The organism is Erwinia plantamica (genome assembly GCF_043420595.1).
Classification (GTDB): domain Bacteria; phylum Pseudomonadota; class Gammaproteobacteria; order Enterobacterales; family Enterobacteriaceae; genus Erwinia; species Erwinia aeris.
In genome coordinates, this window is the sequence record NZ_JBGCUC010000020.1 from 1 (window position 1) to 57,671 (window position 57,671).

Here is a 57,671-nt window from a genome sequence, read left to right on the forward strand (position 1 = left end):
GGTGCATCCGGGAGGATTCGAACCTCCGACCGCTCGGTTCGTAGCCGAGTACTCTATCCAGCTGAGCTACGGATGCAAATGGCGGTGAGGCGGGGATTCGAACCCCGGATGCAGCTTTTGACCGCATACTCCCTTAGCAGGGGAGCGCCTTCAGCCTCTCGGCCACCTCACCATACGCGCTCTTATCGAGCTGTGCTTCTGAACTTGTTTCTGCTCATCGGCACTGCGTGGCGCACATATTACTTTCTGGGCCTTATAAGTCAAACATATTTTTTCACTCTCGCGTTTGATTGCGCATTTCCCAGCCAAAATGGGTATTTGGAAAGCAAAAAGAGTGATTTATCAACAATAATCGGCCCTTTCACAGCAGGGAAGTGTGTACAGGCCCGAAGAGATACAGCGAAAGAAAAACAAAGAAAGGCGGGAAAGAAGGACAAAACCGGTAGCGCCTCGCCTGGGCGGCAAGGCGCTGGATCCGTTAGTAACTCGTTTGCTGAGTTTTTTCGGCCTGAATACGCTGATAAATCTCTTCGCGATGAACCGAAACTTCTTTAGGGGCATTCACACCGATGCGAACCTGATTCCCTTTTACTCCCAGCACCGTTACAGTCACCTCATCACCGATCATGAGGGTTTCACCAACTCGACGAGTTAGAATAAGCATTCTTTGCTCCTTGAAAGATTAAAAGAGTCGGGTTAACTGTCGCCCGGCATTATCCATCATATAACGCTAAATATAGACTATGACAAATGCACAACAAGTGCATCATCACGGTAATACATTCTGCTGATACTTAGTTTAGCCGAAATACACACCATCAACCTGACTTTGTGTTTTTTGCGATAACATCTGACAGAATGACGCGGTGAAGCCCTGCCCCACCGCGCTTTCCGGGATGCTTTTTTATAGTGTTACAGTTTTGCCGCCACCCAGCTTTCAACACCGGCCAGAGCCCCTGGTAGTGCTCCGGCATCGGTGCCGCCGGCCTGAGCCATATCCGGGCGGCCGCCGCCCTTACCGCCAACCTGCTGAGCCAGTTCGCCCACCAGCTCGCCGGCTTTCACGCGATCGGTTACATCTTTGGTTACGCCGGCAATCAGCGAAACCTTTCCTTCCGCAACGGTAGCCAGCACGATAACGGCTGACTTCAGCTGGTTCTTCAGATCGTCCACCATCGTACGCAGCATTTTCGGCTCGACGTTGGTCAACTCGCTTACCAGCAGCTTAACGCCCTTGACGTCGATAGCTTTACTGCTGAGAGAAGCGCTCTCCTGCGCGGCCTGCTGATCTTTCAGCTGCTGCAGTTCTTTTTCCAGCGCGCGGACGTTATCCATCAGGCCACGCACTTTTTCATTCAGATTGCTGCTGTTGGCTTTCACCAGGTGAGCGATCTCCTGCAGCTGCTCGCTCTGGGCATACATCTGCTTTAACGCGCCTTCGCCCGTCACCGCTTCAATACGGCGAATACCTGCCGCCGTACCGGCTTCAGAGGTGATGCGGAACAGGCCGATATCGCCCGTGCGGCTGGCGTGCGTGCCGCCGCAAAGTTCGGTAGAGAAATCGCCCATCGTCAGCACGCGGACGCGATCGTCATATTTTTCGCCAAACAGCGCCATCGCGCCCAGCGCTTTCGCTTTTTCCAGCTCCATCACGTTGGTGTCGACCGCCAGATTACGGCGGATCTGTGCGTTGACGATTTCCTCAACCTGACGGATTTCCTGCGGCTTCATCGCTTCAGAATGGGAGAAGTCGAAGCGCAGATATTTATCGTTCACCAGTGAGCCTTTCTGTGCCACATGATGGCCCAGAACCTGACGTAGCGCAGCGTGTAACAGGTGCGTCGCTGAGTGATTCAGACGAATACGCGCGCGACGCTCTTCGTCCACGTGCGCGGCCAGACGATCGCCGACCCGCAGCTGACCGGAAGCCAGCTTGCCGATATGACCAATCGCCTGCGCATATTTTTGCGTGTCGGTAACGGTGAACACCGCGTCGTTGTTACGCAACTCGCCGGTATCGCCTACCTGGCCGCCTGATTCGCCGTAGAATGGCGTTTCATCCAGCACGATAACGCCTTCCTGACCGGCGGCAATCGCATTTGCAGGCTGACCGTCCACAAAGATAGCGGTAACGGTCGCGCTCAGCTCAAGCTGGTCATAACCTTTGAAGGTCGAGGCTTCATCAATGCGGATAACGTTGCTGTAGTCCGCGCCAAAGCCACTGGCTTCACGAGCACGCTGACGCTGCTGCTCCATCGCTTTCTCGAAGCCCGCTTCGTCAATTTTCAGATTACGCTCGCGACAGACGTCGGCGGTTAAATCGACCGGGAAGCCAAAGGTGTCATACAGGCGGAAAACGGTTTCACCGTCCAGCGTGTCGCCCTGCAGCTTCTCCAGCTCTTCGTCCAGCAGCGCCAGACCGCGCTCCAGCGTTTTCGCAAACTGCTCTTCTTCGGTTTTCAGCACCTGCTCAACCTGAGCCTGCTGCTTCGCCAGCTCTTCGCCCGCTGCGCCCATAACGTCAATCAGCGGCGCTACCAGTTTCCAGAAGAAGGACCCCTGCGCGCCCAGCATGTTGCCGTGACGAATAGCGCGGCGAATAATGCGGCGCAGCACGTAGCCGCGGTTTTCGTTGGATGGGATCACGCCATCGCAAATCAGGAAAGCGCAGGAACGGATATGGTCGGCAATGACGCGCAGTGATTTGCTGCTCAGATCGGTGGCGCCAGTCGCTTCTGCAACAGCCTTGATCAGCTTCTGGAACAGATCGATTTCGTAGTTGGAGTTAACGTGCTGCAACACGGCGGAGATACGCTCCAGGCCCATACCGGTATCGACGGAAGGCTTCGGCAGCGGCAGCATGGTGCCGTCAGGCTGACGGTTGAACTGCATAAAGACGATGTTCCAGATCTCAATAAAGCGATCGCCGTCCTCTTCCGGACTGCCCGGCGGGCCGCCCCAGATATGGTCGCCGTGGTCAAAGAAGATTTCGCTGCACGGGCCGCACGGGCCGGTGTCGCCCATCTGCCAGAAGTTATCAGAGGCGTAAGCGCCGCCCTTGTTATCGCCAATGCGGATAATACGCTCACGCGGCACGCCGATTTCATCTGCCCAGATATTGAAGGCTTCATCATCGGTTTCGTAGACGGTAACCCACAGCTTCTCTTTCGGCAGGTTAAACCACTGCGCGCTGGTCAGCAGCTCCCACGCAAAACCGATAGCTTCGCGTTTGAAATAGTCGCCGAAGCTGAAGTTGCCCAGCATTTCAAAGAAGGTATGGTGACGGGCGGTATAGCCAACGTTTTCCAGGTCATTATGTTTACCGCCTGCGCGCACGCAGCGCTGCGAGGTGGTTGCGCGCGAGTAGCTGCGCTTGTCCTGGCCCAGGAAAACGTCTTTGAACTGGTTCATCCCGGCGTTGGTAAACAGCAGCGTCGGGTCATTAGTCGGGACGAGGGAGCTACTGGCTACAACCTGATGTCCCTTGCTATGGAAAAAGTCGAGAAACGCCTGGCGAATCTCCGCAGTGCTCTTGCTCATAATTGTCCTGGAATCACGCTAACGAACGTTTCGTGGGTTTAAACCTGCCGTAAGGCTAAGCAACACACGAACAAAAAGTGGTGAATAAGATAAATTTTCTTCGGTGCGAAGTAAAATCCCATTGGCGCTCAATCTTCAAAATTTGAAAAAACGCTGCGGATATCTTCGGAAAAGAAGCCTTTAGTCATTAAATAGCGCTGCACTTTGGCTTTTTCCTTCCATTCGGTCGGCAGCGGCAGGCCAAACTTCCGCTCCGCCGAGTCGAACGCCATTTGCTGCCAGTCGATTTCCGTTTTGGCCAGCGTTTCATCGATCAGCGGCTTCGCCACGCCCTTCTGCCCCAGCTCCATACGGATGCGCTGCGGGCCGTAGCCCTTACGGCTGCGGCTGGCGACAAAGCGCTCCGCAAAGCGGGCATCGTCCAGATAATTGCTTTCATAACACCAGGCGACGACCCGATCGATTTGCTCTGGCGTAACGGATTCAGGCTGCTGCGCCTGCGTTTTAGCATACATCGCGGCCCGCTCTGCAGAGAGCGAAAGCTTGCGACGAAATTCCGCCTCGCTGTGATCGCGCATGGCCAGAATGCGCATGGCCCGATCTAACAGGCGGGTAAACTGGCTTCGTTCGGTGGCGTCAGACATCTTGCTCCGGTTATGCAAAAAATTAACTCATGGTAAGGGTAGCGAGGAACCGCAAAAGAAACAAAGCGCTTTGGCTAATGTGTGGAGAAAGGCGGCAAAGGCGATTTGTAAGCGGGAAACAGGTGATACAAGGCGTTTCGTAACGCTAAAACAGGTAGCGCCAGGCGGCTCGCCCCCTGAAACAAGTTAGTTCGTACGTTAAAAGCAGGCGCCGCCGGGCGGCTCGTACACTGAAAAAAATTGATACAAGGTGATTCGTACGCTGAAAACAGAGGGCGCCTGGCGACTCGTACCCTGGAAAAATCAGTACAAGGCAGCTCGTTCGCTGGAAAAAAACTCGCCTGGGCGGTTCACAGCGCTGAAAACAATGCTCTTTTGCGCGTGTGCGCAATAGAAAGAACCTGGCTGCTGCCGTAACAAGCTGGTTCAGAAAGCGTAAGTCGAAAATAAAAAAGGAGCGGCACAGGGCCACTCCTTTTCAGCGCTTTCCGACTATCTGCCCTCGCGGGCTGCTAATCAGAAGTTTTCGTTAGTTTCGCTGGCTTCATTGGCATCATCTTTGTCAGCCACGAAGTCTGGCGTCGTGTCCGGATTGTTCATCAGCGTAGCGCGCAGCTTGTTTTCGATCTCGGTAGCCACAGCCGGGTTCTCTTTCAGGAAGTTGCCGGCGTTTGCCTTACCCTGACCGATTTTATCGCCGTTGTAGCTGTACCAGGCACCCGCTTTTTCAATCAGCTTGTGCTTCACGCCAAGGTCTACCAGCTCGCCGTAGATATTGATGCCTTCGCCGTACATAATCTGGAACTCAGCCTGCTTGAACGGCGCGGCGATTTTGTTTTTCACCACTTTCACGCGGGTTTCGCTACCGACGACTTCGTCACCCTCTTTAATCGCGCCGATACGGCGGATATCCAGACGGACAGAGGCGTAGAATTTCAGCGCGTTACCGCCGGTAGTGGTTTCCGGGTTACCGAACATCACGCCGATTTTCATACGGATCTGGTTGATGAAGATCAGCAGCGTGTTGGAGTTCTTCAGGTTACCGGCCAGCTTACGCATAGCCTGGCTCATCATACGAGCCGCCAGACCCATATGCGAGTCGCCGATTTCGCCTTCGATTTCCGCTTTCGGCGTCAGCGCCGCCACGGAGTCAACGATGATTACGTCAACCGCGCCGGAACGCGCCAGCGCGTCACAGATTTCCAGCGCCTGCTCACCGGTGTCCGGCTGCGAGCAGAGCAGGTTATCAATGTCCACGCCCAGCTTTTTGGCGTAAACCGGATCGAGCGCATGCTCGGCATCGATAAAGGCGCAGGTTTTGCCCTTGCGCTGTGCAGACGCGATAACCTGTAACGTCAGCGTGGTTTTACCGGAAGATTCCGGCCCGTAAATTTCGACGATACGGCCCATTGGCAGGCCGCCCGCGCCCAGCGCGATATCCAGCGAAAGCGAACCGGTAGAGATGGTTTCCACATCCATAGTGCGGTCTTCACCCAGGCGCATGATGGAGCCTTTACCAAATTGCTTTTCAATCTGGCCCAGCGCTGCTGCCAGTGCTTTTTGCTTGTTTTCGTCAATAGCCATTTCCACTCCTAATCACGCGGGGGTAAAGCACGCTTTCGCGGCTTCGTGTCTCAATCAATATGGGTGCAATTATACTGTATAGTCATACAGTATCAAGCTTAATTTTTAAGAAAATGGTCACGTAGCGTCAACAGCGCATAAGCCGTGGCCTGACGTCGAACGGCCTCTCTGTCGCCCGCAAAAATTTTGCGCTGCGCCAGCGAGTTAGCGCCTTCCGCTGCGAAGCCGAACCACACCGTTCCCACCGGTTTTTCCGCCGTTCCGCCATCGGGGCCGGCGATGCCGCTGACAGCTACAGCATACTGCGCGCGGGCCTGTTTAAGCGCCCCTTCCGCCATCTCTGTCACCACCTGTTCGCTGACCGCGCCAAAGCTTTCCAGCGAGGCGGCCGTCACGCCCACCAGCGTCTGCTTGGCCTCATTGCTGTAGGTGACAAAGCCCCGCTCAAACCATTGTGAACTGCCGGCGACGTCGGTAATCACTTTCGCTATCCAACCGCCCGTACAGGATTCCGCCGCGGTAACCGTGGCATTAAGGCGCTGTAAATGCTGACCGATTTCCTGGCTTAACAGGCGCAATTCGCTGTCCGTCATTCTTGTTCCCTGCTTGCTTATCGTAAGAATGAAGATTAGCACTTTTTAGCCAGGCGCGAAGAGACAAAGGCGGGATTTGCGAACCGCTTTCATAAAGTCAGTCAGGAAAAGCGTTGTAGAAACAGGCGATTGCCCGGCAACGCGCCGCCGGGCGATCGGGAGGTAAAACTGGCGTTACTGACGGGCGTCGCGTACGGCCTGGCCCAGCTGCCACACGGCCATCGCATAGTGATTGCTGTGGTTATAGCGGGTAATAACGTAAAAATTCGGCAACCCGTACCAGTATTGATAGTAAGTGCCCATATCAAAACGCAGCAGGCTGACCTGCTGATTGTCCTGTAGCGGCACCTGCGGCGACAAACCGGCGGCAGAGAGCTGCGCGGCCGTATAGCGGGTTTTGAAGCCCGTTTCCAGCTGCGACGCTTCGCCGTTAGCCGGTACGGCTACGGTGCCGCCTTTTATCCAGCCGTGCGCGCTGAAATAGTGGGCCACGCTGCCTATTGCATCTACAGGATCCCAAAGATTGATATGGCCGTCGCCATTGAAATCAACGGCGTATTGCTTAAAGGCAGAAGGCATAAACTGGCCGTAGCCCATGGCGCCAGCGAACGAGCCGCGTAAATCAAGCGGATCGTCGTTCTCTTCTTTCGCCATCAGCAGGAAGGTTTCCAGCTCGCCGCTAAAGTACTCGGCGCGACGAGGATAGGCGAACGCCAGCGTCGCCAGCGCATCGATAATACGCGTTTTACCCATTACGCGTCCCCAGCGGGTTTCGACGCCGATAATGCCGACGATGATTTCCGGCGGCACGCCGTAAACTTCCGAGGCGCGATTGAGCGCGTCCTGATATTGATTCCAGAACTGGACGCCGTTCTGCACGTTATCCGGCACGATAAATTTTTTGCGATAGCGGATCCAGGCGCCGTTCGGGCCGGAGGGTGCCTGATAAGAAGGCGCCTGCCGATCCATCAGCCGCAGCACCCAATCCAGCCGCTTCGCCTGCGCCAGCACGTTATGCAGCTGCTGACGGTTAAAACCGTGTTCGCGCACCATTTTATCGATAAAGGCTTCGGCCGTCGGGCTGTTGGCGAAATCGCCGTCCAGCGGCGCTACGTTATGCTCGGGATCCAGTAAAAAGCTGTTGTTGCCCCGAAAAGGATTGCCGTGAGGCTCAGGCGCAGGGGCTTTACTGCTGCAGGCGGAAAGCAGCAGCAGCGCGGGCAAAAATGAGGCCAGATAACGCATTGAATATCCAGAGTGCAAAACGGAAAAGTAGCATTCATGTTAGAACATCGCCAGCCATTCTGAAAACAGATGTTATGTAAATCTGCCGCTTTTTTCCTTTCTCTTTTCCTGCGCGGCCAGACGGCGTAAACTCGCTGCTGCCATTAAAATAAAACGCCATTTCATTTAATAGAAAATAGCATTTTATCAAATCAGGAGGAGTAATGAGCAAACAGGCTGCGGTGCTGCTGGCGCCGGGATTCGAAGAGGCGGAGGCCTTTATTATTATTGATATATTAAACCGTCTGCACGTTAAGGTAACGACTGTCGCCTGCCATGATACGCGTGAGGTGCCCAGCTACCATGCCGTGCCGGTGGTAGCGGATGTTCTGCTGGCGGGCCTGGATAAAGAGTTTGACGCCGTGGTTATCCCTGGCGGGCCGGAAGGCACCGTTAACCTGGCGGCCAACCCGCTGGTCACGGCGTTTATTCGCCGTCATGACGAAGCGGGAAAATGGATTGCGCCGATCTGTTCCGCTGCCGCGCGCGTGCTGGGCGGCAATCATCTGTTGAAGGGCCGTCGCTATACCTGCTCAGGTGATTTGTATAAGGGCGTTACCGATGGCGTTTATAGTGCGGAGGAGGTGGTGGAAGACGGCAACCTGCTGAGCGGCAAAGGGCTGGGCAAAAGTTTTGAGTTCGCCTTTCAGCTGGCCTGGCGCCTGACCGACGATACCGAAACGGCCGATTTCCAGGCTGACCATATCTATTTTGACCACTGGCGCTCTTACAGCGGGCTAAACGCCAACTAGTCTGTGCTGTCGGCAGGCGCCCTCGCCTGCCAACCTTTACAGCGTCAGCGACTCGCGGCTGATGTCGGCTACCGATTTCGCGCCGGTCAGCGTCATCGCCACGCGCATCTCTTTTTCCATCAGCGAGAGCAGATTCACCACGCCAGCTTCGCCCGCTGCGGCCAGCGCATAGACAAAGGCTCTGCCCAGCAGCACGCTGTCCGCGCCCAGCGCCAGCATCCGCACCACGTCCAACCCGGTTCGTATCCCTGAATCCGCCAGGATCTTAATGTCGCCTTTTACCGCATCGGCAATGGCGGGCAGCGCACGCGCGGTAGAAAGCACGCCGTCCAGCTGACGGCCGCCGTGGTTAGACACCACAATGCCATCGGCGCCGAAGCTCACGGCATCCTTCGCATCCTGCGGATCGAGAATGCCCTTAATGATCATTGGCCCTTGCCAGAACTCACGGATCCACTCCAAATCTTTCCAGGAGATAGAGGGATCGAAGTTGGCGCCCAGCCAGCCAATGTAGTCTTCCAGCGTGGTCGGATGGCCGCGATAGGCCGAGACATTGCCCAGATCGTGCGGCTTGCCGTTCAGGCCCACATCCCATGCCCACTGCGGATGCAGCATGGCCTGCACCATCCGGCGGAAAGCCGCGTTCGGCCCACTCATGCCGGAATGCGCATCGCGGTAGCGCGCGCCAGGCACCGGCATATCCACGGTAAAGACCAGCGTTTTTACCCCTGCGGCTTTGGCCCGCTCCAGCGCGTTTCGCATAAAGCCACGGTCTTTTAAGACGTAAAGCTGGAACCACATAGGCCGTGAAATCGCCGGCGCGACCTCTTCGATGGGACAGACGGAAACGGTGGAAAGCGTAAAGGGAATGCCCATTTTTGCCGCCGCGCGCGCCGCCTGCACTTCGCCACGCCGTGCATACATGCCCGTCAGTCCTACCGGCGCGAGAATGACCGGCATCGCCAGCTTCTCGTCGAACAGCGTGGTTTCCAGGCTCAGCTCGGCCATATTTTTCAGGATGCGCTGGCGTAGCGCGATATCGGCCAGATCGGCGGTATTGCGCCTGAGGGTGTGCTCGCTATAGGCACCGCCGTCGATATAGTGGAAAAGGAAAGGCGGCAGCCTGCGCCGTGCCGCTGCCCGGTAATCCGTTGATGCGGAAATGATCATCTGGTTTCCTGCCTTGTTAAAACGCTCGGCTTCATCGCGAAGCAAAGTAAACGAGCCGCGAGAGCGGCCCGGAAGAACAGGCAGTGTAGTTGAGACGGAAAACGGATACGCTGACCCACATCTCAACATTTTGGCAACAAACCAGACGATCGCCTTTTTTGCACAAGGTAACGCCGCACAACTAACGGCGATTGCGTACCAGCTGATAGCGCCGCGTCAAATATTCCAGCGGCACGCTCCAGATATGCACCAGGCGGCAGAACGGAAACAGCAGGAACAGCGTCATGCCCAGTACCATATGCACGCGGTAAATCAGCGCCACGCCTTCCAGATGCTGCGACGCGCCCGCATGGAAGGTCACGATCGCCTGCGCCCAGCCGACCAGCTTCATCATTTCGCTGCCATCCATATGCTGCGCGGAGAAAGGAATGGTCAGCAGCCCCAGCGTGGCCTGCGCTACCAGCAGCGTCAGGATCAGGATATCGCCGGCGCTGCTGGTGGCCCTGACGCGCGGATTGAGCAGGCGACGCTTAAGCAGCAGCCCGCCGCCCGCCAGCGTCAGCAAACCGCAAACGCCGCCGGCCACCATCGCCAGCTTCTGCTTGGCGGCGATCGGCAGAAAAGCCTCGTACATCCAGTGCGGCGTCAGCAGGCCGACGAAATGGCCGAAGAGAATACCAATGATGCCGATATGAAACAGGTTGGAGGCGAGCCGCATCCCTTTTTTATCCAGCATCTGGCTGGAGCCGGCGCGCCAGCTGTACTGGCCATAGTCGTAGCGCAGCCAGCTGCCAATCAGGAAAACGCTGCCTGCGATATAAGGATAAATATCGAAAAAGAAACCTGAGAGAAAATTCATGATGAACGCCCCGTGGATGTTGTCATTGCCGCCACGTCCAGATACTGCGGCGCGACGGCGTCGGCAAAGCGGCGCTGATGCGCGGCCTGTTGGGCGGAAGCACAGCCCTGCTCGCCGAGAAACTTAATCTGTTCCTCTTCCCAGACCGCATCCAGCGCCGCTGGCGTATCGTCGCGGGCCTCTTTATGGATTTTCGGCGTCAGGTCATCTACCGCCAGCCCGGCCCCGGAGAGCGCCAGCAGCACGGTGAACAGCTCGCTATAGCGGCTTTGGCGCTGTTTTAGCCTGGCGGCCAGCAGCGCGAGGATTGGCGCCACGTCGGCCAGGCCAGCGCGGGCGCGGGTGACGTCAAGGCTGGCCAGATACTCCAGATAGAGCGGCAGAAAATCGGGCAGCTCTTTCGCGCTCAGTTCCAGGCCGTCGGCGCGATATTGCTCCAGCAGATCGACCATTGCCTGGCCGCGATCGCGCGACTCGCCGTGAACATGCTCGAACAGCAGCAAAGAGGTGGCCCGACCGCGATCGAACAGCTCGCAATAGTCGGCCTGCCTGTCCAGCAGCGAGCCTGCGCAGAATTCCGTAATAAAATCGGTGAGCTGCGCGCGCTGCGCGGCATCAAGCTCGCTGCCCGCTTCCAGCGCCGCCAGCATTTCAGCCTGATGCGTAAAGAGCGCTTCATCGGGATAATCCAGCAGCCGGGCGACGATACGTAGTGTAATCATGGCTGCTCCTCCTGCGTTTTTTTGCCAATATCAATCGCGTCGATACGGCGGCTGTTAAACAGGTTGAAGCGACCGTCGCTGCCGTGGCAGCCATCGCCGAAGCTGAAGCCGCAGCCTTTGCTTTCCGGGAAGGCTTCCCGCGCCAGTTCACGATGGCTGGAAGGCACCACGAAACGATCTTCGTAATTGGCGATGGCCAGATAGCGGTACATCTCCTGCGCCTGCGCTTCGCTTAAGCCAACCTGTTCCAGCGCCCGCATGTCGACAAGGTTATCGACGGTTTCCGCGCGTTTATAATGACGCATGGCCAGCATTCTCTTTAGCGCCAGCAAAACCGGCGCGGTATCGCCCGCCGTCAGCAGGTTCGCCAGGTACTGCACGGGAATGCGCAGGCTTTCCACGTCCGGCAGAATACCGTTGTGCGGCAGGTCGCCCGCGTCCGCCGCGCTCTGAATGGGCGACAGCGGCGGCACGTACCAGACCATCGGCAGCGTGCGGTATTCCGGATGCAGCGGCAGCGCCAGCTTCCACTCCATCGCCATTTTATAAACCGGCGAGCGTTGCGCTGCGTCAATCACGCTTTGCGGGATACCTTCTTTTAACGCTTCGGCAATCACATCGGGATCGTGGGGATCGAGGAAGATCGCCCTCTGGCTTTCATAAAGATCCCGTTCATGCTCGCTCGCTGCCGCTTCTTCAATACGATCCGCGTCGTACAAAAGCACGCCAAGATAGCGGATGCGCCCTACGCAGGTTTCGGAACAGACCGTGGGCTGGCCCGCTTCAATACGCGGATAGCAGAAAATACACTTCTCCGATTTGCCGCTTTTCCAGTTGAAGTAGATTTTTTTATAGGGACAGCCGGTCAGGCACATGCGCCAGCCGCGACACTTGTCCTGATCGATCAGCACGATACCGTCTTCGCCGCGCTTATAGATGGCACCGCTTGGGCAGGTCGCCACGCACGCCGGGTTCAGGCAGTGCTCGCACAGGCGCGGCAGATAGGCCATAAAGGTGTGTTCAAACTGGCCGTACATCTCTTTCTGGATGTTATCGAAATTTTTATCCTGCGAGCGTTTGGAAAACTCGCCGCCAAGGATCTCTTCCCAGTTCGGGCCATTTTCGATTTTTTTCATCCGCTTGCCGGTGATCAGCGAGCGCGGCCGCGCTATCGGCTGATGTTTGCCGGCGGGCGCATTGTGTAAATGCTGATAGTCGTAGTCGAACGGCTCATAGTAATCGTCCAGCGCGGGCACGTCCGGGTTAGCGAAAATTTTCGACAGCAGCCCGACGCGGTTGCCCATGCGCGGCACCAGCCTGCCGTTGATTTTACGGATCCAGCCGCCCTTCCATTTTTCCTGATCTTCCCATGCCTGCGGATAGCCGACGCCCGGCTTGCTTTCAACGTTGTTAAACCAGGCGTATTCCATCCCTTCACGGCTGGTCCAGACGTTTTTACAGGTCACGGAACAGGTGTGGCAGCCGATACATTTATCCAGATTCAGCACCATGCCGACCTGCGAGCGAATTTTCATGATTTTCTCCCCTTGCCGCCCTGGCAGTCGTCGTTACCTTCACCGTCCAGCCAGTGAACGTGATTCATTTTGCGCACCACCACAAACTCATCGCGATTGGACCCTACGGTGCCGTAATAGTTAAAGCCGTAGGAAAGCTGCGCGTAGCCGCCGATCATATGGGTTGGTTTAGGACAGGCGCGGGTCACGGAGTTATGAATGCCGCCGCGCTGGCCGGTAATTTCCGAACCGGGAATGTTCACAATGCGTTCCTGCGCGTGGTACATCATGGTCATGCCTGCCGGTACGCGCTGGCTGACCACTGCGCGAGCGGTCAGCGATCCGTTGGCGTTAAAGGCTTCAATCCAGTCGTTGTCCGCAATCCCCAGCTCCTGCGCGTCTTCTTCACTCATCCAGACGATAGGGCCGCCGCGCGACAGCGTCAGCATCAGCAGGTTGTCGCTGTAGGTAGAGTGAATGCCCCATTTCTGGTGCGGCGTCAGGAAGTTCAGCGCCTTTTCCGGATTGCCGTTCGGCTTTTTGTTCAGCAAAGGCCTGGCCGCCCTGGTATCAATAGGGGGACGATAAACCAGCAGGCTTTCGCCAAAGGCGCGCATCCACTCGTGATCCTGATAAAGCTGCTGGCGTCCGCTGAGCGTGCGCCACGGGATCAGCTCATGCACGTTGGTATAACAGGCGTTATAGGAGACGTGCTCGTCTTCCAGTCCTGACCAGGTGGGGCTGGAGATAATTTTGCGCGGCTGCGCCTGGATATCGCGGAAGCGAATTTTTTCGTCTTCTTTGTTCAGCGCCAGATGGGTGTGGTCGCGGCCGGTAATGTCGCTCAGCGCCTGCCAGGCTTTTACCGCTACCTGACCGTTGGTTTCCGGCGCGAGGGATAAAATGACCTCGGCCGCATCGATGGCGCTGTCGATATTCGGCCGGCCAGCGGCCGGGCCATCCGTCTTGACGTAGTTCAGCTCTTTAAGGAAATCGACCTCTTTTTGCGTGTTCCAGCTGATGCCCTTACCGCCGTTGCCCAGCTTGTCCAGCAGCGGGCCAAGCGAGGTAAAGCGTTCCCAGGTGGCCGGATAGTCGCGCTCTACGGCAATAATGTGCGGCGCGGTTTTGCCGGGGATCAGGTCGCACTCGCCTTTTTTCCACTCTTTAACGTCAAAAGGCTGCGCCAGCTCCGCCGGCGAATCGTGCTGCACCGGCAGCGTGACGATATCGGTTTCCACACCGAGATGCCCCGGACAAAGCTCCGAGAAGCGTTTGGCGATGCCTTTATAGATCTCCCAGTCGCTTTTCGCTTCCCAGGCCGGATCGACCGCCGCCGACAGCGGATGAATAAACGGATGCATATCCGAAGTATTCATATCGTCCTTTTCATACCAGGTGGCGGTAGGCAGCACGATATCGGAATAGAGACAGGTACTGGACAGGCGGAAATCCAGCGTTACCACCAGATCCAGCTTGCCTTCGCCGCCTTTCTCCTGCCATTCCACTTCTTCCGGCTTCACGCCGCCCTGCACGCCTAAATCTTTACCCTGAATGCCGTTTTCCGTGCCCAGCAGATATTTGAGCATGTACTCATGGCCTTTGCCGGACGATCCCAGCAGGTTGGAGCGCCAGACAAACAGGTTACGCGGGAAGTTCTGCGGATTGTCCGGCTGCTCGGCGGCAAAGCGCAGCGTGCCGGTTTTCAGGCTTTCCACGGTGAAATCCACCGGCGGCATCCCGGCCGCTTTCGCCTGCGCGGCGATGTTCAGCGGATTGCCGTTCAGCTGCGGCGCGGAAGGCAGCCAGCCCATGCGCTCGGAACGCACGTTAAAGTCGATTAAACTGCCGCCGTAGCGCTTTTTATCGGCCAGCGGCGAGAGCAGCTCGCTGGTCTGCACGGTTTCGTAGCGCCACTGGCTGGAATGGTTATAGAAGAACGAGGTGCTGTTCATATGGCGCGGCGGACGCTGCCAGTCGAGCGCGAAAGCCAGCGGCGTCCAACCGGTCTGCGGCCGCAGTTTTTCCTGACCGACATAGTGCGCCCAGCCGCCGCCGCTCTGCCCCACGCAGCCGCAGAAGATCAGCATATTGATCAGCCCACGGTAGTTCATATCCATGTGATACCAGTGGTTCATCCCGGCGCCGACGATAATCATCGAGCGGCCACGCGTTTTTTCCGCGTTGTCGGCGAACTCGCGCGCCAGCCGAATGATATTCTGCCGCGACACGCCGGTGATCTGCTCGGCCCAGGCCGGGCTGTAGGCTTTGATCTCGTCATAGCTGCCTGCGCAGTTTTCGTCGTGCAGACCACGATCCAGCCCGTAGTTCGCCAGCGTCAGATCATACACGCTGGCGACCAGCGCAGCGCTGCCGTCGGCCAGCTGCAAACGCTTCACCGGCAGCTTGTGCAGCAGGATCTCCTCCAGCGGCACGCTGCTGAAGTTTTCGCTTTCCAGGCCGCCGAAATAGGGAAAGCCGACCTCGGCGATCTCGTCATGGCTGCCCAGCAGGCTAAGCTGAAGCGTGACTTCCCGCTGCGAGCCACCTTCACGCGACTCCAGGTTCCACTTGCCTTTTTCTCCCCAGCGATAGCCGATGGATCCCTGCGGCGCCACCAGCTCACCGCTCTCCTGGTCTATGGCGATGGTTTTCCACTGCGGATTGTTTTCCTGCCCCAGGTTATCAATCAGATCGCTGGCGCGGAGCTGGCGTCCGGCAGCGTAGTAGCCGCCCTCGCGCGGCTCCAGCAGCACCAGCATCGGCATATCGGTATAGCGGCGCACGTAGTCACGGAAATAGGGCACCTCGCGCTCAAGGTGAAACTCCTTCAGCATCACGTGTCCTAAAGCCAGCGCCAGCGCGCTGTCGGTGCCCTGCTTAGGATTCAGCCACTGGTCGCACAGCTTGGCGACCTCGGCATAGTCAGGCGTGATCGCCACGGTTTTGGTGCCCTTGTAGCGCACCTCGGTAAAGAAATGGGCATCCGGCGTGCGCGTCTGCGGCACGTTAGAGCCCCAGGCGATAATATAAGAAGAGTTATACCAGTCGGCCGATTCCGGCACGTCGGTCTGCTCGCCCCAGGTCATGGGCGAAGCGGGCGGCAAATCGCAATACCAGTCATAAAAACTCAGGCAGACGCCGCCGATCAGCGACAGATAGCGCGCGCCTGCGGCATAGGAAACCATCGACATCGCCGGGATCGGTGAAAAGCCGATAATGCGATCCGGGCCGAAGGTTTTCGCCGTATAGATATTGGATGCCGCGATCAGCTCGTTGACCTCCTGCCAGCTTGACCGGACGAAGCCGCCGCGACCGCGAGCGATCTTATAGCTCTGCGCTTTTTGCGGATCGCTGACGATCGATCCCCAGGCCGCGACCGGATCCTGATGCTCCGCTTTGGCTTCGCGCCACAGCTTGAGCAGCTTTTTGCGCATCAGCGGATATTTCAGGCGGTTGCCGCTGTAGAGATACCAGGAGTAGCTGGCACCGCGAGGACAGCCGCGCGGCTCGTGATTCGGCAAATCCGGTCGGGTGCGCGGATAGTCGGTTTGCTGTGTTTCCCACGTGACCAGGCCATTTTTGACGTAAATTTTCCAGCTGCAGGAGCCGGTGCAGTTTACGCCATGCGTGGAGCGCACGATTTTATCGTGCTGCCAGCGGCTACGGTAGCCCTCTTCCCAGTCGCGATTGGTGTTGAGTGTCTGGCCGTGTTGACCAGCAAAGGGTTCCGCCAGCTGTTTAAAGTAGCGAAACCTGTCGAGAAATTTGCTCATCCGGAAAACTCCTGAAGGCTTAGGTGATATTGCTCAGGCGGCGGAGGGACATTGCCTCCGCACGTTATCAAAATTTATTTTTGCGGCCGTAAACCAGCCAGGTGACGCCAACGCAAAGCAGATAGAAGGCGAGGAAGATTTTCATAGCGCCCGTCGGCGTGCCCAGCATGGACAGCGAAAGGCCAAACGTCTGCGGGATGAAAAAGCCGCCCAGCGCGCCGATAGCGGAGATAAAGCCGAGCGCGGCGGAGGTTTCGGTCACTGCTTCCCGCTGCGCGGTCTCTATGCCTTTCCCTTCCGCGCTCGCCTTCTCCAGGGTGAGCTTGCGGAAAATCACGGCGATCATCTGATAGGTCGAGCCGCTGCCCAGGCCGGCGGTTAAAAACAGTCCCATAAACACGGCGAAAAAGGCGCTAAAGGATCCGCTGGTGCCTTCGCCCGGCAGCGTCAGGAACAGCAGCGCGGCAAACAGCGCCATCAGCACAAAGTTAGCCAGCGTCACGCGTACACCGCCCAGCCTGTCGGAAATAATGCCGCCCGCCGACCGCGCCAGCGCGCCCAGCAGCGGGCCGAAAAAGGCGTAGTGGAGAATGCTGATATCCGGAAACTGCGTTTTGGCGAGCATGGCGAAACCGGCGGAAAAGCCGATAAAAGAGCCAAAAGTCGCCAGGTAAAGCAGCGCCATCACCCACAGGTGGCCGCGTTTCAACACCGGCAGCTGCTCGCGCAGAGAAGATTTCGCCGCCGCCAGGTCGTTCATGCCGAACCAGGCCGCAAGCGTCGCTACAAGCAGGAACGGCACCCAGATCCACGCGGCGTTTTGCAGCCAGATCGTTTCGCCGCTGCTGGTGTGCTGCGCGCCGCCGCCGAAGGCGCCGAAAACGGCAATGGAAACGGCCAGCGGGGCGGCGAACTGCATTACGCTGACGCCCAGGTTGCCCAGACCGCCGTTGATGCCCAGCGCCCCGCCCTGCTGCGCTTTAGGAAAAAAGAAGCTGATATTGCCCATGCTGGAGGCAAAGTTCGCGCCCGCAAAGCCGCACAGCAGCGCGATCAGCACAAAAATGCTGAAAGCGGTGCTGGTGTCCTGCACGGCAAACCCAAGCCACAGGCAAGGGACCAGCAGGATACCGGTGCTGAAAGCCGTCCAGCGCCGTCCGCCGAACACGGGGATCACAAAAGAGTAAGGGATCCGCAGCAGCGCGCCTGAAATGGAAGGCAGCGCCGTCAGCAGAAAAAGCTGCTCGGTGGTAAAGGTGAAGCCAACTTTGTTCAGGTTCACTGCAACGGCGCTGAACAGCATCCAGACACAGAAAGCGAGCAGCAAACAGAAAACGGAAATCCACAGGTTACGGTTGGCGATGCGTTTTCCACGCTGCTGCCAGAACCGCTCGTTTTCCGGCTGCCAGTCCTGGATAACGGCACCGTTTTCTTCGGGTTGAAGAGGGGCAAGTTGCGTCATAGTCATCTCCGGTTTGAATGGAGCGCATTCTGCTTAACCGCTTCTGACGCCGGGTTGACGCAAATCAACGTGGATGCAGGTGATCTTTTGCCTCCGTGCTGCCGCTGCGCCTGGATGAGTAGAGACATATCGGAAACATATTTATAAAATTCATGTAATTACTACGCACAGCGGGCCCTTTTTTCAGTTAGACTGCGGAAGGAAGAAATTTATGGTTACTCCCTTAGTGGTATAGGGTTAACGTTTTTAATCGGTAAGATTAAGAAGCTAACCGGGAATCATTCGCCGCCCTCTGACTGTGGAAAATCCAAGCGTGAAAGAAGAAGCTGCCACTATCCTGCTGATTGACGATCATCCGCTGCTGCGGAACGGCGTTAAACAGTTGATTGAAATGGAAGAAAGTTTGCAGGTTATCGCAGAAGCCAGCGACGGCGCGCAGGGCGTCGTACTGGCGGAACAGCATGACCCCGACCTGATCCTTTTGGATTTAAATATGCCAGGCATGAACGGGCTGGATACGCTGGTGCAGCTGCGCACCATCGAGCTTTCCGGGCGCATCGTGGTATTCAGCGTTTCCGATCATGAAGATGACGTGGTAAACGCGTTAAAACACGGCGCGGATGGTTATCTGCTGAAGGATATGGAGCCGGAAGCGTTGCTGAAAGCGCTGCATCAGGCCGCCGCCGGCCAGATGGTGTTAAGCGAAAAGCTGACCAACGTGCTGGTGGCCAGCCTGCGTGAATCACGCCCGACAGAAGCGCGCGATGTGGAACAGCTGACGCGCCGCGAACGCGATATTCTGAAGCTGATCACGCTGGGGATGACCAATAAAGCCATTGCCCGCAAGCTGTCGATTACGGAAAGCACGGTAAAAGTGCACGTTAAACATCTGCTGAAAAAAATGAAGCTGAAATCCCGGGTGGAAGCGGCCGTCTGGGCGCTGCAAAACGGCCACGGCTGATAAAAACTTTCTTCGCTCCGCTTTTCCGGCACCGCAGTAGTCGCCGGACAGGGCTGCGCTTCACCCTCTGTCGCTAAACGGTTTCGCCAACGCTATCGCATTTTACCCCCTCTATTTTTACGCTTTGCGGCCCGTCTCTGGCTTTTACCTGTGACAGCATCGATCGCGCTGCGTTACTATAGCCCTCAGAAAAAGGCGCCGCTCTCGTGCCCGTCACCTGCGCTGACCTCGCTGGCGCGCCTGCCCAATCACCGTTTTGAAGTAAAACTCAGCGTCCCGCGCCGACTTTATATTCAATGGACTGGAAAAGAAGACCTGATAATGACCACTGACAATCTTTCTTCCCATACGCCCATGATGCAGCAGTACCTGCGTCTGAAAGCCGAGCATCCGGAGATCCTGCTGTTCTACCGCATGGGCGATTTTTACGAGCTGTTTTATGACGATGCTAAACGCGCCTCTCAGCTGTTGGAAATCTCGCTGACCAAACGCGGCGCTTCCGCTGGCGAACCGATCCCGATGGCTGGCGTCCCGCATCATGCCGTGGAAAACTACCTCGCGAAACTGGTGCAGCTGGGCGAGTCGGTGGCGATCTGCGAACAGATCGGCGATCCGGCGCTGAGCAAAGGCCCGGTCGAGCGTAAAGTGGTACGCATCGTCACGCCCGGCACCATCAGCGACGAAGCGCTGCTGCAGGAGCGTCAGGACAATTTGCTGGCGGCCATCTGGCAGGGTTCGCGCGGCTTCGGCTACGCCACGCTGGATATCAGTTCCGGCCGATTCCGCCTGGCGGAGCCGAGCGATCTGGAAACGATGGCGGCAGAGCTACAGCGCACCAATCCGGCGGAGCTGCTCTATCCCGAAGATTTTGCCGCCATGTCGCTGATTGAAAATCGTCGTGGCTTACGTCGTCGTCCGCTGTGGGAGTTCGAGGTGGATACCGCGCGCCAGCAGCTGAACATGCAGTTCGGCACCCGCGATCTGAACGGTTTCGGCGTCGAGCAGGCGCAGTTTGCGCTGCGTGCGGCAGGCTGCCTGCTGCAATATGTAAAAGATACCCAGCGCACCTCGCTGCCGCATATCCGCTCGCTGACGATGGAGCGTCAGCAGGACGGCATCATCATGGACGCCGCCACGCGCCGCAATCTGGAAATCACCCAGAACCTGGCGGGCGGCATCGATAACACGCTGGCTTCGGTGCTGGACAGAACCGTCACGCCGATGGGCAGCCGCATGCTGAAACGCTGGCTGCATATGCCGATCCGCGACACCGCAACGCTTATCAACCGGCAGCAAAGCATCGGCGCGCTACAGGATTTTACCGCCGAGCTGGCGCCGCTGCTGCGGCAGGTCGGCGATCTGGAGCGTATCCTCGCCAGGCTGGCGCTGCGCACGGCGCGCCCGCGCGATCTGGCCAGGATGCGTCACGCTTTTCAGCAGCTGCCCGGGCTGGACGCGCTGCTGGTTGACAGCGACGTGCCGCATCTGCAAACGCTGCGCCAGCAGATGGGCCAGTTCGACGAGCTGCGCGAACTGCTGGAAAACGCCATTATCGATGCACCGCCGGTGCTGGTGCGCGACGGCGGCGTGATTGCGCCAGGCTATAACGAAGAGCTGGACGAGTGGCGCGCGCTGGCGGACGGCGCCACCGACTATCTGGACAAGCTGGAAATCCGCGAGCGTGAAAAGCTGGGGCTGGATACGCTCAAGGTCGGTTTTAACGCCGTGCACGGCTACTATATTCAGGTCAGCCGTGGGCAAAGCCATCTGGTGCCGATCAACTACGTGCGCCGCCAGACGCTGAAAAACGCCGAGCGCTATATTATCCCCGAGCTGAAAGAGTATGAAGACAAGGTTCTGACCTCGAAAGGCAAGGCGCTGGCGCTGGAAAAGGCCCTTTACGACGGGCTGTTCGATCTGCTGCTGCCGCATCTGGAAGCGCTGCAGATCAGCGCCGCCGCGCTGGCGGAGCTGGACGTATTGAGCAACCTTGCCGAGCGCGCCTGGACCCTGAACTTCAACTGTCCAACCTTTACCGATAAGCCAGGCATCAGACTGACCGGCGGCCGTCATCCGGTGGTCGAGCAGGTGCTGAAAGAGCCGTTTATCGCCAACCCGCTGACGCTGTCACCGCAGCGCCGCATGTTGGTGATCACCGGGCCGAACATGGGCGGTAAAAGCACCTATATGCGCCAGGCCGCGCTGATAGCGCTGATGGCCTTTATCGGCAGCTACGTTCCGGCGGAAGAAGCGGTAATTGGCCCCATCGACCGCATCTTCACCCGCGTTGGCGCGGCGGACGATCTCGCTTCCGGTCGCTCAACCTTTATGGTCGAAATGACCGAAACCGCCAATATTCTGCATAACGCGACGGAATACAGCCTGGTGTTGATGGACGAGATCGGCCGCGGCACCTCGACCTACGACGGTCTTTCTCTTGCCTGGGCCTGCGCGGAAAGCCTGGCGAACCGCATCAAAGCGATGACGCTGTTCGCCACGCACTATTTCGAGCTGACCACGCTGGAAGAGAAGATGGAAGGCGTCGCCAACGTGCATCTGGATGCCGTGGAGCACGGCGACACCATCGCCTTTATGCACAGCGTGCAGGACGGCGCGGCCAGCAAAAGTTACGGACTGGCCGTTGCCGCGCTGGCAGGCGTGCCGAAAGAAGTGATCAAGCGCGCGCGGCAGAAGCTGAAAGAGCTGGAGGCCAGCTCGGCCAGCGCGGCCGCAGGCAGCGCGGAAGGCCCACAGCTGCCGCTGCTGGTTGAAGAGACGTCCCCGGCCGTTGAGGCGCTGGAAGCGTTAGATCCCGACACGCTGTCGCCGCGTCAGGCGCTGGAATGGATCTATCGTCTGAAATCGCTGGTTTAGTTTCAACCGGAATGGATCTGACGCCTGAAAGCACTGGTTTAGTTTTAGCTGAAATGGATCTTACCGTCTGAAATCGCTGGTTTAGTTGCAGGCTGATGGTTTAAGCGCAGGCCCGCCTCACGCGGGCCTTTTCTTTGCAATGGAACTATCCCCCTCCTCTCTCCCACGTAATGACAGTGATAAAGCGTTAGCGGTCTGCATCGCGCCGTTTTGTCCGCGTCATTTCATCTAATCCAGTGGAGAGTGTCATGAATTTAAGAGTGAATCCCGTTGGGATAAACAGCGAGGCGATTAACGCGGGACAGTTCTCCGCGCGCCCGGGTAAAGCGCAGAACGGCAGCCTCGCCGCAGCACCGGAAAAGTCCAGTCTGTTGCAATACGGCGGCGCGCAGGGCACCACTACGCAGAAAAGCTCTACGGCCTCGCTCAGTGCCGATTATAAAACGCTGATCGATTCGCTGTTAAAGCAGGGCAAGGAGGAGCTGAGCAAGCTCAAGGAGCAGCTGGCGCAGCAGCAATCTTCAGGCACCGGCGCGCAAAACGGCTCCCCTTCCGCCAAAAACACGCAGAACGTGATGTCGCAGCTGCAAATGCTGCTCGACAGCATTACCAAACTGCTTAAACAAAGCCAGGAGAGCCAGCAGTCGTCCGGCAACAGCAGCACAACCGATACGCAACTCAGCAGCGCGCTGTCTCAGCTTAAGGAGCTGCTCTCTTCGCTGGGTGCGACGGCCACAGGCGCAACCGGGACTGCCGATGCGAACGCCGGCGGGCAGACGATGCCAGCCAGCGAAAAGGACACCAGCGTTCCGCCTTCCAGCAGCACGCTGTTTAAAAACATGGATGGCGACAACCGCACCGCCGATCAAATCATCAACGAGAACCCGGTGTTGAAAAACCTGGGCAATCAGAAAGATATCAAGCAGAGCGAGCTGAAAAAGCAGTTCGGCGACTGGACGGCCAATAACCCGGACGAGAAAAGCCGGGCGCTGGCCGCCAAAAACATGTCGTACTTTTTAAATAACGTTAAGGCGCTGGATAACCGGGAAGGCGGCGATCGCGGTAAAATCTCCACTAACGGCAAAATCGAAGGCCTTACCAAAAGTGGCGATGCCCGTCACGGGACGGAAGCGGCGATCGTCAAAGACGTGGCGGAACAGGGACTGGATAAAGCCTTTCCCAAAGACGGCCGTTTAACCACCACCAACGACGAAATGGTCAACCTGAACGGCACCAATAAAAGCGGTTTTCAGGGCATTTGCCTGAAGCTGGGCAAGGCGCTGGCCTTTATTCCTGGACTCAGCAACGTGCTGACCGGGATGGGTCGCGCAGAAAGTACCAATCCGTGGGATGTGATCAAAGGCGGCATCGTGGGCGGCGTGAAAACCGCGTTTGACGCGCTAAAAGGCATGGCGCAAGGGCTGTTGACCGGCAAAGTTACGCCGATGCAGATGTTGATGAGCGCTTATAAAGGCGCGGTGATGGATACCTATGCGATGCAGGATGTGAAATCCGACGCAAAAGAGAAAGTTAAGGAAGTTGTCTGATTTACAGGCAATAAAAAAGCGGTGGTTTGCACCACCGCTTTTCGCTTTCACTCTTTAAGCGCCCGCATTATTCGCGAAACAAGGCTTCAATGTTCAGTCCCTGAGCCTGCAAAATTTCCCGCAGACGACGAAGACCTTCAACCTGAATCTGGCGAACACGTTCACGGGTCAGACCGATTTCGCGACCCACATCTTCTAACGTTGCCGCTTCGTAGCCTAACAGGCCGAAACGACGCGCCAGCACTTCACGCTGTTTGGCGTTCAGTTCGAACAGCCACTTGACGATGCTCTGCTTCATGTCATCGTCCTGGGTGGTATCTTCCGGACCGTTGTCTTTCTCGTCGGCCAGGATATCCAGCAGCGCTTTCTCAGAATCTCCGCCTAACGGCGTGTCAACTGACGTGATGCGTTCGTTGAGGCGCAGCATACGGCTGACGTCATCAACGGGTTTGTCCAGCTGTTCGGCAATTTCTTCCGCGCTTGGCTCGTGATCCAGCTTGTGGGCCAGTTCGCGGGCGGTACGCAGATAGACGTTCAGCTCTTTAACAATGTGGATTGGCAGACGGATGGTACGGGTTTGATTCATGATCGCCCGTTCAATCGTCTGACGGATCCACCAGGTAGCGTAAGTAGAGAAACGGAACCCACGTTCAGGGTCAAATTTCTCTACCGCGCGGATCAGGCCCAGGTTACCTTCTTCAATCAGATCCAGCAAAGCCAGACCACGATTGCTGTAACGACGGGCGATCTTCACTACCAGACGTAAGTTACTTTCAATCATGCGGCGACGAGACGGAATGTCACCACGCAGAGCACGACGAGCGAAGAAAACTTCTTCCTCTGCCGTAAGGAGCGGTGAATAACCGATCTCCCCCAGGTAGAGCTGCGTCGCATCCAAAACACGTTGTGTAGCGCCTTGTGACAACAGCTCTTCTTCAGCTATATCGTTATCAGCAGGTTCATTTCCGACAAGAGCCTTCTCATCAAAAATCTCAGCTCCGTTTTCGTCGAATTCCGCGTCTTCATGTAACTCATTAACTTTCAGCGTATTCTGGCTCATTAGCGGCTCCTACCCGTGATCCCAGGGCAGAACAACCAGGGTTCTGCCGGTTTATCGCTGCGGCAAATAGCGCAACGGGTTTACGGATTTCCCCTTGTAACGAATTTCAAAATGCAATCTAACCGAACTGGTGCCGGTACTGCCCATTGTCGCAATCTTCTGACCCGCTTTTACTTCCTGCTGCTCGCGGACCAGCATCGTGTCGTTATGGGCATATGCACTCAGGTAGTCATCATTATGTTTGATGATAATCAAGTTGCCATAACCGCGCAGCGCATTCCCGGCATACACAACGCGCCCTGAGGCGGTTGATACAACGGGCTGTCCTCGCGATCCCGCGATATCGATACCTTTGTTGCCGCCTTCGGAAGCAGAAAAGTTATCGATAATCTTCCCGTCGGTCGGCCAACGCCAGCTGCCTACCGGAGTAGAGCTATTCGTTGTGCTGCTGACGGTCGGAGCACTTACCGGCGCTGTCGTCGTTGCGACAGTATTTGTACCGGCTGAAGGTAACATTTTGCCTTCACTTGGTTTACCTGAATCCTCAGAATACGTAATAACCGGCTGACGTGCAACCGTTGTGCTCTTCATTTGCGCAGTGGTCGGCTGAGTGGGCACGCCGCCCGCCGTTGCATCCGCTGCGGTGATGGCATTGCCGCCGGTCAGGGTGCCGCCGGAGCCGTTACTAACCTGCAACTGCTGGCCCACATTGAGGCTGTAAGGCGCAGAGACGTTATTTCGTTCGGCTAAATCACGGAAATCGTTGCCGGTAATCCAGGCAATATAGAACAGCGTATCGCCGCGTTTAACGGTGTAAGTTTCGCCGCTGTAGCTACCTTTCGGAATATTCCCATACGAGCGGTTATAGATGATACGCCCATTTTGCGTAACAACATTTTCACTTCTGCCGCCGCTCGCTGCGGGCGCGGCGCGGCCAGAACCGGAAACGATCGGCGGTGGCTGGCTGATTAATCCCCCGCCGCTGTTGGCGCTGCCATTGCCGCCTACCGAGCTGATTGGCGCCTGTGCGTTATCGCTGGAACAGCCAGCTAACCAAAAACCAACGAGTGAAACCGCCGCAATACGGCGTAATTTTACTACCGGGCTTCCCGTGCTCATTTATATCCCCCGCTACGGCAAAACTGTGCGGCCGCGCTCGGCTAAACCTGCGCCAGCAGCATTAAATTCTGAATAGATTGAATAGTAACAATATCGGCCGTCACGTGCCATTAACAGATAGAAGCCATTAACAGATGCGTACAATTGGCCGGGCGCTCAGGCCAGATCGCCCTGCACCAGCGGCACAAATCGCACCGGCTCAATGGTTTCCACCAGAAATTCGCCGTTTTTACGGGTGATGCGCTTGAGCTGCTGCTGTTCGTCGCCGACCGGCAGCACCATGATGCCGCCCTCATCAAGCTGGTTCATCAGCTCGACAGGGATCTCCGGCGGCGCAGCGGTAACGATAATCGCATCGAAAGGGCCGCGCGCCGGCCAGCCCTGCCAGCCATCGCCGTGACGGGTGGAAACATTGTGCAGATCGAGCTGCTTCAGCCGCCGTTTCGCCTGCCATTGCAGGCCTTTGATACGTTCGACGGAGCAAACATGCCCGACAAGATGCGCGAGGATAGCGGTTTGATAGCCCGAACCGGTGCCGATCTCCAGCACGCGCGACTCGGGTTTCAACGCCAGCAGCGAGGTCATTTTCGCCACGATATAGGGTTGGGAAATGGTTTGCCCGGAGCCAATCGGCAGCGCCGTATTGTCCCAGGCTTTATGCTCGAAAGCTTCATCAACGAAACGCTCGCGCGGCACCGCTTCAATCGCCTTCAGCAAGGCTTCATCCGTAATGCCCTGCTGGCGCAGCTGGTCCAGCAGCGTTTCAATGCGGCGGTTTACCATTCGTTTTCAACTCCCGAACTGGCTAACCATGAAGCAACGACCTCCTGCGCGCCATGCGCGGTGAGATCGACATGCAGCGCGGTTACCGACACGTAACCTTCTTCGACGGCGGCAAAGTCCGTATCGGGACCGGCGTCGAACTTTTCACCCGGCGGGCCAATCCAGTACAGCGTATGGCCGCGCGGATCCTGTAGCGGGATAGCCTGATCGCTGGGATGACGGCTGCCGCAGCGGGTCATGCGGATACCTTTAATTTCGCTGAGCGGTAAATCCGGCACGTTGATGTTCAGGATCCGGCCGGTGCGCAACGGCTCGCGCTGCAGCGCCCTCAGCAGAGAACAGGTTACGGCGGCGGCGGTGTCGTAATGCTGATGCCCGTCCAGCGAGACGGCCAGCGCGGGCAGGCCCAGATGGCGCCCTTCCATCGCCGCCGCCACGGTGCCGGAATAGATGACGTCGTCGCCCAGGTTCGCTCCCGCATTAATGCCGGAAACGACGATATCCGGTTTGGGGCGCATCAGCGCGTTCACGCCCAAATAGACACAATCGGTTGGCGTACCCATCTGTACCGCAATATCGCCGTTGGGATAGCTGAAGGTACGGAGCGGCGTTTCCAGCGTCAGCGAGTTAGATGCGCCGCTGCGGTTGCGATCCGGCGCCACCACCTGCACCTCTGCAAACTCGCGCAGCGCGGCCGCCAGCGTCTGAATACCCGGCGCGTGGATACCGTCATCATTACTCAGCAATATTCGCATCTGGAATTTAACCCCTTCTTTTCAATCTGTTGGGTATCATATCATCCCCGACCGCCGCCGGGGCGCGCCTTTTGCGCCTATTCCGCTACGTCCGCCTCGCCGTCCGGCTGGTTAAGCAGTTCGCGCACCAGGCTGGTGGCAAAACTGCCCGCCGGCAGCCAGAAGGAAAGCTCGACGGTGACATCATCCCACCAGCTCCAGCGCAAATCACGCGGCACCACCAGCGCGGCGCGGCGAGCCGCCTCTACGCGCTCGCGCGCCAGCAGCGCAATCAGCGCCGTTTCGTGCGCCAGGCTTTGCTGCTCAAACGCCAGCGCCTCGCCCTGGGTGCCCGGATCGCCGCTGCCCGGCAGCGGTGCCGTCACGCGCAGCTCGTTATTCTCCGTGCGCGCCTGCAGCCCAGGCAGCTCTTCTTCGGCGGCCACAAACCAGCTGCCGCGTCCGGTAAGCTGCAACGCATCGCCCGGCATCACGCGGGTCAGCGATCCCATTTTACTCAGGCGATCGCTGACGACCTGATTAAACAGCGCGCTGCGCGCGGCGGAAAGTAAAAAGCTGCGCTTGTTGCGCTCGCGCACGCGGATCTCATCCGCCGCCCAGCGCTGCGCCATAATCAGGTTGTTGTTGGCATGGCCAAAGCGCTGCTCGCCAAAATAGTTCGGGAAACCGCCCTGCGCTATCTGCTGCAGACGCTGCTCAACGGACGCCCGGTCGGAAATCTGACGCAGGATAAGCGTAAAGGCATTGCCCTGTAGCGCGCCGGTACGCAGCTTACGACGATGCCGCGCGCTCTCCAGCACTTCACAGCCTTCCAGCTGAAAAGCGGTAAAATCCGGCGTCTCTTTGCCGGGCACGCGCAGGCAGAACCACTGCTCGGTCACGGCGTGACGATCTTTCATGCCGGCAAAGCTGACGTCGCGCGGATGAATTTTAGCGAACTTTGCCAGCGCCTCGGCCACAAAGCGGGTATTGCAGCCGTTTTTACGAATGCGCACCAGCACCTGCTCACCGTCGCCGTCCGGACGGTAGCCCAGATCTTCGATCACCACGAAATCTTCCGGGTTCGCTTTGACCACGCCGCTGGCGGCGGGCTGCCCATAAAGCCAGGCGGTCATTAAGCGTCAGCCTTGATCAGCAGCGCAACGGCTTCACAGGCGATGCCCTCGCCACGGCCGGTAAAGCCCAGCTTTTCAGTGGTGGTCGCTTTCACATTGACGCAGTCCATATGGATGCCCAGATCTTCCGCGATATGAATGCGCATCTGCGGCACGTGCGGCAGCATTTTCGGTGCCTGGGCGATAATAGTCACGTCGACGTTACCAACGCGATAGCCTTTTTTCTCAATCTGGCGCCAGGCTTCACGCAGCAGCTCGCGGCTGTCTGCCCCTTTATAAGCCGCGTCGGTATCGGGGAAAAGCTTGCCGATATCGCCCAGCGCCGCCGCGCCCAGCAGCGCATCGGTCAGCGCATGAAGCGCCACGTCGCCGTCGGAATGGGCCAGCAGCCCTTTCTCATAAGGAATTCGCACGCCGCCAATAATCAGCGGGCCTTCGCCGCCAAACGCGTGTACATCAAAACCGTGGCCGATACGCATTATGCGCTCTCCTTATTATGTAATTGAGTCAGGTAAAAAGCGGCCAGCGCCAGATCTTCCGGTCGCGTCACCTTGATATTGTCGCTGCGGCCGACGATCAGTTCGGGATGATAGCCGCAATATTCCAGCGCGGAGGCCTCGTCCGTGATGGACGCGCCTTCCTGCAGCGCCCGCTGCAGACAGTGACGCAACAGCTCCAGCGGAAACAGCTGCGGCGTCAGCGCGTGCCAGAGCGCCTCCCGCTCCACCGTATGGGCAATTGCCGGCGAGCCGGGTTCCGCGCGCTTCATGGTGTCACGCACGGGCGCGGCCAAAATGCCGCCGATGCGGCTGGTCGCGGTGATCGCCAGCAGGCGGTGTAAATCGTCGGGATGCAGACAGGGACGCGCCGCGTCGTGCACCAGCACCCAACGGGCCTCTGGCGCGGCTTGCAGACCGGCCAGCACCGAGTCGGCTCGTTCTTTGCCGCCGGCGACCCAGCGCACGCGAGGATCCTTAGCGACCGGCAGCGTAAAGAACCAGGGATCTTCTGGCGTGATAGCCACGATAATCTGATTGACCTGCGGATGCGCCAGCAGGCCGTCAATGGCGTGCTCAAGCACGCTCTTGCCGTTAATGCGAAGATATTGCTTAGGACAGGCCGCCTGCATCCGGCTGCCGACACCGGCAGCGGGCACAACGGCAATCACCTCAGTACCTGCGATAGTCATGTTTTATCGTTGTTGATTGGCCTGCGCGTTTTTACTGCGATCCGGCACAAGGCGATAGAAGGTCTCACCGGGCTTGATCATGCCCAGCTCATTGCGCGCGCGTTCTTCGATAGCTTCGGAACCGCCATTCAGGTCATCGATTTCCGCAAACAGCCGATCGTTGCGCGCTTTTAATTTGGCGTTACTGCTCTGCTGCACCGCAACATCGTCGTTAACGCGCGTATAGTCATGTAGGCCGTTCTTGCCCAGCCAGAGCGAATATTGCAGCCAGCCGAGTAGTACAAGTAACAGCAGCGTAAGTTTTCCCATCCCCGCCCCCTGAAAAACGGCTCAATCATCCCATAACTTTTCTCCCGACTCCACTGCGGCCTTGAAATAGCCGCCGTTTGGCGAATCGGTGAGCGTTCCACGGGGCTAAACAGCGTCGTCAGGCAACCTTCTGTTACCACCGGGCGCATTCAGACATCAGATTTTGCCCACGGGCGGGCAAACCTTACCACAATGAGGGCGATTACCAACCGCTCAGCAGCGTAAACAGCAGCCAGAAAAGGCCTATAACCACCACGACGGTGAGCAGCAGCGTCCAAATCAGATGGCCGCGCAGCAGCACGCTGGCGATAATACCGACCAGAACGGAAACGGGCAGCAGCGCGAGAAAGAAGGGCCAGGTATAGAGGAAGAAGAACAGCGTGTTAGAGCCGTAAAGCATAAAAGGGATCGCGAGCGCGAACCAGTAGCAGGCAAAGCCTGCCACTCCACCGGGAAACGACCAGGAAGACTCTTCCTGACCGTCATCTTTGCGGGCCAGCATGGGCGTAACGTTATGCATAAGTATCCTGTTGACGCGTAATACGGCCCGCTCTGAGGCGTTTTGCCGCGGCTATCTCAGGCTTTGATAATATCGCGGTCACGCAGCAGATCTAACACTTGAACCCGTAAATTTGTTACCAATTGTTCGCCATCCAGGCGGATTTCCGGACGTTCCGGCGCTTCATAAACGGCGTCAATGCCGGTGAAATTACGCAGCTCGCCGGCCCGCGCTTTTTTATACAGGCCTTTGGGATCGCGCGCTTCGCAGATAGCCAGCGGCGTGTCGACAAAGACTTCAATAAAGCGCCCTTCCCCAACCATGTCGCGCACCATCTGCCGCTCTTCCCGATGCGGAGAGATAAAGGCGCTCAGAACGATCAGGCCCGCATCGACCATCAGCTTTGCGACTTCGCCGACGCGCCGGATATTCTCTTTACGATCGGCGTCGCTGAAGCCCAGATCGCGGCAGAGGCCGTGACGCACGTTGTCGCCATCCAGCAGATAGGTGCTGACGCCAAGCTGATGCAGCGCCTGCTCCAGCGCGCCCGCCACGGTGGATTTACCGGAGCCGGAAAGCCCCGTAAACCACAGCACCGCGCCCTGATGACCGTGCAGCTGCTCGCGCTCCGCACGCGTTACCGCGTGCGCATGCCAGACGACGTTTTCATCGTGAGCGGCCATTATTGACCGCCTGAAATATCGCGAGCGCCCCAGTGCGGGAAGTGGCGACGCACCAGCGCGTTAAATTCCAGTTCAAAAGCGCTGAAATCACCGGTCGCCTGCGCCGCTTCCTCGTTCGGTTCGCGGATCATGCCTGCGCCGACGGTAACGTTGCTCAGACGGTCAATAAAGATCATGCCGCCGGTAACCGGATTCTGCTGGTATTTATCCAGCACCATCGGCTCGTCAAAGGTCAGATCCACCAGACCGATGCCGTTCAGCGGCAGGTTTTCCACCTGACGCTGGGCCAGGCTGTTGATTTCCACCTGATACTGAATTTTTTCGACGCGCGCGCGGGTTTTCTTGCCGGCGATTTTAATATCGAAGCTCTGACCCGGCGCCAGCGGCTGTTCCGCCATCCATACCACGTCCACGCTGGCGGCCTGCACGGGCTTCAGCTCTGTACTGGCATCTACCAGCAGATCGCCGCGGCTGATATCGATTTCGTCCTTCAGCACCAGCGTAATCGCTTCGCCGGCCTGCGCTGCCTGCAAATCGCCGTCAAAAGTCACGATGCGGGCGATGGAAGATTCCACGCCGGATGGCAGCACCTTCACGCGCTGGCCGACCTGTACCGTTCCCGACGCCAGGGTGCCCGCATAGCCGCGGAAATCCAGGTTAGGTCGGTTGACGTACTGCACCGGGAAGCGCATCGGCTGCTGTTCCACCACGCGCTTGACCTCGACGGTTTCCAACACGTCCAGCAGCGTCGGACCGGTGTACCAGCCCATCGCCTCGCTCGCGGAAGCGACGTTTTCCCCTTCCAGCGCCGACAGCGGCACAAAGCGGATATCCAGATCGTTCGGCAGCTGTTCGGCAAAATCCAGATAGTCCTGTTTGATTTGCTCGAACTTCTCTTCGCTGTACTCGACCAGATCCATCTTATTAATAGCCACCACCAGGTGCTTGATGCCCAGCAGCGTGGAGATAAAGCTGTGACGACGCGTCTGATCCAGCACGCCTTTACGGGCGTCGATCAGCAGAATGGCCAGGTCGCAGGTTGATGCGCCTGTCGCCATATTGCGGGTGTACTGCTCGTGCCCCGGCGTGTCGGCAATAATAAATTTGCGCTTTTCAGTGGAGAAATAGCGGTAGGCCACGTCGATGGTGATGCCCTGTTCCCGCTCGGCCTGCAGGCCGTCCACCAGCAGCGCCAGATCCAGTTTCTCGCCCTGGGTACCGTGACGCTTGCTGTCGTTGTGCAGCGAAGAGAGCTGATCTTCATAAATCTGGCGCGTGTCGTGCAGCAGGCGGCCAATCAGCGTGCTTTTGCCGTCGTCGACGCTGCCGCAGGTCAGAAAACGCAGCAGGCTTTTGTGCTGCTGAGCGTGCAGCCAGGCTTCCACGCCGCCCTGGTCGGCAATTTGTTGTGCAATGACGTTGTTCATCTCGGCTCCTTAGAAATAACCCTGGCGTTTCTTCAGCTCCATCGAGCCGGACTGATCGCGGTCGATCACGCGCCCCTGACGTTCGCTGGTGGTTGAAACCAGCATCTCTTCGATGATCGAAGGCAGCGTCTGCGCTTCAGATTCCACCGCGCCGGTTAGCGGCCAGCAGCCCAGCGTACGGAAACGCACCATCCGCTCCTCAATCTTCTCGCCAGGCTGTAAATCGATACGGTCGTCGTCAATCATCATCAACATGCCGTCGCGTTCCAGTACCGGACGCTTAGCGGCCAGATACAGTGGAACAATGTCGATATTTTCCAGGAAGATATATTGCCAGATATCCAGCTCGGTCCAGTTAGAGAGCGGGAAAACGCGAATGCTTTCGCCTTTATTGATCTGGCCGTTGTAGTTGTGCCACAGCTCAGGACGCTGGTTTTTCGGATCCCAGCGGTGGAAACGGTCACGGAAGGAGTAGATACGCTCTTTCGCGCGGGATTTTTCCTCGTCGCGACGCGCGCCGCCGAACGCGGCATCAAAGCCGTATTTGTTCAGCGCCTGCTTCAGCCCTTCGGTTTTCATAATGTCGGTGTGCTTGGCGCTGCCGTGCACGAAGGGATTGATGCCCATCGCCACGCCTTCCGGGTTTTTATGCACCAGCAGCTCGGCGCCAATCTCTTTTACCGTACGGTCGCGGAATTCGTACATTTCACGAAATTTCCAGCCGGTATCCACGTGCAGCAGCGGGAAAGGCAGCGTGCCCGGATAGAACGCTTTACGCGCCAGGTGCAGCATCACCGAAGAGTCTTTGCCGATAGAGTACATCATGACCGGATTGCCGAACTCTGCCGCCACTTCACGGATGATATGGATACTTTCCGCTTCCAGTTGACGCAGGTGGGTGAGTCGTTTTTGATCCATAACTTTTCCTCAAGCCAAATTCACAACGGCGGACGCCCGCTGCGCTGAATGTTGAAACCACGCCAGCTGCTGATGCAGGTTGACCACTTCCCCTATCACTAACAGGGCGGGCGTTGGCGCACGTTGTGCCAGTTGTTCTAATTCCTGTAGCGTGCCGGTCAGCACCTGCTGATCCTGACGCGTGCCGCGCCCGATCACCGCTACCGGCGTTTGCGCGTCGCGGCCATGGGCAATAAGCTGCGCCGAGATTTCGGCGGCTTTTACCGTGCCCATATAAATAGCCAGCGTCTGCCGCGCTCGGGCAAGCGATGGCCAGTCCATCTCTTCGCCGTCGGCCCGGCAATGGCCGGTGATAAACAGCACGCTTTGCGCATGGTCGCGATGCGTCAGCGGAATGCCGGCATAGGCCGTCGCGCCTGCCGCTGCGGTCACGCCCGGCACCACCTGAAATGGAATGCCCGCCTCAACCGCCGCCTGAAGCTCTTCGCCGCCGCGACCAAAAATAAAGGGATCGCCGCCCTTCAGGCGCACAACCCGCTTGCCCTTCTTCGCCAGCTCGACCAGCATCCGGTTAGTCTCTTCCTGCGGCACGCTGTGCGCGCTGGCGCGCTTGCCCACGCAGATGCGGTCGGCGTCGCGTCGGACTAAATCCAGCACCTCGTCGCTGACCAGATGGTCGTACAGCACCACGTCCGCCTGCTGCATCACCTGCAGCCCGCGCAGCGTCAGCAACCCCGCATCGCCAGGCCCCGCGCCCACCAGGATGATTTCGCCCTGGCTCGCCTCCGGATCGTCCAGCTGGCGAGCCAGCGTCTGTTCCGCGCCCGTCAGATTGCCGGAGGCGACCTGGCTGGCGAAAAGACCGTTAAACGCCTTTTCCCAAAAGCGGCGGCGCTCTGACATTTTGCTCAGCCGCTGTTTTACTCTGTCGCGCCAGCTGCCGGCCAGCGCGGCCATCTGCCCCAGATGGGCGGGCAACAGAGACTCAAGCTTTTCACGCAGCAGGCGCGCCAGTACGGGCGCCGTGCCGCTGGAGGAAATAGCCACGACCAGCGGCGACCGGTCGACAATAGAAGGGAAAATAAAAGAGCATTTAGGCTGGTCATCGACCACGTTAGCCAGCAGCCTGCGCTCGCTGGCATCGTCAAAGACGCGGCTGTTCAGTTCGCCGTCGTCGGTGGCGGCAATCACGAAATAGACCAGGTCGAGCTGGGCGCTCTGATAGTCGCGAGCAATCCACTCGACTTCACCGCTCTCCTGCAGCGCCGTCAGCTCTTCACACAGTTCGCGTGCGGCAATCTGCACCCGCGCGCCTGCGCGACGCAGCAGTTCGATTTTGCGCGCGGCTACGTCGCCGCCGCCAACCACCAGCACCGGTTTGTTTCGGATGTCTGCAAAAAGGGGAAGATAATCCACGTCAGCCTTGCTAAATAACAAAAAGTTAACGCGACTATAGGGCGGCCGCGGAGGCTTATGAAATTACTAATTGGAATGAGTAGTTACCGAATGGAATAACGTTACGGTAAAGCTACGCACAAAATGTGCTTAGCGGAGCGATTTCAGGGGCTTTCAGAAGGATTGTAATTGTGCGGAGCCCGTCACACTTTCATACTGGGACAGCAAAATATTTTCGCTGTTTCGTTACAGGATGACGATTAAGGACGTGACATGTTTTCCCGACTTTGCCTGAGCGCCCTGCTGGCGCTGGGCGTGCTTTCCCCGCTTCACGCCGCGACCAATGAAGGTCAGCTTGCCGAACAGCAGCTGCGCCATATCGCGACTTACTTTCCAGGGCGTATGGCTGGCAGTCCTGCCGAGATGTTAAACGCCGACTATCTGCAACAGCAGTTTCAGCAGTGGGGCTATGAGAGCAATAAAAGAGATTTTACGGCGCACTATCACTATAAATCACAGGATGGCCGCGTTAGCGATCGCAGCGTTATCGCAACATCGGTTATCGCCGCCCGCGCAGGCGAGGTCCCGCAGCAGATAGTTATTCTGGCGCAGGCCGATACCTGGCTGCCGCTAAGCGACAGCGATCGGCAAAAAAACCGCGGCGGCCTGACTTTACAGGGCGCGGACGATAACGCTTCCGGGGTGGCGGTGATGCTGGAGCTGGCGGAGCGTTTACAGTCGATGCCGCTGCACTACAGCCTGCGCTTTGTGGCGCTAAGCGCCTCGGCGCTGCATGGCGAAGAGGATTATCTCGCCCGCATGAAGCCGGAAGAGAAAAAGAACACGCTGCTGGTGATAAAACTAAACGATCTGCTCGTGGGCAACCGGCTCTGGTTCAACAGCGGCACCAACACGCCTGAACCGGTGGCGCGGCAGACGCGCGATCGGGCGCTGGCGCTGGCGCGCTCGGCGCATATTCCTGCCGCCACGCTGGGCAAAGCGGTGAAAAATGAACCGGCGGTAGAGACGTTTGATAAGGCAGGCATTCCGTTGCTGAGCGTTCGCGCCGCCAACTGGGATAAAAAAGGCCATCGGGTGCATACCAGTAACGCGCATTTTCCGCAGGGAAGCTGTCAGCAGCAGGCCAGCTGCGATAACCTTGCCTGGATCGATCGCTGGCTGCCCGGCCGCATCACGCACCGCACGCGCGACAGCGTGAAAATCCTGCTGCCGCTGATCCGCGAGTTAGCCAATCCTCAACCTGAAGCTTAAGGAAGCCCATGTACATTGTCAGTCTGACCTATAACCGCCCGATGCCGGAAGTGGAAGCGGCGCTGGATGCGCATATCGCCTGGCTGGATACTTACTTTGCCGACGGCACCTTTATTGCCGCCGGACGTAAAGATCCGCGTACCGGCGGCGTGATCCTGATAAAGGATATCGATCGCGCTCGGCTGGATCGTATTCTGGCAGAGGATGCTTTTCAGAAGGTGGCGGATTACGAGGTCACTAAAGTGAACGTCACGCGCGGCTCGGCGGACTTTTCTGCGCTGGTGGGACTGTAGGTTTTCGGGAATAAATCAGGGCTGACTCGCATAATAAAGCTTTCGTCATCCCTGATGGAGGCTTTGCTTAGCGAGGTATTGTTAGCATAAATAAATTAGCCTACGATACCCTCATCGTGGTGATTAAATCGCCAATTAAGGAGGGATCTATGAAATATCATCCACCTGAAACGAAACAGCTAACGCCGGAGCAGCGCAAGCTATATCTTAAAATTCAGGCTGAAGAAAATGCTGAAGAGAAACGTTATGCGTCCGATCCTGTCTTGCTGAAACAGGCAGAGGCCTATCACAGAGAGCTGGAACGTATGGTTGAAGAGCGTGCCCAGCCCAAATTTTTACTGCCCGCCTCGAAGGTCAACCAGAGCGTAGCTTCTGGCCATCATGCCATTGATGCGAGCGTTGAGTATTCAGACATTCTGGATCCAGATTCCGCCAGTAAAGGATTTAACCAGTCCGTTCGTGTTCACACTCGCAATAAAAAAGCTTCAATTGCTGTTCATGCCGCTCTTGTGGCCAGCAAGAATAATAAAAAATTCTGAAAGGGAAAGTCAGAAAAATGGTTGCAACAAGGGTAGCAATAACCCCAACATCGAAAATTGAAATCGTATTAGCGCCACAGTTTGAACACGGCGACCGCAAGCAAATTTTAGGTATACCAGGTGAAGCAGCCAACGATATATTTTTAACGGATTTGCCTCAAATGGATGATAACAGCCGTGCATCGTTTGATTATCTTATCCAACAGCTGGCTGAAGAGCTGGATCAAGAAGGCAGAAACAAACCTTCATGGTGTAAGACTAACGGAATGCGTTACGCAGGCGCCGACATCTATGCGCTTTATGACGTATGGCATTACCATAGCGGAGATTGGGATGCGGCACAGGGTCGTTCTGTTTATATTCCTACCGATAGTGGTCATACAAAAGTAAAAGATCTACAGCCCAACCCGTTAGGCATGACCAGCGGGCCTTGCATTCATTTTGCCTGGGAAAATAACGATAAGCGAGTACGGATCCTGGCTTATAGCAAAAGGCATACGCCATACTTCCGGGCATCAGAGCCGGGAAATAATCTTACCTCAAGGATCCTTGCTCCCCTCTGAGCAAAAAGTCATGTTATGCGGCGAACTACCTTATCTGGTTCAGCGTGCGTCAGACAGTATAGCCGCAGCAGTGATAAACCTACGTAAGCTCTTGCAGTACCAAACCTATAGAAAACTGCTGGATATCTGCTTCAGCGGCGCCAAAGAAAACTATCGCTGGGTATGGATGTGTAATAAAGACAAGGATTGGCGGGTTTTAATAATTTGTTTGTAATGAGGGCGGAAGATAACCTCCGCCCTTTAACGTTATTCGTGCAGGCCGCACTCGCGCTTCAGGCCGAAGAAGCGCGTTTCTTCTTCCGCCATGCCCGGCTCCCACTTCCGCGTGGTGTGCGTATCGCCAACCGACAGATAGCCCTGATCCCACAGCGGATGATAGCCCAGGCCGTGCTCCTTCAGATACTGATAAACCTGGCGGTTGTCCCAGTCGATAATCGGCAGCACCTTGAACACGCCGCGCTGAATAGCCAGCACCGGCAGATGGGCGCGGCTGCTGGACTGATCGCGACGCAGACCGGCAAACCACGTCTGCGCATGCAGCGTTTCCAGCGCGCGGTTCATCGGCTCAACTTTGTTGATCTCGTTGTAGCGTTCGATACCTTCCACGCCCTGCTCCCACAGCTTGCCGTAGCGCGCTTCCTGCCACGCCGCGCTCTGTTCGGCGCGGAATACCTTCAGGTTCAGACCGAGCTTATCGGTCAGCTCGTCAATAAACTGATAGGTTTCCGGGAACAGATAGCCGGTATCGGTCAGGATCACCGGAATATCCGGCTTCGCCTGGGTCACCAGATGCAGACTCACCGCCGCCTGGATGCCAAAGCTGGAAGAAAGCACCGCCTCGCCGGGCAGATTTTCGAGCGCCCAAATAATGCGATCCTGTGCCGACAGCTTTTCCAGCCTGGTGTTGATTTCCGCCAGCGCCATTACGCGTTCGACTTTGGGTAGTGCATTCAGTGCCGAGAGATCGAGTACAGCCATTTCGCGCCTCCGTTATGCCCAAAAATCGCGAGCCGGATCGAGAACAGGTTCCACCACGCCAGCGCGGATAGTGAAATCGCCAAAGCCTTCGTCCGCTTCGCGTTCTTTTGACCAGCGACCCAACAGATGATCGAGGGTGGTTAAAATTTCATCTTCGGTAATGTTTTCACGGTACATACGCGGGATGCGCGTGCCGATGCGGTTGCCGCCCAGATGCAGGTTATAGCGCCCCGGCGCTTTGCCGACCAGGCCGACCTCGGCCAGCAGCGCGCGGCCGCAGCCGTTAGGACAGCCGGTTACGCGCAGGACGATATGCTCATCGCCCACGCCGTGCGCCGTCATCAGCTCTTCCACGCGGGTCACGAACGACGGCAGAAAACGTTCGGCTTCCGCCATCGCCAGCGGACAGGTCGGGAACGCCACGCAGGCCATCGAGTTTTCGCGCTGCGCGGTGACGTTTTCCATCAGGCCGTGCTCGCGGGCCAGCGCTTCGATCGCCGGCTTGTGCGCTTCCGGCACGCCCGCCACAATCAGGTTCTGATTGGCGGTCAGGCGGAAGTCGCCTTTGTGCACCTTCGCAATTTCGGCCAGGCCGGTTTTCAGCGGACGGCCCGGATAGTCCAGCAGGCGGCCATTTTCAATAAACAGCGTCAGATGCCAGTTGTTATCAATCCCTTTCACCCAGCCGAAACGGTCGCCGCGCGTGGTGAATTCATAAGGGCGGATCGGCTCGAAGGTCAGGCCGGCGCGGCGCTCCACTTCCTGCTTAAAGGTTTCCACGCCCACGCGCTCCAGCGTGTACTTGGTTTTGGCGTTTTTACGATCGGTACGGTTGCCCCAGTCGCGCTGCGTGGTGACGACCGCTTCCGCGACGTCGAGGATTTTTTCGACCGGCAGATAGCCAAACTCGCTGGCGGTGCGCGCGTAAGTCGCTTTGTTGCCGTGATCGATAGACAATCCGCCGCCCACCAGCAGGTTAAAGCCGACCAGCCTGCCGTTCTCGGCAATGGCAATAAAGTTCAGATCGTTAGCGTGCAGATCCACATCGTTATGCGGCGGCACCACTACGGTGGTTTTAAACTTACGCGGCAGATAGGTTTCGCCCAGGATCGGCTCTTTATCCGTGGTGGCGACCTTTTCCTGATCCAGCCAGATTTCCGCATAGGCGCGGGTCTGCGGCAGCAGGTGCTCGGAGAGTTTTTTCGCCCATTCGTAGGCTTCCTGATGCAGCTCGGATTCTATCGGGTTCGAGGTGCACAGCACGTTACGGTTCACGTCGTTCGCCGTTGCCAGCGCATCCAGGCCGACTTCGCTCAGCATCTGGTGAGCAGGCTTGACGTTGCCCTTCAGGATGCCGTGAAACTGGAAGGTCTGGCGGTTGGTCAGACGAATGCTGCCGTAAATCGTGTTGTCCGCCGCGAACTTATCGATAGCCAGCCACTGCGTCGGCGTAATGATGCCGCCCGGCAGACGGCAGCGCAGCATCATCGCGTGACGCGGCTCCAGCTTCTGCTCGGCGCGCTCGGCGCGAATATCGCGGTCGTCCTGCTGGTACATGCCGTGGAAGCGGATCAGCAGAAAGTTGTCGCCGGTGAAACCGCCGGTCAGGCCGTTATCTAAATCTTCCGCGATAGTTCCGCGCAGATAGTTGCTCTCTTTTTTCAGGCGCTCGGCGTCGGTCAGCTTGCCTTCAACCACCAACGGGCCAGGATGTTTTTCATTGCTCATAAGGCTTTCTCTTTAATATTCGTTAGTGCCGCCGGATATCCGGCGGGGCCGGCTAGTAGACGTCGCGCTGATAGCGGCGCTCGATACGCAGCTCGCTTAAGAATTCGTCGGCGCTTTCCGTATCCATACCGCCATGCTCCGCCACCACTTCCAGCAGGGCCTGCTCCACATCCTTCGCCATACGGTTGGCGTCGCCGCACACGTAAATATGCGCGCCTTGCTGGATCCAGCGCCACACTTCCGCCCCTTTGGCGCGAATTTTGTCCTGCACGTAAACTTTTTGCTGCTGATCGCGCGACCACGCCAGATCGATATTGGTCAGCAGGCCGTCTTTCACGTAGCGCTGCCATTCGACCTGGTACAGGAAATCTTCGGTAAAGTGCGGATTGCCGAAGAAGAGCCAGTTTTTGCCTTCTGCGCCGTCGTTATCGCGCTGCTGCATAAAGGCGCGGAACGGCGCGATGCCGGTGCCCGGCCCAATCATAATGACCGGCGTTTCGGGATTGGCCGGCAGGCGGAAGTTATCGTTATGTTCAATAAAGACGCGGACTTCGCCGTCTTCTTCCAGCCGATCCGCCAGGAAGCTGGAAGCGCCGCCCGCGCGCGCGCGGCCATCGATGTCATAGCGCACCGCACCGACGGTAATGTGCACTTCGCTTTCGCTCTCCGCCTGCGAAGAGGCGATAGAATAAAGACGCGGCGTCAGCGGACGCAGCAGCGCCGTCAGCTGTTCGGCGCGCAGCTCGATTGGCGCCTGACGCACCATATCCACGATCGGCGTCGTCTGCGCATAGTGCTGCAAACGGCTCTTATCGCCGACCAGGGCCAGCAGATTTTCATCGCGGCTAAGCTTGCCGTACTGCTCGACGATCTGCGTGGTATTGACCGTCAGCTCGAAATGCTTTTGCAGCGCTTCGCTGAGCGGCAGCGTAGCGCCGTTGACCTCTACGGGCTCACTGCCTTTCAGCCACAGTAGCCCGACCAGCTCCTGCACCAGCGCAGGATCGTTTTCATACCAGACGCCCAGCGCGTCGCCCGGCTGATAGCGCAGCCCGGAATCGCCCAGGTCGATTTCGATATGGCGCACGTCTTTATCCGAGTTACGGCCGGTGATCTTCTGATTCACGGCCAGGCTGGCGGTCAGCGGCTCTTCTTTGGTGTAAGGGCTGCTAAGCACTTCGTTAACCGTGCCGGTAGCGGTGACTGCCGCTGCGGCCGGCGATTCGCTCGGCACGCGCGCCTTCAGGATCTCTACAATCTTTTTCCGCCACTGTTCCGCTTCGGCCGCGTATTCGACATCGGCATCCACGCGATCCAGCAGGCGTTCGCCGCCCAGCTCGCCCAGCTTGTTATCGAAATCTTTGCCGGCCTGGCTGAAGAACTCATAAGAGGTATCGCCCAGACCAAAGACCGCGAAAGCGGTGTCGGCCAGCTTCGGCGCTTTCTTTGACATCAGAAACTTATGCAGCGCCACGGCTTCTTCCGGCGGCTCGCCCTCGCCCTGCGTGGAGGTAACCACGACCAGCAGCTTCTCCTGTGCGATCTGCTTGAACTTGTAGTCGCCCGCGTTGACCAGGTTCACGTTCAGCTTAGCCGCCAGCAGATCGTCGCGCAGCTGCTCGGCGACGCGACGGGCGTTGCCGGTCTGCGAGGCGGAAAGCAGCGTAATGGTTGGTGTCTCGACCGGCGCTGGCGCGCTGGCGGTTACCGCGCCCGGCGCCTGATTGACCATGCCCCAGAAGTAGCCGGAGAGCCAGGCCAGCTGCGTGGTAGAGAAATCGCCGGTTGCCGCCTGAAGGCGGGAAAGCTGTTCCGGGTTAAGCGGAAGCAGAGAAGCAGGAGGTGCCTGAGTCGTCATTGCGTTGAAAGTTCCAGTATCGGTGGTCAGGGCCGTAAAGACAGCAAGATAACGTTAGGGTAACGACTGGCATAATAACCCTTAAAGAAGGGTTGGTAATATAAAATAACCAAAATGACTAAACGGTTTTACAAGTAAGCGATAGCGGCGAAACCGGTTAATTAACTTATTGTTTATTATGAACTTAGTCAGAAGGCGCTTTTGCTACGGGCCAGGATGTGCGGATTGGCCGGGAAACGGGTGCGAAAAAAGGCTTTTTCAGGTAGACTTCGCCCGTTTTTTTGAGAAATAACCGAGACTGTCATATGGCTACCACGCTGTTTAAAGATTTCCAATTCGAGGCGGCTCACCACCTGCCCAACGTGCCGGAAGGCCATAAATGCGGCCGCCTGCACGGGCACTCTTTCCTGGTGCGGCTCGAAATCACCGGCGAAGTGGACGCGCATACCGGCTGGGTCATGGATTTTGCCGAACTGAAGGCGGCCTTCAGGCCGCTTTACGACAGGCTGGATCACTATTATCTGAACGAGATCCCAGGGCTGGAAAACCCGACCAGCGAAGTGCTGGCAAAATGGATCTGGGATCGGATGAAGCCGACGCTGCCTCTGCTCAGCGCCGTGATGATCAAAGAGACCTGCACGGCGGGCTGCGTTTACAAAGGCTGATGCTCTGGCGGCAGAGGTCGCCGAAGCCTATGGATAACAATGACAGGGATTAACTAAAAAGGCGGCCTCGGTGCCGCCTTTTTTTATCAGGCGATATTCAGGTATTTGTGTGTCTGCATCGACAGGCGCCAGTTGCGCGCGATGCAGGTTTCAATGCAAAGTTTGGTCGCGTCGTCTTTCTGGCTGATCGGCTGTAGGGCAATGATACGCGGCTTGCTGTCGCTCAGCGTCGCCAGCAGGGCGTCCAGCGCCTCTACGTCGCGCTGACGGGCCACCGGATGCTTCACTTCATCAGCGCGAACCAGCGCCTGGTTCAGCACATCATAGCCGCCGCGCATATTGACCTTAGGCGAAACGGTAACCCAGGTTTTTTCGCTGCACTGCACCCGATGCGTGCCGCTGGTTTCAATCTGGCAGCTGAAGCCCTGCTGCTCCAGCGCTTCGGTCAGCGGCGTCAGATCGTGAATGCAGGGCTCGCCGCCGGTAATCACCACGTGCCGGGCCGTCCAGCCGCGCTGCGCAATTACCGCCAGTAACGCCTCCGCGTCCGCCGCGCCCCATGCATCGGTTTCCACCGTCTTCAGCAAGATATCGCCCAGCGAGGTTTCCCGATCGGCCAGCTTATCCCAGGTGTGTTTGGTATCACACCAGCTGCAGCCCACCGGGCATCCCTGCAGGCGGATAAAAATTGCCGGAACGCCGGTATAAAACCCTTCGCCCTGCAACGTCTGGAACATTTCATTAATCGGGTACTGCATCACGCTCTCAATTGACTGTAAAAATAAGGGCGCAAAGTATGACAGATAGCGGCTTTTTAACCAAATCACATTGTGCGGGGGAACCCGGCAACTTTTTATCCCACCTAACCTCATCACTCTTTTCTGAGGTAATCCTATGAACATGCCCATCAGCAGTTTACTGAATCGCGTACTGCTGAATGCCAGCAGCGAGGCGTCGAGCGCGTTCCAGCCGCCTCAGCAGCAGTCCGGCGCGCAGGCCGCGCGCACGGGCAGCATCAGCTTTGGCTCGCCCGCGACCAGTAATCTGCCGGAGCTGAGTAAAAATGGGCAGGATGACGCGGGCAGCTCTTCGTTTAATCAGTTTATGCAGCAGATTGGCAAACTGTTACAGACGGCGCTGTCCGCTATCGATTCGCTGGCGCAGCAGGTGAATAAGGCACACGCTTCGCCCGAACGCATCAACGCCGCCTCGCCAGCGGTCGCTAATGGCCCTTCGACCACGCCCTTAGCCAACGGAACCGCCGCGCCGTCGCAGACCACAACGGCCGCAAACGCTGACGTTACGGCCGCCTCATCCACCAGCAGCAGCCAGGCGGTAAACAGCAATACAGCGCTCGATCCTGCCAAAAACAGCCTGACGTTTGAAAACAAAGGCGACAAGCCCATGACCATCGCCTTTACGCCCAACGCCGACGGCAGCGCCAGGCCTGACGATCTCACCTTGCAACCGGGCGAAACCAAAACGCAGAACTTTGATGCCAACTGGTCGGGCAATTTCCGCAGCACCGCAGGCGACGGCGCCAACGCGACGCTGGGCGAGGTGAAATTTGACGGCGGCAGCGGACAGACTTATTACGACGTCAGCTATATCGAAGGCAATAACGCGGCCATGACCATTGGCCCCGCGAAGGGCGACGGCAGGGTTTCCGGGACGCTGGACGATCTGGTTTCAAACGCGCCCGACGGCATTAAAGCGAAAGACGCGGACGGCAACGTTTATGGCCTGAAAAAATCCACGACTTCAAACCAGCAGGACGCGGCGGTAGTGGATTATTACCGGCAGCATGTGGCCGCCGACAAGGGCTATGTTATCCCTTCCGATGATGCGAGCACCCTGGGCAGCAGCACCAAAAACCTGAAGGTTGAACTGAAAGGCTAAGCGTGACGGCCGGTAAATAGCCAATAAAAAAGCCCCGTCCAGAGACGGGGCTTTCAGATCATCCCGACCTTTAAGGCCGGGAAAACGTCAGCTTACTGACCTTTAACTTCTTTCAGACCGTTGAACGGCGCACGGCTGCCCAGCGATTCTTCGATACGGATCAGCTGGTTGTACTTGGCAACACGGTCAGAACGGCTCATAGAACCGGTTTTGATCTGGCCCGCTGCGGTACCTACTGCCAGGTCGGCAATAGTTGCGTCTTCGGTTTCGCCTGAACGGTGAGAAATCACTGCGGTATAGCCCGCGTCTTTCGCCATTTTGATTGCAGCCAGGGTTTCGGTCAGAGAACCGATCTGGTTGAATTTGATCAGAATGGAGTTAGCGATGCCTTTCTCGATACCTTCTTTCAGGATTTTGGTGTTGGTCACGAACAGGTCGTCGCCCACCAGCTGGATTTTGTCGCCCAGCACTTTGGTCTGATAGGCAAAGCCGTCCCAGTCGGATTCATCCAGGCCGTCTTCGATAGAGACGATTGGGTACTGTTTGGTCAGATCTTCCAGGAAGTGAGTGAACTCTTCGGAAGTGAAGGCTTTGTTGCCTTCGCCAGCCAGCACATATTTGCCGTCTTTGTAGAATTCAGAGGCCGCACAGTCCATCGCCAGCGTGATGTCTTTGCCCAGCTCGTAGCCTGCTGCTTTTACCGCTTCCGCGATAACGGCCAGCGCTTCGGCGTTGGAGCCCAGGTTTGGCGCATAGCCGCCTTCGTCGCCTACAGCGGTGCCCATGCCTTTAGACTTCAGCACTTTTGCCAGGGTGTGGAACACTTCAGAACCCATGCGGATCGCTTCTTTCAGCGTTTTCGCGCCTACTGGCTGGATCATGAATTCCTGAATGTCGACGTTGTTGTCGGCGTGCTCACCGCCGTTGATGATGTTCATCATTGGCAGCGGCATAGAGAATTTGCCCGGGGTGCCGTTCAGCTCGGCGATGTGCTCATACAGCGGCATGCCTTTAGCGGCAGCAGCAGCTTTAGCCGCAGCCAGAGAAACGGCCAGAATGGCGTTAGCGCCAAATTTGGATTTGTTTTCGGTGCCGTCAAGATCGATCATGATCTTGTCGATGTTTGCCTGGTCTTTGGCATCTTTGCCGGTTACCGCGTCAGCGATTGGGCCGTTAACGGCTGCAACGGCTTTGGTCACGCCTTTACCCAGGAAACGAGATTTGTCACCGTCACGCAGTTCCAGCGCTTCACGGGAACCGGTAGAAGCGCCTGATGGTGCGGCCGCCATACCGACAAAACCGCCTTCCAGATGCACTTCTGCTTCAACGGTCGGGTTGCCACGAGAGTCGATGATTTCGCGACCGATGACTTTAACGATTTTGGACATTAGTTTTTCCTCAGTACAAGTTAACTTAAAACTCAGACAAACAACGCGCGAAAATAGTTCTTATCTTTCGAGCCGGAGCGGTGCTGGCTGGCTCACCCCGGTCACTTACTAAAGTAAGCGCCGGGGATCCACTCGATAGCCGCCTTGCTTCAGCTCAAAACCTGGCAAGTATAAATTCGCGCGCTGCCATGAAAACTACTTATTTCGCCAAACGCTTCTGGTGCTCGCTGGCTGCCTTAACGAAGCCGGCGAAGAGTGGATGACCGTCACGCGGCGTTGAGGTGAATTCCGGGTGGAACTGACACGCAACAAACCACGGATGGTTCGGGATCTCAATGATCTCGACCAGCTGATCGTCACCAGAACGCCCGGCAACGCGTAATCCGGCCGCTTCAATCTGCTTTAACAGCATATTGTTGACTTCATAGCGGTGGCGATGGCGCTCAACGATGGTGTCAGAGCCATACAGCTGGCGCACCAGGCTGTCCGGCGTCAGCTGACACTGCTGGCTGCCCAGGCGCATGGTGCCGCCCAGATCGCTCTTCTCAGAACGCACTTCAACGTTGCCCTCTTCGTCGCGCCATTCGGTGATCAGCGCCACGACCGGGTACTTACAGTCTGGCACAAATTCCGTTGAGTTCGCATCCGCCATACCGGCTACGTTACGCGCGAACTCCATCAGCGCGACCTGCATCCCCAGGCAGATGCCCAGGTAAGGAATATTGTTTTCACGCGCGTAGCGAGCGGTCATCAGCTTGCCTTCCACGCCACGGTAGCCGAAGCCGCCAGGGATCAGGATAGCATCCAAATCTTTCAGAATTTCTACGCCACGGCTTTCCACATCCTGCGAATCGATCAGCTTGATGTTGACCGTTACGCGGTTTTTCAGGCCGCCGTGCTTCAGCGCTTCAATCACCGACTTATAGGCATCCGGCAGCTCAACATATTTGCCGACCATGCCGATGGTGACTTCGCCGCCCGGATTGGCTTCTTCATAGATAACCTGTTCCCATTCGGCCAGGTTCGCTTCCGGCGCGTTCAGGTTGAAGCGCTTGCAGATATAGTCATCCAGGCCCTGCGATTTGAGCATACCCGGAATTTTATAGATAGAATCAACGTCTTTCAGCGAAATAACCGCTTTTTCCGGCACGTTACAGAACAGCGCGATTTTCGCCCGCTCGTTGGCCGGCACGGCGCGGTCTGAACGGCAGATCAGCACGTCAGGCTGGATGCCGATAGAGAGCAGCTCTTTCACCGAGTGCTGGGTTGGCTTGGTTTTGACTTCACCCGCCGCCGCCATATAAGGCACCAGCGTCAGGTGCATGTACATGGTGTGCTCACGGCCAACGTCAACCGCCATCTGGCGGATCGCTTCAAGGAACGGCAGGGATTCGATGTCGCCGACGGTGCCGCCGATTTCCACCAGTACCACGTCGTGACCTTCGCCACCTTCGATGATGCGTTCTTTAATGGCGTTGGTAATGTGCGGGATCACCTGAATGGTCGCGCCCAGATAGTCGCCGCGACGCTCTTTGCGCAGCACTTCCGAGTAGATACGGCCAGTGGTGAAGTTGTTGCGGCGGCTCATTTTGGTGCGAATGAAGCGCTCATAGTGGCCCAGATCGAGATCCGTTTCCGCACCGTCATCGGTGACGAAGACTTCGCCGTGCTGAGTAGGGCTCATGGTACCCGGATCCACGTTGATATACGGGTCCAGCTTCATGATGGTCACATTAAGACCACGTGCTTCAAGAATGGCGGCCAGGGAGGCTGCGGCAATGCCTTTACCCAGAGAGGATACGACCCCGCCGGTCACAAAAATATAGTTCGTTGTCATGCTGAACCTGAGAAAGTAGGTTTAAAGACGATGGAATAACCAGGACGGGAAAACAGTATACGGGATTCCCCTGCATGCCACAATTAATCGTTTCCGGTTATGTGCCAGCCATCGTATTGACCGTCACGAGAGTACCCGATTCTCTGCGTGCTGAATTTGATTGCGATCACACTTTTGTTGAATCGAGTCAGCGAGTTATTCGCCACGAGGGAATAATCCGACCGCTGCCAGGATACCAAAGCGAAAAAAACAAAAGGGGCGCGCTGGCCCGCCGCGAAAGACGGGCTAACGGACGGGAGAAACAGATTTTCCCTTTTCAGGCCCTGCTATTCCTTCGCCTTCACCTGCTGCCAGGCGGCCTCCATTTGCTCCAGCGTGGCCTCCTGCATTGGCAATCCCTGTGCGGCGATAATTTCTTCTACCTGACGGAAGCGACGCTCGAATTTATCGTTGGCTTTTTGCAGCGCCGTTTCCGCTTTGCTGCCCAGATGGCGCGAGAGATTTACCGTGGCAAACAGCAGATCGCCAATCTCCTCTTCCAGCTTTTGCTGGTCGATGACCGCCTGTTTGGCTTCGTGCATCACTTCATCAATTTCTTCGTAAACTTTGTCCAGCACCGGGCCAAGCGTATGCCAGTCAAAGCCGACGTTGCTGCAACGCTTCTGGATTTTGTGCGCGCGCATCAGCGCGGGCAGCGCGCGAGGAATATCGTCCAGCGCCGAGTGCTGCGCTTTACCGGCACGTTCCTGCGTTTTAATCGCTTCCCAGTTCACCAGCACCTCTTTGCTGTCGCGAACCTGCGCATCGCCAAAGATATGCGGATGGCGACGCTCCAGCTTGTCGCTGATGGTCTGGCAAACGGCATTAAAGTCAAAGCGCCCTTCTTCCTGCGCCATCTGCGCATAGAACACCACCTGAAACAGCAGATCGCCCAGCTCGCCCTGCAGGTCGTCAAAATCTTCGCGGCTGATGGCGTCCAGCACTTCATAGGTTTCTTCAAGGGTGTAAGGCGCGATGCTGGCAAAGGTCTGCTCACGATCCCACGGGCAGCCAGCTAGCGGATCGCGCAGGGTTTTCATGATGCCCAGCAGGCGATCGATAGCGTTCATAACGGAGTCCATTTGTAAGGAAGAAAAAAACGACTATACGGCATGGCAAGGCAAAATTCATGCAGGGAAAGGAATAAAGCTTCGGTCATCAGCAGGCCAGCGCGCTATCCCCTGACAGGGATAAACGCGGCCGGCGCGCAAAACGGCAACCAGGCAGCAGGCTTGCAGGGTCGTCGCCTAAGCAGGCCTGTCCGGGCAGGGGGAAGGCATTAATGCAGCCTTCTGGCGTCAATGATATCCGGCACCTGGTTCAGCCTGGCCAGCACGCGGCCCAGCACCTGCTGATTGTAAATTTCGATATCCATATCGATAGTCGCCAGCTGCTTTTTGGTATCGCTCCTGCTGGAGACGCCCAGCACGTTGACCTTCTCGTTGGCGAGGATGGTCGTGATGTCGCGCAGCAGGCCGCTGCGATCGTTGGCGGTGACGCGCACCACCAGCGAGTAGCCGCTGGAGTAGCTTTCGCCCCACACCGCATCGACAATTCTTTCCGGCGCGTGCGACATCAGCTCGGTCAGCTGATCGCAGTCGGCGCGGTGGATAGAGATGCCGCGTCCCTGGGTGATAAAGCCGGTGATATCGTCGCCGGGGATCGGCTGGCAGCAGCGGGCGATATGGTGCATCAGGTTGCCGACGCCCTCGACCACCACGCGGCCGCTCTCCTTGCTGCGCGGCACGGAGGATTTCAGCGTCAGCTGGCGCAGCGCCTCGCGATCTTCTTCTTCCGCGCTCGGCTTGTTCAGCTTCGATTGCAGGAAGTTGCTCATCTGGTTCAGACGAATATCGCCGCCGCCGATAGCGGCCAGCAGCTCGTCCAGCGAGTTGACGTTATAGCGCGGCAGCAGCAGCTTTTCCGCCTCTTTCAGGCTGATATCCAGGTGATCCAGCTCGTTATCGAGGATCTGCTTGCCCGCGACGATATTTTTATCGCGATCCTGCTTACGGAACCAGGCGTGAATTTTTGATCGCCCACGGCTGGTGGTGACGTAGCCCAGGTTGGGATTCAGCCAGTCGCGGCTTGGGTTCGGCTGCTTTTGGGTGATGATGTCGATTTGATCGCCCATCTGCAGCTGATAGGTAAAGGGCACGATGCGGCCGCCGATTTTCGCGCCGATGCAGCGGTGGCCGATATCGCTGTGGATATGGTAAGCAAAGTCCAGCGGCGTGGAGCCGGCGGGCAGATCCACCACGTCGCCTTTAGGCGTAAACACATAGACGCGATCGTCAAAGACCTGGCTACGCACCTCGTCCAGCATTTCGCCGGAGTCCGCCATCTCTTCCTGCCAGGCAATCAGCTTACGCAGCCAGGCGATACGCTCTTCGTGCCCCGACGCGCCGCGCGCGCTGCCGGTCGTGCCGCCCTCTTTGTACTTCCAGTGTGCGGCCACGCCCAGCTCGGCGTCTTCATGCATCTGCCGCGTGCGGATCTGGATCTCAACGGTTTTGCCCTTCGGCCCCAGCACCACGGTATGAATCGACTGATAGCCGTTCGGTTTGGGATTGGCGACGTAGTCGTCAAATTCGCTGGGCAGGTGGCGATAAAGCGTATGCACTATCCCCAATGCGCCGTAGCAGTCCTGCAAACGTTCGGCGACGATACGCACGGCGCGCACGTCAAACAGCTCGTCGAACGCCAGCGATTTTTTCTGCATCTTGCGCCAGATGCTGTAGATATGTTTCGGGCGGCCGTACACTTCCGCTTTGACGCCCTGCCTGACGATCTCGTCACGCAGCGACTGCACGAAAGTGTCGATATACTGCTCGCGGTCGATGCGGCGCTCGTGCAGCAGTTTGGCGATGCGTTTGTATTCATCCGGGTGCAGATAGCGGAAGCAGAAATCCTCCAGCTCCCATTTCAGCTGGCCTATCCCTAAACGGTTAGCAAGCGGCGCATAGATATTGGTGCACTCTTTGGCAGCAAGCACGCGCTCGTCTTCCGGCGCGTCCTTCACCTCGCGCAGATGGGCGATACGCTCGGCCAGCTTGATTACCACGCAGCGGAAATCTTCCACCATCGCCAGCAGCATGCGCCTGACGTTATCGACCTGCTCCGAAGCCATAGAGTCGTTGTGGGTCGCTTTCAGCTGGCGGATGGCGTCCATATCCCGTACGCCGTGCACCAGCGAGACGATGGCTTTGCCGTACTTTTCTTCCAGCACCTCTTCGGACACCACGCCCGCGTCCGCCAGAGGAAAAAGCAGCGCGGCGCGCAGGCTTTCGCTGTCCATGCTGAGCATGGAGAGGATCTCCACCATTTCGACGCCGCGCCAGAGCAGGAGCGCCGCATCGGGATGATGGCGGGTGGTTTCTTCGCAATAGCGCCAGGTATCAGCCAGTCGTTCGCATGACTGGGGATTCGCGATCCCCAAACTGGTGATCCACTGGTCGAGCGCAAACTCACCGGCCGTATTCAGATGTGCACTTCTTACCGCAACCATATCCTCTCCAAACCTCCTTCCGGGAAGCTATTTTCGGCTGAATAACACCATGGATTCGACGTGCCCGGTATGCGGAAACATATCAAGCAGGGTAATCCTTTCTGGTCGATAGCCGGCAGCCAGGAAAATCTGGCTGTCCCGGGCAAGTGTAGTCGGATTACAGGAAACATAGACCACGCTTTCCGGCGCAAGTTTAATAATGTGAGGGATCGCTTCTGCCGCGCCAGCGCGGGCCGGATCCAGCAGTACCTTATTAAAACCTTCCGCCGCCCAGGGCTGCGCCGTCACTTCTTCTTCCAGGTTATGCTGATAAAATGCAATGTTATTCAGATTATTCAGGCCCGCATTATACGCACCCTTTGCCACTAATGCTGCAACCCCCTCCACACCGGTGACATTTTCCACCCGCTTTCCTGAAGGAAGCGTAAAGTTTCCCATGCCGCAGAACAGATCCAGCAGGCGGTCGGTGGGCTGCAAATCCAGCCACGCCATCGCCTGAGCCACCATCTGCTGATTCAGCTCGCCGTTGACCTGAATAAAGTCGCGCGGGCTGAACGTCAGCGTCAGGCCGTCGAGCTGATAGAACGGCATCTCGCCAGCAATCTGCTCCAGCGTTTCGCTGTCCGGCGCCAGAAAAAGCGCGACCTGCTGGCTATGCGAAAACCGTTCCAGTTTCTCTCTGTCCGCCGCGCTGAGCGGATCGAGATGGCGCAGCACCAGCAGCGGGCCGTTGTCCGCCAGTACCAGCTCGGCATGGCCCAGCCTTCTTACGGCCTGCAGGCTGCTTAGTACCTGGTGCAACGGCTGCAGCAGTGCATCAAGTTCGGGCTTCAAAACGGGGCATTGCGTAATGGCGACCAGCTCGCTGGAGGCGGCCTGGCGAAAGCCCATTTGCAGCGTCTGGCTGCGCGCATGATAGTGCAGACCCAGACGAGCGCGGCGGCGGTAGCCGTACGCGCTGCCGGCGATAATATTCTCCACCGCCACCGGCTCGCCAATTTGCTGGCTCAGCAGGCGCGACAGCGCTTTGGCCTTGCTGCGCTGCTGTAGCTCGGGCGAAGCGTGCTGCTGCTGGCAGCCGCCGCAGCGGCCAAAGTAAGGACAGGCTGGCGCAACCCGTTCCGGGCTGGTCGACAGAAGGCGCTTCGTCCTGGCCCGCGCCCAGCTGCGTTTCTCTTCCACGATTTCTACTTCCGCCTGCTCGCCGGGCAGCGCACCGCTGACAAACAGCGTTTTGCCATGATGGTGCGCCACGCCCTGGCCGGAGCCGTCAAGGTCAGTAACCGTCACGGTCATGATCTGGCGGGTCGTCACGCGCCGTTTTGCAGAGTAGAATTGCGCCATTACTTTTGTCTCGACAGTGGTTAAACCCGCGTAGCCTACACCAGCATCAGGATTAATTCGACTGGCGACGGCGCCACAGGATAATTATGACCAAATACAGCCTGCGGGCACGAATGATGATCTTGATTCTGGCGCCTACGCTGATGATTGGGCTGCTGCTGAGCACGTTTTTTATCGTGCATCGCTATAACGAACTGCAGCGCCAGCTGGTGGATGCCGGCATCAATATTATCGAACCGCTGGCGGTTTCCAGCGAATACGGCATGACGTTCCACAGCAAAGAGGCGGTGCGGCAGCTGGTCAGCCTGCTCCACCGTCGCCATTCCGATATCGTGCGCGCCATTACCGTTTTCGACGCGCAGAATCAGCTTTTTGTCACGTCCAACTATCACGCCAGCGCCGACAAGCTGCGTCTGCCGGCAGACGCGACCTTCTCTACCCCCTTCAGCTATCAGCGGCTGGGCAATTCGGTCATTCTGCGCACGCCCATTTTATCGGAAAGCTATTATCCCGATGAGTCGCCGGTCGAGGACGCCAAACCCAACGGCAATCCGCTGGGCTATGTCGCCATTGAACTGGATCTGCAGTCGGTGCGGCTGCAGCAGTATAAAGAAGTTTTTGTTTCCACCCTGCTGCTGCTGCTCTGCCTTTGCCTGGCCATGCTGTTCGCCTATCGTCTGATGCGCGACGTCACCGGCCCGATCCGCGATATGGTCAATACCGTCGATCGTATTCGACGCGGCCAGCTGGACAGCCGCGTCACGGGCCATATGCTCGGCGAGCTGGATATGCTGAAAAACGGCATTAATTCAATGGCGATGTCGCTGACCGCCTATCACGAAGAGATGCAGCAAAATATCGATCAGGCGACGTCCGATCTGCGCGAAACCCTGGAACAGATGGAGATCCAGAACGTCGAGCTGGATCTGGCTAAAAAACGTGCCCAGGAGGCCGCGCGAATTAAGTCGGAGTTCCTGGCGAATATGTCGCACGAGCTGCGCACGCCGCTTAACGGCGTAATTGGCTTTACCCGCCAGACGCTGAAAACGCCGCTGAATATTACGCAGCGCGACTATCTGCATACCATTGAGCGTTCGGCCAACAACCTGCTGAGCATCATTAACGACGTGCTGGATTTCTCCAAGCTGGAGGCGGGCAAGCTGGTGCTGGAAACCATCCCGTTCCCGCTGCGCGCCACCCTGGATGAAGTCGTCGTCCTGCTGGCGCCGTCCGCACATGAAAAAGGGCTGGAGCTGACGCTGAGCATTCAGTCCGACGTGCCCGACAACACTATCGGCGATCCGCTACGCCTACAGCAAATCATCGTCAACCTGTTGGGCAATGCGATTAAGTTTACCGAACACGGCAACATCGATATCTGCATTGAGAAGCGCTCCCAGAGCAACAACCGCGTTGACCTTGAGGTGCAGATCCACGATACCGGCATCGGCATCGCTGAAAAGCAGCAGTCGCAGCTGTTCCAGGCTTTCCGCCAGGCCGACGCCAGCATTTCCCGACGCCATGGCGGCACCGGCCTGGGGCTGGTGATTACGCAAAAGCTGGTTAACGAAATGGGCGGCGAGATCTCTTTTCATAGCCGGTTGAATCAGGGCTCCACCTTCTGGTTTCACGTCAATCTGGCGCTGAACCCGAATGCCGCTCAGGATCCGCGCGCCGTAGCCTGTCTGGAAGGCAAAACGCTGGCTTATATAGAGGCGAATCCGGCCGCCGCGCAGGCCACGCTGGCGCTGCTGGCCAGCACGCCGTTGGCCGTCAGCTATAGCCCAACGCTTGCCGGGCTGCCGCAGGCGCATTACGACACGCTGCTGATTGGTTTGCCGGTCAGCCAGGAACCTTCGCGGCAGCTGCCCTGGCAGGCACTGCCCGCGCTTGAGCGTGCGGATAATGTGATTATGGCTCTGCCCTGCCAGATGCAGACCTGGGCGGAAGAGCTGAAAGATAAAGGCGTCAGTGCCTGCCTGCTGAAGCCGGTTTCGCTGTCGCGGCTGCTGCCGGTGCTGCTCGATCACCATACCCGCGAAGAAAACGATCTGCCCCGCCGCCACAAGCTGCCGCTGACGGTGATGGCCGTCGATGACAATCCGGCGAACCTGAAGCTGATCGGCGCTCTGCTGGAGGAACAGGTTGAACGGGTGGTGCTGTGCGACAGCGCGATGATGGCGATCCAGCAGGCGAAAACCCAGCCGCTGGACGTTATCCTGATGGATATTCAGATGCCGGAAATTGACGGCATTCGTGCCAGCGAGCTGATCCGCGAGCTGCCTGCGCACGCCTCCACGCCAATTGTCGCCGTGACGGCGCATACGCTGGATGGCGAAAGAGCGCAGCTGATTAAGGCGGGCATGAACGATTATCTGGCCAAGCCTATCGACGAGGCCAGGCTGGAAAACCTGCTGCTGCGCTATGCGCCGCACAAAGCGCAGCCTCTTGCCGCGCCGGGCGCGCTTTCTGCCTCTCTGGACTGGGATCTGGCGCTGCGTCAGGCGGCCAACAAGCCCGATCTGGCGCGCGATCTGCTGCAAATGCTGGTGGATTTCCTGCCTGAAGTGCAGAAACAGGTTGAAAGCCATATGGCGGAAGGCGACGTCGGGGCGCTGCGCGATATCATTCATAAACTGCACGGCAGCGCCAGCTACAGCGGCGTTCCCCGCATGAAGCAGCTGTGTCAGCAGCTGGAGCAAAGCCTGCGCGGCGGCATGCCCGTTGAAGACGTCGAGCCGGAGCTGTTTGAACTACTGGACGAGATGCAAAACGTCGCCCGGCTGGCGCAGGAAAAGCTGACGAGGGTAGCGGGCAAGGGACGCTGAGGCCAGGCGTCGCGCCAGCAAGGAAAACACAACGGCCCGGCCTGAGAGAAAACCAGCGGAGCAGCAGGCCGATGCAAAAGGCTTGTTGCTACAGAAGCCCTGTTTGCTCTCAGACTGTACCGGGCGCGCTTGCCCATCCGGCCACGGCAAACAAAACGGAGTGAACGAGTCAGGAAAGTTTCTGGCCAATCGCCAGCGCGGCGGCGATGTTCCGTGCCGTCATGCGCACGTTATCCGCCGCATTTTCCAGCGCGTCGTCCAGCGTACAAATGCTGTAAATAACGCTGAATACCGCATCCAGACCGTGCTGATGCACGACCGCGACATCTTTGGTCAGGCTGCCCGCGATGCCGATAACCGGCTTGTTATAGCGCTTGGCGACTTTCGCTACTCCGATCGGCACTTTGCCGTGAATGGTCTGGCTGTCAATGCGCCCTTCGCCGGTGATCACCAGCGTGGCGTCCCGCACCAGCTCGTCCAGCCCCAGCGCCTCGGTCACGATTTCAATGCCGCGCCGCAGTTCCGCGCCGCAAAAAGCGTGCAGCGCCACGCCCATCCCGCCTGCCGCGCCGCCGCCGGGGATCGACAGCACGTCGATATCCAGATCCCGCCGGATAATCCGGGCATAGTGCGCCAGCGCGTTATCCAGCTGTTCCACCAGCTCCGGCGTAGCCCCTTTCTGCGGGCCGAACACGGCGGAAGCGCCCTCTTCGCCCAGCAGCGGATTGGTGACGTCGCAGGCAACCTCAAAACGGCAGTTTTTGATCCGCGCATCCAGTTCGCTGATGTCTATCGTCGCCAGATCGTTAAGCCTGCCGCCGCCTAAACCGATTTGTCTGCCCTGGCTGTCGAGCAGTTTTGCGCCCAGCGCCTGCACCATACCCGCGCCGCCGTCATTGGTTGCGCTGCCGCCGATGCCGATAATAAAACGCTGTACGCCCTTATCCAGCGCGCTGCGGATCAGTTCGCCGGTGCCAAAGGAGGTGGTGATCAGCGGATCGCGCCGCGCCGCAGGCACCAGTTCCAGCCCGCTGGCCGCCGCCATTTCGATATAGGCGCAGCTGTCGTCACCGGAAAGACCGTAAAAGGCGTCAACCTCTTCGCCCAGCGGGCCGGTGACGCGCAGGCGTACGGTTTTGCCGCCCGTCGCCGCCACCATCGCCTCGACCGTGCCTTCGCCGCCGTCCGCGACGGGCAGTTTGACATACTGAGCTTCGGGAAATATTTCCCTGAATCCCTGCTCGATTTGCGTGGCGACCTGCTGAGCCGACAGGCTTTCTTTATACGAATCCGGTGCGATTACTATTTTCATACGTTAATCCGTGCGCGGGGCCGGGAAGGTTCCGGCCTGGATCAGCAGGCCGGACCACGGGACTATTTGATTTCGACTTTCGCCAGTTTTTCGTAATAGCAGGCCAGCGCGCTGTGATCGGCCGTGCCCAGCCCGTCAGCTTTCAGCGCCTGCATCATTTCCATTACCGCCGCCGTGAGCGGCAGCTGCGCGCCTACGCCGTGCGACGTATCCAGGGCGTTAGCCAGATCTTTAATATGCAGATCGATACGAAAACCCGGCTTGAAGTTGCGGTTCATCACCATTGGCGCTTTGGCATCCAGCACCGTGCTGCCCGCCAGGCCGCCGCGTATCGCCTGGTAGACCAGATCCGGGTTGACGCCCGCTTTGGTCGCCAGCGTCAGCGCTTCCGCCATTGCCGCGATATTCAACGCAACAATCACCTGGTTAGCCAGCTTGGTCACGTTGCCCGCGCCAATCTCGCCGGTGTGAACCACCGAGCCTGCCATCGCTTTCATAATATCGTAGCACTTATCGAACAGCTCTTTGTCGCCGCCGACCATCACCGAAAGCGTGCCGTCGATGGCTTTAGGTTCGCCGCCGCTGACCGGCGCATCCAGCAGCGCGACGCTTTTTTTCGCCAGCGCTTCATGAATTTCACGGCTCGCCAGCGGCGCGATGGAGCTCATATCGATCACGATAGTGCCCGCCTTCGCGCCTTCGATTACGCCACCTTCGCCCAGCAGCACTTCTTTCACGTGCGGCGAGTTGGGCAGCATGGTGATAATCACGTCGCTCTGCTCCGCCACCGCTTTTGCCGAATCGCCGGACGTCGCGCCCAGCGCAACCAGCTCCGCCACGCTTTCCGCATTGTGATCGCGCACCACCAGCGAGTAGCCGGCCTTAATTAAGTTTTTGCTCATGGGCTTGCCCATGATACCCAGACCTATAAATCCGATTTTCATCTTTGTCTCCTGAACAGTGGGTTATTTTTTAAAGCGATCGCACAGGGCCTGCGTGGCGCCACGGAATACGCCTAAATCGCTGCCTACCGCAACAAAACCGGCGCCCCATTCCAGATAGCGGCGGGCATCGGCCTCCACCGGG

At 57.8% G+C, this 57,671-nt stretch carries 48 protein-coding genes and 2 tRNA genes (1 of these 50 running past the window's edge); 11 read left to right on the plus strand and 39 right to left on the minus strand.

Going from position 1 to position 57,671, the window contains the following annotated elements; genetic code table 11:
- Window positions 1-2 precede the first annotated feature (2 nt).
- From AB3U87_RS18485 to mltB, 8 genes are all read right to left on the minus strand, one after another.
- Window positions 3-76, minus strand: a tRNA-Arg gene (locus AB3U87_RS18485).
- A gap of 3 nt (window positions 77-79) precedes the next feature.
- Window positions 80-172: transfer RNA gene (locus tag AB3U87_RS18490), tRNA-Ser, on the minus strand.
- A gap of 306 nt (window positions 173-478) precedes the next feature.
- A complete protein-coding gene (gene csrA / locus AB3U87_RS18495; protein WP_004155916.1) occupies window positions 479-664 on the minus strand; it encodes a carbon storage regulator CsrA in 186 nt (61 codons plus the stop codon).
- 248 nt (window positions 665-912) lie between these two features.
- Window positions 913-3,540, minus strand: coding sequence for an alanine--tRNA ligase (gene alaS, locus AB3U87_RS18500; RefSeq protein ID WP_253458987.1), 2,628 nt, complete (start codon window positions 3,538-3,540; stop codon window positions 913-915).
- Window positions 3,541-3,668: 128 nt separating this feature from the next.
- Window positions 3,669-4,184 (minus strand): regulatory protein RecX, encoded by a 516-nt coding sequence (locus tag AB3U87_RS18505; protein ID WP_253458984.1) that lies wholly within the window; start codon window positions 4,182-4,184, stop codon window positions 3,669-3,671.
- Window positions 4,185-4,700: 516 nt separating this feature from the next.
- Window positions 4,701-5,768, minus strand: coding sequence for a recombinase RecA (gene recA, locus AB3U87_RS18510; RefSeq protein WP_253458981.1), 1,068 nt, complete (start codon window positions 5,766-5,768; stop codon window positions 4,701-4,703).
- A 98-nt stretch (window positions 5,769-5,866) separates the two neighbouring features.
- The gene (gene pncC, locus AB3U87_RS18515) at window positions 5,867-6,361 is read right to left on the minus strand and encodes a nicotinamide-nucleotide amidase (RefSeq protein ID WP_301252607.1); all 495 of its coding nucleotides are present in this window, start codon (window positions 6,359-6,361) and stop codon (window positions 5,867-5,869) included.
- Between the two features lie 174 nt (window positions 6,362-6,535).
- Entirely contained in the window at window positions 6,536-7,606 is a 1,071-nt protein-coding gene (gene mltB / locus AB3U87_RS18520) for a lytic murein transglycosylase B (RefSeq protein ID WP_301730143.1), read from the minus strand.
- Between the two features lie 203 nt (window positions 7,607-7,809).
- Here mltB and AB3U87_RS18525 point away from each other — a divergent pair, with 203 nt between their 5' ends.
- Window positions 7,810-8,397 (plus strand): DJ-1/PfpI family protein, encoded by a 588-nt coding sequence (locus AB3U87_RS18525; protein WP_301252611.1) that lies wholly within the window; start codon window positions 7,810-7,812, stop codon window positions 8,395-8,397.
- 36 nt (window positions 8,398-8,433) lie between these two features.
- On the opposite strand, the gene lldD is transcribed toward AB3U87_RS18525, so the two are convergent.
- The 6 genes from lldD to AB3U87_RS18555 all read right to left on the minus strand — a co-directional run bounded on the left by lldD (window position 8,434) and on the right by AB3U87_RS18555 (window position 17,900).
- A complete protein-coding gene (gene lldD / locus AB3U87_RS18530; RefSeq protein WP_253458967.1) occupies window positions 8,434-9,567 on the minus strand; it encodes an FMN-dependent L-lactate dehydrogenase LldD in 1,134 nt (377 codons plus the stop codon).
- A gap of 181 nt (window positions 9,568-9,748) precedes the next feature.
- On the minus strand, window positions 9,749-10,426 hold the full coding sequence (narI, locus tag AB3U87_RS18535; RefSeq protein ID WP_253458965.1) for a respiratory nitrate reductase subunit gamma: 678 nt from the start codon (window positions 10,424-10,426) through the stop codon (window positions 9,749-9,751).
- Entirely contained in the window at window positions 10,423-11,148 is a 726-nt protein-coding gene (gene narJ, locus AB3U87_RS18540) for a nitrate reductase molybdenum cofactor assembly chaperone (protein WP_253458961.1), read from the minus strand. The genes narI and narJ overlap by 4 nt, the downstream gene beginning before the upstream one ends.
- On the minus strand, window positions 11,145-12,683 hold the full coding sequence (gene narH / locus AB3U87_RS18545; RefSeq protein ID WP_394150059.1) for a nitrate reductase subunit beta: 1,539 nt from the start codon (window positions 12,681-12,683) through the stop codon (window positions 11,145-11,147). Before narH ends, narJ begins: the two co-directional genes overlap by 4 nt.
- Window positions 12,680-16,438: a nitrate reductase subunit alpha gene (locus AB3U87_RS18550; protein WP_394150061.1), complete on the minus strand. Its 3,759-nt coding sequence runs from the start codon at window positions 16,436-16,438 to the stop codon at window positions 12,680-12,682. The genes narH and AB3U87_RS18550 overlap by 4 nt, the downstream gene beginning before the upstream one ends.
- A 67-nt stretch (window positions 16,439-16,505) precedes the next feature.
- Entirely contained in the window at window positions 16,506-17,900 is a 1,395-nt protein-coding gene (locus AB3U87_RS18555) for a NarK family nitrate/nitrite MFS transporter (RefSeq protein ID WP_253458953.1), read from the minus strand.
- 313 nt (window positions 17,901-18,213) lie between these two features.
- Here AB3U87_RS18555 and narL point away from each other — a divergent pair, with 313 nt between their 5' ends.
- The 3 genes from narL (at window position 18,214) to AB3U87_RS18570 (ending at window position 23,282) form a co-directional block, all read left to right on the plus strand.
- A complete protein-coding gene (gene narL / locus AB3U87_RS18560; RefSeq protein WP_253458950.1) occupies window positions 18,214-18,861 on the plus strand; it encodes a two-component system response regulator NarL in 648 nt (215 codons plus the stop codon).
- Window positions 18,862-19,182: 321 nt separating this feature from the next.
- Window positions 19,183-21,735, plus strand: a complete 2,553-nt coding sequence (gene mutS / locus AB3U87_RS18565) for a DNA mismatch repair protein MutS (protein WP_301252620.1) — start codon at window positions 19,183-19,185, stop codon at window positions 21,733-21,735.
- Window positions 21,736-21,983: 248 nt separating this feature from the next.
- A complete protein-coding gene (locus AB3U87_RS18570; RefSeq protein WP_253458896.1) occupies window positions 21,984-23,282 on the plus strand; it encodes a hypothetical protein in 1,299 nt (432 codons plus the stop codon).
- A 67-nt stretch (window positions 23,283-23,349) separates the two neighbouring features.
- Here AB3U87_RS18570 and rpoS read toward each other — a convergent pair whose 3' ends face one another.
- The 13 genes from rpoS to cysG form a co-directional block, all read right to left on the minus strand.
- A complete protein-coding gene (gene rpoS / locus AB3U87_RS18575) occupies window positions 23,350-24,342 on the minus strand; it encodes an RNA polymerase sigma factor RpoS (protein WP_125287448.1) in 993 nt (330 codons plus the stop codon).
- A gap of 51 nt (window positions 24,343-24,393) precedes the next feature.
- Window positions 24,394-25,461 carry a murein hydrolase activator NlpD gene (nlpD, locus tag AB3U87_RS18580; protein WP_253458892.1) on the minus strand — a complete coding sequence of 356 codons (1,068 nt, stop codon included), beginning with the start codon at window positions 25,459-25,461 and terminating at the stop codon, window positions 24,394-24,396.
- Window positions 25,462-25,617: 156 nt separating this feature from the next.
- Window positions 25,618-26,244, minus strand: coding sequence for a protein-L-isoaspartate(D-aspartate) O-methyltransferase (locus tag AB3U87_RS18585; protein WP_125287446.1), 627 nt, complete (start codon window positions 26,242-26,244; stop codon window positions 25,618-25,620).
- Window positions 26,238-26,999 carry a 5'/3'-nucleotidase SurE gene (gene surE / locus AB3U87_RS18590; RefSeq protein ID WP_125287445.1) on the minus strand — a complete coding sequence of 254 codons (762 nt, stop codon included), beginning with the start codon at window positions 26,997-26,999 and terminating at the stop codon, window positions 26,238-26,240. Before surE ends, AB3U87_RS18585 begins: the two co-directional genes overlap by 7 nt.
- Window positions 27,000-27,076: 77 nt before the next feature.
- The gene (gene truD / locus AB3U87_RS18595; protein ID WP_301252625.1) at window positions 27,077-28,114 is read right to left on the minus strand and encodes a tRNA pseudouridine(13) synthase TruD; all 1,038 of its coding nucleotides are present in this window, start codon (window positions 28,112-28,114) and stop codon (window positions 27,077-27,079) included.
- Window positions 28,114-28,593, minus strand: a complete 480-nt coding sequence (gene ispF, locus AB3U87_RS18600) for a 2-C-methyl-D-erythritol 2,4-cyclodiphosphate synthase (protein WP_125287443.1) — start codon at window positions 28,591-28,593, stop codon at window positions 28,114-28,116. Before ispF ends, truD begins: the two co-directional genes overlap by 1 nt.
- Window positions 28,593-29,303, minus strand: a complete 711-nt coding sequence (gene ispD, locus AB3U87_RS18605) for a 2-C-methyl-D-erythritol 4-phosphate cytidylyltransferase (RefSeq protein WP_301252626.1) — start codon at window positions 29,301-29,303, stop codon at window positions 28,593-28,595. The genes ispF and ispD overlap by 1 nt, the downstream gene beginning before the upstream one ends.
- Window positions 29,304-29,306: 3 nt before the next feature.
- Window positions 29,307-29,612, minus strand: coding sequence for a cell division protein FtsB (gene ftsB / locus AB3U87_RS18610; RefSeq protein ID WP_125287441.1), 306 nt, complete (start codon window positions 29,610-29,612; stop codon window positions 29,307-29,309).
- Between the two features lie 202 nt (window positions 29,613-29,814).
- Window positions 29,815-30,132, minus strand: a complete 318-nt coding sequence (locus tag AB3U87_RS18615) for a DUF3561 family protein (protein ID WP_253458885.1) — start codon at window positions 30,130-30,132, stop codon at window positions 29,815-29,817.
- Between the two features lie 56 nt (window positions 30,133-30,188).
- Window positions 30,189-30,794, minus strand: a complete 606-nt coding sequence (gene cysC, locus AB3U87_RS18620) for an adenylyl-sulfate kinase (protein ID WP_301252628.1) — start codon at window positions 30,792-30,794, stop codon at window positions 30,189-30,191.
- Window positions 30,794-32,221, minus strand: coding sequence for a sulfate adenylyltransferase subunit CysN (gene cysN / locus AB3U87_RS18625; protein ID WP_253458881.1), 1,428 nt, complete (start codon window positions 32,219-32,221; stop codon window positions 30,794-30,796). Before cysN ends, cysC begins: the two co-directional genes overlap by 1 nt.
- A 9-nt stretch (window positions 32,222-32,230) precedes the next feature.
- Window positions 32,231-33,139 (minus strand): sulfate adenylyltransferase subunit CysD, encoded by a 909-nt coding sequence (cysD, locus tag AB3U87_RS18630; RefSeq protein WP_253458879.1) that lies wholly within the window; start codon window positions 33,137-33,139, stop codon window positions 32,231-32,233.
- Between the two features lie 9 nt (window positions 33,140-33,148).
- Entirely contained in the window at window positions 33,149-34,555 is a 1,407-nt protein-coding gene (gene cysG / locus AB3U87_RS18635; protein ID WP_253458876.1) for a siroheme synthase CysG, read from the minus strand.
- Between the two features lie 252 nt (window positions 34,556-34,807).
- Between cysG and AB3U87_RS18640 the strand changes: the two genes are divergently transcribed.
- The 4 genes from AB3U87_RS18640 to AB3U87_RS18655 all read left to right on the plus strand — a co-directional run bounded on the left by AB3U87_RS18640 (window position 34,808) and on the right by AB3U87_RS18655 (window position 37,201).
- The gene (locus AB3U87_RS18640; protein ID WP_301252632.1) at window positions 34,808-35,806 is read left to right on the plus strand and encodes an aminopeptidase; all 999 of its coding nucleotides are present in this window, start codon (window positions 34,808-34,810) and stop codon (window positions 35,804-35,806) included.
- 8 nt (window positions 35,807-35,814) lie between these two features.
- Window positions 35,815-36,099, plus strand: coding sequence for a YciI family protein (locus tag AB3U87_RS18645; protein WP_125287434.1), 285 nt, complete (start codon window positions 35,815-35,817; stop codon window positions 36,097-36,099).
- 149 nt (window positions 36,100-36,248) lie between these two features.
- Window positions 36,249-36,638: a hypothetical protein gene (locus tag AB3U87_RS18650; protein ID WP_301252633.1), complete on the plus strand. Its 390-nt coding sequence runs from the start codon at window positions 36,249-36,251 to the stop codon at window positions 36,636-36,638.
- A gap of 17 nt (window positions 36,639-36,655) precedes the next feature.
- The gene (locus AB3U87_RS18655) at window positions 36,656-37,201 is read left to right on the plus strand and encodes a hypothetical protein (protein WP_301730118.1); all 546 of its coding nucleotides are present in this window, start codon (window positions 36,656-36,658) and stop codon (window positions 37,199-37,201) included.
- A gap of 246 nt (window positions 37,202-37,447) precedes the next feature.
- Here AB3U87_RS18655 and cysH read toward each other — a convergent pair whose 3' ends face one another.
- From cysH to cysJ, 3 genes are read right to left on the minus strand one after another with little or no spacing between them, the layout of a single operon-like run.
- Complete coding sequence (cysH, locus tag AB3U87_RS18660) at window positions 37,448-38,179, minus strand: phosphoadenosine phosphosulfate reductase (protein ID WP_394150068.1); 732 nt, start codon at window positions 38,177-38,179, stop codon at window positions 37,448-37,450.
- Window positions 38,180-38,191: 12 nt separating this feature from the next.
- A complete protein-coding gene (gene cysI, locus AB3U87_RS18665; RefSeq protein ID WP_253458867.1) occupies window positions 38,192-39,907 on the minus strand; it encodes an assimilatory sulfite reductase (NADPH) hemoprotein subunit in 1,716 nt (571 codons plus the stop codon).
- A gap of 52 nt (window positions 39,908-39,959) precedes the next feature.
- On the minus strand, window positions 39,960-41,765 hold the full coding sequence (gene cysJ / locus AB3U87_RS18670; RefSeq protein ID WP_301730116.1) for an NADPH-dependent assimilatory sulfite reductase flavoprotein subunit: 1,806 nt from the start codon (window positions 41,763-41,765) through the stop codon (window positions 39,960-39,962).
- A gap of 305 nt (window positions 41,766-42,070) precedes the next feature.
- Here cysJ and queD point away from each other — a divergent pair, with 305 nt between their 5' ends.
- On the plus strand, window positions 42,071-42,430 hold the full coding sequence (queD, locus tag AB3U87_RS18675; protein WP_125287429.1) for a 6-carboxytetrahydropterin synthase QueD: 360 nt from the start codon (window positions 42,071-42,073) through the stop codon (window positions 42,428-42,430).
- Between the two features lie 86 nt (window positions 42,431-42,516).
- On the opposite strand, the gene queE is transcribed toward queD, so the two are convergent.
- Window positions 42,517-43,188: a 7-carboxy-7-deazaguanine synthase QueE gene (gene queE / locus AB3U87_RS18680; RefSeq protein WP_253458861.1), complete on the minus strand. Its 672-nt coding sequence runs from the start codon at window positions 43,186-43,188 to the stop codon at window positions 42,517-42,519.
- A 136-nt stretch (window positions 43,189-43,324) separates the two neighbouring features.
- On the opposite strand from queE, the gene AB3U87_RS18685 reads away from it, so the two are divergent.
- Window positions 43,325-44,329, plus strand: a complete 1,005-nt coding sequence (locus AB3U87_RS18685) for a glycoside hydrolase 64/thaumatin family protein (RefSeq protein ID WP_253458859.1) — start codon at window positions 43,325-43,327, stop codon at window positions 44,327-44,329.
- Between the two features lie 92 nt (window positions 44,330-44,421).
- Here AB3U87_RS18685 and eno read toward each other — a convergent pair whose 3' ends face one another.
- From eno to rlmD, 5 genes are all read right to left on the minus strand, one after another.
- Window positions 44,422-45,717 carry a phosphopyruvate hydratase gene (gene eno, locus AB3U87_RS18690; protein WP_253458856.1) on the minus strand — a complete coding sequence of 432 codons (1,296 nt, stop codon included), beginning with the start codon at window positions 45,715-45,717 and terminating at the stop codon, window positions 44,422-44,424.
- Between the two features lie 199 nt (window positions 45,718-45,916).
- The gene (gene pyrG, locus AB3U87_RS18695) at window positions 45,917-47,554 is read right to left on the minus strand and encodes a glutamine hydrolyzing CTP synthase (RefSeq protein WP_253458853.1); all 1,638 of its coding nucleotides are present in this window, start codon (window positions 47,552-47,554) and stop codon (window positions 45,917-45,919) included.
- 326 nt (window positions 47,555-47,880) lie between these two features.
- Window positions 47,881-48,663: a nucleoside triphosphate pyrophosphohydrolase gene (gene mazG / locus AB3U87_RS18700; RefSeq protein ID WP_253458850.1), complete on the minus strand. Its 783-nt coding sequence runs from the start codon at window positions 48,661-48,663 to the stop codon at window positions 47,881-47,883.
- A 209-nt stretch (window positions 48,664-48,872) separates the two neighbouring features.
- Window positions 48,873-51,101, minus strand: a complete 2,229-nt coding sequence (gene relA / locus AB3U87_RS18705) for a GTP diphosphokinase (protein WP_253458847.1) — start codon at window positions 51,099-51,101, stop codon at window positions 48,873-48,875.
- Window positions 51,102-51,128: 27 nt separating this feature from the next.
- Window positions 51,129-52,445 (minus strand): 23S rRNA (uracil(1939)-C(5))-methyltransferase RlmD, encoded by a 1,317-nt coding sequence (gene rlmD / locus AB3U87_RS18710; RefSeq protein WP_301252640.1) that lies wholly within the window; start codon window positions 52,443-52,445, stop codon window positions 51,129-51,131.
- A gap of 86 nt (window positions 52,446-52,531) precedes the next feature.
- Here rlmD and barA point away from each other — a divergent pair, with 86 nt between their 5' ends.
- Window positions 52,532-55,273 carry a two-component sensor histidine kinase BarA gene (barA, locus tag AB3U87_RS18715; protein ID WP_301252641.1) on the plus strand — a complete coding sequence of 914 codons (2,742 nt, stop codon included), beginning with the start codon at window positions 52,532-52,534 and terminating at the stop codon, window positions 55,271-55,273.
- A 169-nt stretch (window positions 55,274-55,442) separates the two neighbouring features.
- Here the strand turns inward: barA and AB3U87_RS18720 are convergent, their stop codons facing one another.
- The 3 genes from AB3U87_RS18720 to garL all read right to left on the minus strand — a co-directional run.
- Window positions 55,443-56,585 (minus strand): glycerate kinase, encoded by a 1,143-nt coding sequence (locus AB3U87_RS18720; RefSeq protein ID WP_301730113.1) that lies wholly within the window; start codon window positions 56,583-56,585, stop codon window positions 55,443-55,445.
- A gap of 62 nt (window positions 56,586-56,647) precedes the next feature.
- Window positions 56,648-57,529 (minus strand): 2-hydroxy-3-oxopropionate reductase, encoded by an 882-nt coding sequence (garR, locus tag AB3U87_RS18725; RefSeq protein WP_253458835.1) that lies wholly within the window; start codon window positions 57,527-57,529, stop codon window positions 56,648-56,650.
- A gap of 21 nt (window positions 57,530-57,550) precedes the next feature.
- Window positions 57,551-57,671: the end of a 2-dehydro-3-deoxyglucarate aldolase gene (gene garL / locus AB3U87_RS18730; protein ID WP_253458833.1), read on the minus strand. 650 nt of this gene lie beyond the right edge of the window; 121 of the gene's 771 nt are visible here — the last part of the coding sequence; its start codon lies off the right edge, out of view — the gene reads right to left on this strand; it ends in the stop codon at window positions 57,551-57,553.

Coding starts and splice junctions, on each gene's coding strand:
- AB3U87_RS18570 (WP_253458896.1), top strand. CDS start 21,984: ATGAATTTAAGAGTGAATCCCGTTGGGATAAACAGCGAGGCGATTAAC.
- ftsB (WP_125287441.1), bottom strand. CDS start 29,612: ATGGGAAAACTTACGCTGCTGTTACTTGTACTACTCGGCTGGCTGCAA.
- queE (WP_253458861.1), bottom strand. CDS start 43,188: ATGCAGTACCCGATTAATGAAATGTTCCAGACGTTGCAGGGCGAAGGG.
- cysI (WP_253458867.1), bottom strand. CDS start 39,907: ATGAGCAATGAAAAACATCCTGGCCCGTTGGTGGTTGAAGGCAAGCTG.
- ispF (WP_125287443.1), bottom strand. CDS start 28,593: ATGCGTATCGGCCACGGTTTTGATGTACACGCGTTTGGCGGCGAAGGC.
- narJ (WP_253458961.1), bottom strand. CDS start 11,148: ATGATTACACTACGTATCGTCGCCCGGCTGCTGGATTATCCCGATGAA.
- narI (WP_253458965.1), bottom strand. CDS start 10,426: ATGAATTTTCTCTCAGGTTTCTTTTTCGATATTTATCCTTATATCGCA.
- AB3U87_RS18640 (WP_301252632.1), top strand. CDS start 34,808: ATGTTTTCCCGACTTTGCCTGAGCGCCCTGCTGGCGCTGGGCGTGCTT.
- AB3U87_RS18685 (WP_253458859.1), top strand. CDS start 43,325: ATGAACATGCCCATCAGCAGTTTACTGAATCGCGTACTGCTGAATGCC.
- AB3U87_RS18655 (WP_301730118.1), top strand. CDS start 36,656: ATGGTTGCAACAAGGGTAGCAATAACCCCAACATCGAAAATTGAAATC.
- mutS (WP_301252620.1), top strand. CDS start 19,183: ATGACCACTGACAATCTTTCTTCCCATACGCCCATGATGCAGCAGTAC.
- surE (WP_125287445.1), bottom strand. CDS start 26,999: ATGCGAATATTGCTGAGTAATGATGACGGTATCCACGCGCCGGGTATT.
- cysJ (WP_301730116.1), bottom strand. CDS start 41,765: ATGACGACTCAGGCACCTCCTGCTTCTCTGCTTCCGCTTAACCCGGAA.
- cysD (WP_253458879.1), bottom strand. CDS start 33,139: ATGGATCAAAAACGACTCACCCACCTGCGTCAACTGGAAGCGGAAAGT.
- queD (WP_125287429.1), top strand. CDS start 42,071: ATGGCTACCACGCTGTTTAAAGATTTCCAATTCGAGGCGGCTCACCAC.
- cysC (WP_301252628.1), bottom strand. CDS start 30,794: ATGGCCGCTCACGATGAAAACGTCGTCTGGCATGCGCACGCGGTAACG.
- AB3U87_RS18550 (WP_394150061.1), bottom strand. CDS start 16,438: ATGAGCAAATTTCTCGACAGGTTTCGCTACTTTAAACAGCTGGCGGAA.
- AB3U87_RS18555 (WP_253458953.1), bottom strand. CDS start 17,900: ATGACGCAACTTGCCCCTCTTCAACCCGAAGAAAACGGTGCCGTTATC.
- barA (WP_301252641.1), top strand. CDS start 52,532: ATGACCAAATACAGCCTGCGGGCACGAATGATGATCTTGATTCTGGCG.
- pncC (WP_301252607.1), bottom strand. CDS start 6,361: ATGACGGACAGCGAATTGCGCCTGTTAAGCCAGGAAATCGGTCAGCAT.
- lldD (WP_253458967.1), bottom strand. CDS start 9,567: ATGATCATTTCCGCATCAACGGATTACCGGGCAGCGGCACGGCGCAGG.
- garR (WP_253458835.1), bottom strand. CDS start 57,529: ATGAAAATCGGATTTATAGGTCTGGGTATCATGGGCAAGCCCATGAGC.
- narH (WP_394150059.1), bottom strand. CDS start 12,683: ATGAAAATTCGCTCGCAGGTCGGCATGGTGCTGAATCTGGATAAATGT.
- AB3U87_RS18585 (WP_125287446.1), bottom strand. CDS start 26,244: ATGGTAAACCGCCGCATTGAAACGCTGCTGGACCAGCTGCGCCAGCAG.
- nlpD (WP_253458892.1), bottom strand. CDS start 25,461: ATGAGCACGGGAAGCCCGGTAGTAAAATTACGCCGTATTGCGGCGGTT.
- ispD (WP_301252626.1), bottom strand. CDS start 29,303: ATGACTATCGCAGGTACTGAGGTGATTGCCGTTGTGCCCGCTGCCGGT.
- mltB (WP_301730143.1), bottom strand. CDS start 7,606: ATGCGTTATCTGGCCTCATTTTTGCCCGCGCTGCTGCTGCTTTCCGCC.
- AB3U87_RS18645 (WP_125287434.1), top strand. CDS start 35,815: ATGTACATTGTCAGTCTGACCTATAACCGCCCGATGCCGGAAGTGGAA.
- pyrG (WP_253458853.1), bottom strand. CDS start 47,554: ATGACAACGAACTATATTTTTGTGACCGGCGGGGTCGTATCCTCTCTG.
- AB3U87_RS18720 (WP_301730113.1), bottom strand. CDS start 56,585: ATGAAAATAGTAATCGCACCGGATTCGTATAAAGAAAGCCTGTCGGCT.
- mazG (WP_253458850.1), bottom strand. CDS start 48,663: ATGAACGCTATCGATCGCCTGCTGGGCATCATGAAAACCCTGCGCGAT.
- truD (WP_301252625.1), bottom strand. CDS start 28,114: ATGACCGCCTGGCTTTATGGGCAGCCCGCCGCCAGCGGCGTGGTCAAA.
- cysH (WP_394150068.1), bottom strand. CDS start 38,179: ATGGCTGTACTCGATCTCTCGGCACTGAATGCACTACCCAAAGTCGAA.
- rpoS (WP_125287448.1), bottom strand. CDS start 24,342: ATGAGCCAGAATACGCTGAAAGTTAATGAGTTACATGAAGACGCGGAA.
- AB3U87_RS18525 (WP_301252611.1), top strand. CDS start 7,810: ATGAGCAAACAGGCTGCGGTGCTGCTGGCGCCGGGATTCGAAGAGGCG.
- relA (WP_253458847.1), bottom strand. CDS start 51,101: ATGGTTGCGGTAAGAAGTGCACATCTGAATACGGCCGGTGAGTTTGCG.
- AB3U87_RS18615 (WP_253458885.1), bottom strand. CDS start 30,132: ATGCATAACGTTACGCCCATGCTGGCCCGCAAAGATGACGGTCAGGAA.
- eno (WP_253458856.1), bottom strand. CDS start 45,717: ATGTCCAAAATCGTTAAAGTCATCGGTCGCGAAATCATCGACTCTCGT.
- rlmD (WP_301252640.1), bottom strand. CDS start 52,445: ATGGCGCAATTCTACTCTGCAAAACGGCGCGTGACGACCCGCCAGATC.
- alaS (WP_253458987.1), bottom strand. CDS start 3,540: ATGAGCAAGAGCACTGCGGAGATTCGCCAGGCGTTTCTCGACTTTTTC.
- csrA (WP_004155916.1), bottom strand. CDS start 664: ATGCTTATTCTAACTCGTCGAGTTGGTGAAACCCTCATGATCGGTGAT.
- recA (WP_253458981.1), bottom strand. CDS start 5,768: ATGGCTATTGACGAAAACAAGCAAAAAGCACTGGCAGCAGCGCTGGGC.
- AB3U87_RS18505 (WP_253458984.1), bottom strand. CDS start 4,184: ATGTCTGACGCCACCGAACGAAGCCAGTTTACCCGCCTGTTAGATCGG.
- cysN (WP_253458881.1), bottom strand. CDS start 32,221: ATGAACAACGTCATTGCACAACAAATTGCCGACCAGGGCGGCGTGGAA.
- AB3U87_RS18650 (WP_301252633.1), top strand. CDS start 36,249: ATGAAATATCATCCACCTGAAACGAAACAGCTAACGCCGGAGCAGCGC.